The sequence below is a fragment of the Streptomyces sp. NPDC007205 genome (genome assembly GCF_040634095.1).
Taxonomy (GTDB): domain Bacteria; phylum Actinomycetota; class Actinomycetes; order Streptomycetales; family Streptomycetaceae; genus Streptomyces.
Map to the genome: position 1 here is coordinate 1 of NZ_JBEYEW010000006.1, position 55,541 is coordinate 55,541.

The window sequence follows — 55,541 nt, forward strand, 5'->3', positions numbered from 1 at the left end:
AAGTGGATCCGGCGCTGGCGTTCCGAGGGCGAGAGCGGACTCATCGACCGCTCCAGCCGGCCCCGCAGGACACCGCACCGGACCGCAGCCGCCACGGAGGCGCAGGTCTGCAGGCTGCGACAGGACCGCAAGCTGGGCCCGGCACGTATCGGACCGATTCTGGGCCTGCCCGCCTCCACCGTGCACCGCATCCTCACCCGGCACGGCCTGAACCGTCTGGCCTTCCTGGACCGGCCCACCGGCCGGCCCATCCGCCGCTACGAACGCGACCGGCCCGGCGAACTGGTCCACGTGGACGTCAAGAAACTCGGCCGGATCCCCGACGGCGGCGGCCACAAGGTCTTGGGCCGACAGGCCGGCCGGGCCCGGCGAAGCAGGGTCGGCTTCGACTACGTTCACTCCGCCGTCGACGACCACAGCCGCCTGGCCTACAGCGAGATCCACGCGGACGAGAAGGCCGCGACCTGCGCAGCCTTCCTCCGCCGGGCTGCGGCCTTCTTCACCACCTGCGGCATCGACCGCATCGAGCGGGTCCTGACCGACAACGCCTGGCCCTACCGCAAGAGCTTCGCCTGGCGGCAGGCACTGGCCGACCTCGGCGCGGCCGGCAAGCTCACGCGCATCTACCGGCCGCAGACCAACGGCAAGGTCGAACGCTTCAACCGCACCCTGCTCGACGAGTGGGCCTACCTGCGGCCCTACACCAGCAACGACGAACGAACCGCCGCCCTGGCAGACTTCCTCCACACCTACAACCACCACCGCTGCCACACCGCACTCGGCGGCCACCCACCGATCAGCCGTGTGAACAACGCTTCAGGTCAATACACCTAGGCGCTGGGCGGCGGCTCGTCCGGTACGTCGCCCAGCGCCCGCAGCGCCTCCTGCGCCACCGGAACCCGCAGCGGTGAGAAGTACGGATTGAACCGCAGCGCCTCCTGCAGATGCCGGCGCGCGGAAGCCCGCTCGTCCAGCTCCAGCTCGATCAGACCCCGGTGGAAGGCGTACAGCGCGCTGCGCACCCCGCCGCCCTTCGTCGTGTCCGTCGCGGTGGTGGCGTAGGTCAGCGCCTCATCGTCGTCGCCGGCCTGGTGCAGCGCCCAGCCGAGCGCGTCGGCCACCTCGATCCCCGGCTGGCGCTCCCACTCCGCCTGCAACCGCTCCACAGCCTCCTGCGGGTCCCCGTGGTCCGCCTCGAACTGCCCGATCAGCAGCTCCTCGTCGACCCCGGCCGCCATCTGGCGCCGTACCAGCTCCTTGACCTGCTCGTACTGCTCCCGGGACTGCGCCGCCATCCCGTGCGCCTCGTACAGCTCGCCCAGCTCACAGGCGCCCTGCGGACTCGGAAACCTGGTGAGCGCCGCCCGGTACGCCGCGTACGCCTCCGTGGTGCGGCCCAGCGCCGCCAGCACCCGGCCCCGCCCGGTCAGCGCCGCCGCCTGGTCGGGGTCGAGGCGTACGGCCGCCTCGAAGTGCCGCAGCGCGTCCTGCAGGTCCCCGCGCTCCCAGGCCAGCTGCCCGAGCCCGGTCAGATAGGCGGCCTGCTCGGCCGGGGTGCCGGCGGCGGACGCGGCGTCGGTCAACTGGGCCACCGCGTCCTCGCGCCAGCCCCGGTCCCGGTACACCGCCGAGGCCCGCGCCATCACCGCGGGCCGGGCCGCCGCGCCGGTGCGCAGCCCCAGCAGCTTGTCCAGCGTCGCGCGAGCGTTCTGGTAGTCGCCGAGCCCGGTGTAGGCGTCGATCAGCGGGGGATACGCCGCCCACCGCTTCGGCGCCGCCTTCAGCGCCTGCTCGCCGTATCGTTTCGCCGCCGGAAAGTCCCGGCGCGCCAGTGCCAGCGCGGCCAGCCCGTCCAGCGCCTCGGTGTTCTGCGCCGCCCGCACCCGCAGGGACGTCTGCAGCGCCTGCTCGGCCCGCGGGTAGTCCGCCGGGTCGGCCGTCCGGCGCGCCCGCGCGACGTACGCGGTCCCCAGCACGGCCCACGCCCGCGCGTCCCCGGGCTGCGCCCGCACCCGCTGCTCCTGCTGCCCGATGAGCGCCCCCAGCTGCGGCAGCGCGGCCGGCAAGCCCGAGGTCACCGCCGTCAGCGCCTGCGCCGCCTGCGCCTGGGCCTGCGGACCGGCGGCGGGCGGCCGTACCACCCCGTGCGGCCGCTCCCCGGGCAGCAGCGTCAGTACGGCGCCCGTGGCGACCCCACCCGCCAGCGCGGTGACCAGCACCCGGCGCTGCCATCGCCGGGAGCGGCGCGGCGCCGGCGGCTCGCTCGGCAGCAACGTAGCCGGCAGGCACACTCGGTTGTCCATGGCGTTCACTGTGCGTCAATATGACGATCACATCCGGGTGGCCCAACCGGAGGGCGCCCGGGGTTCACACCGATGGCCGTGAGTGCGACCCTTTGATCATGAGCCGTATCGAAGCGCCCCGCTCCGAAGACGCTGTGGTGACCCAGGACCTCACCGACCGGCTCCTGGCCGGCCTGCCCGCCGAGGCCGTCCTGACCGACCCCGACGTCACCACCTCCTACGCCCACGACATGGCGAGCTTCTGCCCGGCCGGCGCCCCGGCCGTCGTCGTCCTGCCGCGCACCGTCGAACAGGTCCAGCACGTCATGCGCACCGCCACCGAGCTGCGTGCCCCGGTGGTCCCGCAGGGCGCCCGCTCCGGCCTGTCCGGCGCGGCCAACGCCACCGACGGCTGCATCGTGCTGTCCCTCACCCGGATGGACCGCATCCTGGAGATCAGCCCCGTCGACCGGATCGCCGTCGTCGAACCGGGCGTGATCAACGCGACGCTGTCCCGCGCGGTCGGGGAGCTCGGCCTGTACTACCCGCCGGACCCCTCCAGCTGGGAGATGTGCACCATCGGCGGCAACATCGGCACCGGCTCGGGCGGCCTGTGCTGCGTCAAGTACGGCGTGACCGCCGAGTACGTCCTCGGTCTGGACGTCGTCCTCGCCGACGGCCGCCTGATGTCCACGGGCCGCCGTACGGCGAAGGGGGTGGCGGGCTACGACCTGACCCGGCTCTTCGTCGGCTCCGAGGGCTCGCTCGGCATCGTCGTCCGCGCCGTCCTCGCCCTGCGGCCCAAGCCGCCGCAGCAGCTGGTGCTGGCCGCGGAGTTCCCCTCCGCGGCCGCCGCCTGCGGTGCCGTCTGCCGGATCATGGAGGGCGGTCACGTCCCCTCCCTCCTCGAACTGATGGACCGTACGACCGTCAAGGCCGTCAACGACCTCGCCCACATGGGCCTCCCCGAGACCACCGAGGCGCTGCTGCTGGCCGCCTTCGACACCCCGCACCCCGCCGCCGACCTGGCCGCCGTCGGCGCGCTGTGCGAGGCCATGGGCGCCACGCAGGTCGTGCCCGCAGAGGACGCGGCCGAGTCCGAGCTGCTGCTGCAGGCCCGGCGGCTCTCGCTGACCGCGCTGGAGGCGGTCAAGGGCACGACGATGATCGACGACGTGTGCGTGCCCCGCTCGCAGCTCGGCGCGATGCTGGAGGGCGTCGAGCGGATCGCCGCCAAGTACGACCTGACCATCGGCGTCTGTGCGCACGCCGGCGACGGCAACACCCACCCGACCGTCTGCTTCGACGCCCAGGACGCCGACGAGTCCCGCCGGGCCCGCGAGTCCTTCGACGAGATCATGGCCCTCGGCCTGGAGCTGGGCGGCACCATCACCGGCGAACACGGGGTCGGCGTGCTGAAGAAGGAGTGGCTGGCCCGGGAGATCGGCCCGGTCGGGATCGAGATGCAGCGGGCCGTGAAGCAGGCCTTCGACCCGCTGGGCATCCTCAATCCGGGAAAGGTCCTCTGAGCCTTTCCTACGGCGGCTCACTGCGCGAGCAGCTGGTCGAGCGCGTCGTCGATGCCCAGCTGTCCGCCCTCCGTCCCCGGCGGCACCGCTCGCAGCGTCCGCTCCAGCCAGGCCGACACCTGGGGGACGGGTGCCTCCAGCAGCGCGTCCCCGTCCGGCGAGCTCAGCGCCATCAGGACGACACCGCGTCCGTCGGCCTTCGCCGGCCACACCCGCACGTCCCCCTGCCCGCACGGCCGGAAGACCCCCTCCACCAGCAGTTCGCGGGCGAACGTCCAGTTGACGGGGCAGTCGGAGTTGATGTGGAAGGCGATGTGGACGGCGTACGGATCCTCGGAGCGGTAGCCCAGCCGGGCCGGCACCGGGATGCTGCGCTCCGGCGACAGGATGAGCCTCAGCTCCAGCTCCCGCTCCACCACGATGTGCTCCATGACCTGCGTTCCTTTCCTCGTCTGCGTCATTCGGGACCGCTCGGGACGGGCCCGTACCAGGGGAGAGGGGGCCGGGGCCGGGCCATTACGCGGGTACGGGGAAAATTTTTTCGCGGACCTGTGGGAGTCCGGTGCGGCGTTGCCCGGAAAGGAGTGGGTCCGGCGGGACTGGCGCTGAGGGCTGCCCCGGTCTGATAGATGTGGAGGCCCCCATCCCACCCCCGAGCAGATACGGGACGAAGGACATGAGCGCCCCAACCCCGGCCCCAGGTGACGACAGGCCCCGCGAGGGCTACTACCCGGACCCGTCCATCCCCGGATACGTCCGGTACTGGAACGGCGCCTCCTGGGTGCCCGGCACCAGCCGGCCGGCGCCGAAGGACGGCGAACCGCTCACCCCGCCGCCCGGCGTCCGCGCCGCGCCCGCGGCGGTGGAGGAGACGGGCCCGCACTTCTTCGACGAGGACCCCGCGCCGGCACCCTCCGGACAGGACGGCGCCGGTGCCTGGGGCGCCGGCGGCACCGGCGGCACGGGCCCTGCCGGCTACGGCGAACAAGGCCCGGCGGGGGCAGGCGCGGGCGGCTACGGCGTGGCACAGCACGGTGCGGGGGGCCAGGCGGGGCCCCGGGGCGGCGGGCAGCCCGGTGCCGGTGGCCCGCACGGCCGGCAGGGCGGTGGCGGCCAGGCTGCCGGGCAGCCCGCCGGGCGGTTCGGTTCCGCCGGGGACGGTGACGGGCGGGCCGCCTGGGGTGCCGACCCGCGGGTGCCCGCGGAGGGCTCGGCCCGGCCGACCGGCCAGGCCGGCCGCACCGACGGCACGGCCTCGAGTCCGCCGGGGGAGGGCGACGACCAGGACTCCGGCGGCACCTTCATCTTCCGACGGCCGGTCCCGGGGCCGGCCGCTGTCAAGGACGACGGCACGATGACGTTCCGCCCCGTACCCGGTCAGGGCCGGCGGGGCACGCAGCCCGCGTCCGGCGCGCAGGCCCCCGGTGCGGAAGCCGGCGCGGGCTCCGGCTTCGGACCGTACGGCGCGGCCCAGGGCCCCGGCTTCGGCGCGCCCGCGTCCGGTTCGGGAGCGGGCGGCCACGACGCGGGTGCGGCCGGTTCGTCCCCGGCGCCCGGCGGCTTCGGCCCGCACGTTCCGGCGCAGGGCGCGGGCTTCGGCGCCCCCGGTACCGAGGCGGGGCCCGGTTCCGGCTTCGGCGCGCAGGGCTCCGGCTCCGGCGCGGGGTCCGGCGGGTCCGCAGCGACGGGCTCGGGAGTGGGACCGGGTGCCGGTCCGGCCGGGCCCGGCGGGGCCTCAGCCGGTACGCCCGGGGTCTCCGGCGGCTTCGGACCGCAGGGCCCCGTCGGCGCGCCCACCCCGCCCTCCGCCTCGTCCTCCCCGGCCCAAGGCCCCGGCTTCGGGGCCGGCAAGGCTGCCGCCGCGCGTGCCGCCGCCCAGGCACCCCAGGCGGCGCAGTCCGCCCAGCCCGCCCAGGCGGCCGTGGCGCCGTCGGTGCCCGCGCAGGGCGGTGCCCCGGCCGCCCCGCTGACCAGCGGGCCCGGTGGCGGTCAGGCGTCCTGGGCACAGCAGGTGCACCAGCTGGCCGGTGGCGGTGACGAGCAGCCGGTGGCGCCGTGGAAGCCGCCGGTGGACGACCCCTTCCAGGCGGCCGCGCGCCGCCAGGCCGCCGCCCGCCCCGCCGGACTCGGCAAGCGGTTCGCCGCCCGGCTGATCGACACTCTGGTGCTGGGCGCGGTGACGGCCGCCGCCGCCGTACCGCTCGGCATCCAGGCCGCCGACCACGTCCAGGAGAAGATCGACGCGGCCAGGCTGTCCGGCCGCGAGGTCACCGTCTGGCTGCTCGACGGCACGACCGCCACCAGCCTCGGTGTCGTCCTCGCCGTCCTGCTGCTCTTCGGTGTCGTGTGCGAGGTGCTGCCGACCGCCAAATGGGGCCGCACCCTCGGCAAGAAGCTGCTCGGTATCGAGGTGCGGGACATCGAGGCGCACGAGCCCCCGGGCTTCGGCCCGGCACTGCGCCGCTGGCTGGTCTACAGCGTGCCGGGGCTGCTCGGCATCGGGATCGTGGGCGTGCTGTGGTGCCTGTTCGACCGGCCCTGGCACCAGTGCTGGCACGACAAGGCGGCCCACACCTTCGTCGCCGGCTGACGGAACGGCGCCGGCAGCCGGTGCCCGCTCCCCCGTACGGCCGCCCGCCGGATGCGTAACCGGCGCTTTCGCGGTCCACTCGGGCCATGAGCAGCGAACCGCCCCCCGGATCCGGAGAGCAGCCACCCGAGGACGACCCGTTCAGGAAGCGGCCCCCGTCGGACCAGGGGCAGGGGCCGGGCTCGCCGTACGACACCCCGTCCGGCGGCGCCCACCCGCCCCCGCCCCCGCCCCCGGGCGGGGGCCAGCCCCCTCCCTACGGCGGTGGCCCGTACGGCGGCGCCGGCCCCTACGGGGGCGGCCCCCATGGTGCCGGCGGTTACCCCGCCGACCCGCTGGCCGGTATGCCCCCGCTCGCCGACAGCGGCAGGCGGACGCTCGCGCGGATCGTCGACATGATCCTCGTCGGCGTCGTCGTCTGGCTGCTCACCTGGGCGTTCGGTGTGCGCGAGTACCAGATCAACGGTGACCAGGCCGAGGTCGGCCGGTCGGTGGCGCAGTCGGTCATCGCGGCCGTCCTGTACATCGCCTACGACACCTTCCTGATGGCCAAGTACGGCCAGACCCTCGGCAAGCAGTGGCTGGGCATGCGGGTGGCGAACCTGGACGACGGCGCGACCCCCTCGGTGCCGGCCAACCTGATCCGCGCCCTGGTGCTGTGGCTGCCGTTCGCCTTCTGCTGCGCCTGTATCTGGACGGCGATCTGCGGCGGCTGGAGCTTCTTCGACAAACCGTATAAACAGGGCCTGCACGACAAGGCGGCCAAGACGGTGGTGGTCAGCACCCGTTGAGCGAAGGGTGAGAGGTGGCCGCAGATGTTATGGGCGGCCATACGAAAGCGGCGGGCCCGTGGGAAGACGGGTCCGCCGCTTTTGTGTGCGCCGTCGTTCACAGGGCGGTGGACACCCGCTGTTCCTGGGGTGCGGGCTCGGTGGATCCGGCTGCCGACTCGGTCGTGCTGGCCGCCGGCAGCGGCACCGTCATCGCCACGAGCAGCCCGAGGGCCAGCGCCGCGAGGGCGATGACGGTGATCCCGAGGCCCGAACCCGTCTGGGACAGCAGCAGCATGGCGAGCGTCGAGAAGATCACGGTGCAGGAACCGTAAACGAGCTGTGCGGCAGTCGGACGAGGCATGGCAATCGTGTCCTAGGAAGACTTCGGGGGCTGAGGCGTGCCGTTCGACTCTCTTCGCGTGCATGCCCGAACGGGGCGCCTGGTAAGCGTGACCTAACCCACGGTACGGGGTGCACAGGGGGCGCACGGAGTCATGGGGTGGAGGCATAGGCCGCGAGCAGGTTCGTAAAGCGGACGTCTCCTCCGCATAGTGCACTTGGCCTGCACAAGTCAAGGACTGTCTTTTCTTCTAAACCTCTAGTCAAATTACGGCACTTGATTACACGCGTTGATCTTGCGCGCACGGATCCCTCCATGACCCGGAACCCCCTGTCCGTGTGCGCGGCGCGGGGGAGGAACTCAAGTGACCAGCAGATCCTGGACGTTCAGAGCTGCCGCGATAGGAGTGACGCTCGCGGCGGCCTCCGCCACGTTCGCCACCTTCGCCGTCGCGGAGGCGAGCACCCAGGCCCGGCCGGCGGCCGTGAACCGGCATGACCCGGCCCCGGTGAAGCAGCGGGCACACGACCTGGACGGTCCGCTGAGCAAGACCCAGGAAGCCCAGCGCCAGGAGGCGCTGAACCAGCTCATATCGGGCAAGACCAAGGCGCAGGAGCGGAACGGCTCCAAGGTCGTGGCGCTCAAGAGCCGCAAGGGCAGGAGCAAGTACGTCGAGCTCAGCCGCGAGAAGACCGACAAGATCTTCACGATCCTGGTGGAGTTCGGGGACAGGACCGACCCCAAGTTCGGCGGCACGCCCGGCCCGCTGCACAACACCATCGCCGCGCCGGACCGCAAGACCGACAACTCCACGGCCTGGCAGAAGGACTACAACCAGAAGCACTACCAGGACCTCTACTTCGGCACCGGCAAGAAGACCGAGTCGCTGAAGAAGTACTACGAGAAGCAGTCCTCGGGCCGCTACTCGGTGAACGGCGAGGTCTCGGACTGGGTCAAGGTCCCTTACAACGAGGCGCGCTACGGCAACAACGCCTGCGGCCAGACCAACTGCCCGAGCGTGTGGAACGTCGTCAGCGACGGCCTGAACGCCTGGGTGGCCCAGCAGAAGGCGGCCGGCAAGACCGACGCCGACATCAAGAAGGACCTCGCCCAGTACGACCAGTGGGACCGTTACGACTACGACCACGACGGCAACTTCAACGAGCCGGACGGTTACGTCGACCACTTCCAGATCGTGCACGCCGGTGAGGACGAGTCCGCGGGCGGCGGCGCCCAGGGCAAGGACGCGATCTGGGCCCACCGCTGGTACGCCTTCGGCACCGACAAGGGCGCCACCGGCCCCGAGAACAACAAGCTCGGCGGCGCACAGGTCGGCAACACCGGTGTCTGGGTCGGCGACTACACCATCCAGCCCGAGAACGGCGGCCTCGGCGTCTTCGCCCACGAGTACGGCCACGACCTCGGTCTGCCGGACGAGTACGACACCCACGGCGGCGACAACTCCACCGGCTTCTGGACCCTGATGTCCTCCGGCTCCTGGCTCGGCACCGGCAAGGAGTCCATCGGCAACCTGCCGGGCGACATGAACGCCTGGGACAAGCTGCAGCTGGGCTGGCTGAACTACGACACCGCCAAGGCCGGCACGCAGTCCACGCACAAGCTGGGCGTCGCCGAGTACAACACCTGGAACAAGCAGGCCCTCGTGGTCAACCTGCCCGACAAGGCGGTCACCACCACGATCACCGAGCCGGCCGAGGGCAAGAACCAGTGGTGGAGCGGCAGCGGCAACGACCTGAACAACACGCTGACCCGGTCCGTGGACCTCACCGGCACCTCCTCGGCGAAGCTGGACCTGGACGGCTGGTGGGCCACCGAGGACGGCTTCGACTACGTCTACACCGAGGTGTCGACCGACGGCGGCGCCAACTGGACCGCCCTCGACGGCACGGCGGACGGCCAGGCCGTCCCGCGTGACGCCGGCGGCAAGCCGGCGCTGACCGGCTTCTCGCAGACGCACAAGAAGCTGTCGTTCCCCCTCGACGCCTACGCGGGCAAGAAGATCGACCTGCGCTTCCGCTACGCCACCGACGGCGGTGTCGCGGAGAACGGCTTCACGGCCGACCGGATCAGCGTGACCGCCGACGGCACCCCGCTCTTCTCGGACAACGCCGAGACGCAGGACGCCGCTTGGACGTCGAACGGCTTCTCCCGCATCGGCGCGTCCTTCACCAAGGACTACAAGCAGTACTACATCGCCGAGAACCGGCAGTACGTGTCGTACGACAAGACGCTCAGGACCGGCCCGTACAACTTCGGTTCGGCCGAGCGCCCCGGCTGGGTGGAGCACTACCCGTACCAGAACGGCCTGCTGATCTGGAAGTGGGACACCTCCCAGGCGGACAACAACACCAACGCCAAGGACCACCCGGGCACCGGTCTGATCCTGCCGATCGACTCGCACCCGACGGCGCTGAAGTGGTCCGACGGCACGCTGATGCGCAACCGCGTGCAGGCCTACGACTCCCCGTTCAGCCTGTACGGCACCGACGGCATCACGCTGCACAAGGCGGACGTCGCGACGACGATCAAGGGGTCGAAGGGGGTTCCGGTCTTCAACGACCACACCAGCACGTACTACGACCCCGCGAACCCGGCCGGGGGCGTGAAGGTCACTGACACCAACACCAGGATCACGATCGTCAAGGAGGCCGAGAACGGCTCGACGATCTTGCTCAAGGTCGGCCCCGCGGTGAAGTAGTCCTTATTCCCGCAGGTCAGACGAGTATCGGCGGCAACCCCTTGGCGGGTTGCCGCCGATCGTGTTTAGGTGCGTCCTGTGGACCGCTTATTGACACCGACCGAAACGGGGATGTGACCGCATGGCCGCTGGAGGCTTCTGCAAGCTACCGAACGGCACGGTCGTGGTGGCACTGAACCTGCCCTACGACACCGCCGGGGTCCGGGTTCTGGTGCACGCCCAGAACCGGGCCAGGGCCCTGACCAGGCTCCGCAACCTGGGCCTGCGCGCGATCTACCTCCGGGGGAACGCCGCGCCTCCGACCCCGGACGAGATCACGGCCGTCCTGCACCACCCGGACGGCCTGATATGGCGCACGGCACCGGCGGACAACGGTGTCATCGTGAACGAGCTGTGGCATCCGATCCGCGCGCTGCTTCGCAGGTCGGCGGTGGTTCAGTAGCCGCTGACCACGGGCTTGCCGGAGAGTTCCACCCCCGCCTCACGCAACTCCTCCAGGGCCCGTTCCGTCGTCTCCGGGGCCACCCCCGCCGTGAGGTCCAGCAGGATCTGGGTGCGGAAGCCCTCCCTCGCGGCGTCCAGGGCGGTGGCCCGCACGCAGTGGTCCGTGGCTATGCCGACCACGTCGATCTCGTCGATGTGGCGGGCGCGGAGCCAGTCGGCGAGCGGGACGCCGTTCTCGTCGGTGCCCTCGAAGCCGCTGTAGGCCGCCGAGTAGGCGCCCTTGTCGAAGACCGCGTCGACCGCGCCGGAGGCGACGGCGGGGGCGAAGTTCGGGTGGAAGCCGACGCCCTCCGTGCCCGCGACGCAGTGCGCGGGCCAGGACCGGACGAAGTCGGGGTTGTCGGCGAAGTGGCCGCCGGGCGCGATGTGGTGGTCGCGGGTGGCCACCACGTGCCGGTACCCGGTGCCGGCCGCCTGGCCGATCAGCTCCGTGATGGCGGCGGCCACGTCCGCACCTCCGGCCACCGCGAGGCTGCCCCCCTCGCAGAAGTCGTTCTGCACATCTACGACGATCAAGGCGCGGCGCATGATGGGTGTCCTTCGACTAAGGGTCAAGTAACTGAGCCTAGAGACTTCCGGGCCCCTGCGGGAGGGGGCGTTCCGGCGGGGCGGACGACGGTCCCGCTTTAGCTACCCGAGCGCCCGTGGACGTACTCCGTCGGAATGACGGGTTCCCCTCGGGAGAGCTGGGTCGCGGAGAGCGGGAGATTGGCCCGGGCGGCGATGTGGCGGTCCCGGGGGACGTCCAGGGGCTCCCGGGCTATCACGTCCCCGCCCTTGACCAGCTGCACCAGCAGCTGGCGGTCGGCGAGGTCCGCCGGCACCGGGCCGGTGCCCACGACCTCGGCCTCCGCCACCCCGCCCTCGTCCAGCCGGCGCGCCGCCCACTTGCGGCCCCCGACGGAGGTCTTGCCGCCGCTGGACTTCTTCGCGACCGGCACCAGCGGGGCCTTCGGGTCGGCGGCCTCGGCGCGGGCGACCAGCTTGTAGACCATGGATGCGGTCGGGTGCCCGGAGCCGGTGACCAGCTGGGTGCCGACGCCGTAGGCGTCCACGGGGGCGGCGGCCAGCGAGGCGATCGCGTACTCGTCCAGGTCCGAGGTCACGATGATCTTCGTGTCCGTCGCGCCCAGCTCGTCCAGCTGCTGCCGCACCCGGTGCGCCACGAGCAGCAGGTCGCCGGAGTCGATGCGGACCGCGCCCAGCTCGGGCCCGGCCACCTCCACCGCCGTACGGACGGCCTCGGCGACGTCGTAGGTGTCCACGAGCAGTGTGGTGCCCCGGCCGAGGGTGTCGACCTGGGCCTGGAAGGCGTCCCGCTCGCGGTCGTGGAGGAGGGTGAAGGCGTGGGCGGAGGTACCGACGGTCGGGATGCCGTAGCGGAAGCCGGCCGCCAGGTCGGAGGTGGTCGCGAAGCCGCCGACGTAGGCCGCCCGGGCCGCCGCGACGGCCGCCAGCTCGTGGGTGCGGCGCGCGCCCATCTCGATCAGCGGGCGCTCCCCCGCGGCGGAGGCCATACGGGAGGCGGCGGCGGCGATCGCGGAGTCGTGGTTGAGGATGGAGAGGATGACCGTCTCCAGGAGCACGCACTCGGCGAAGGTGCCCTCGACGCGCATGATCGGCGAGCCGGGGAAGTACACCTCGCCCTCGGGGTAGCCCCAGATGTCCCCGCTGAAGCGGTAGTCGGCCAGCCACTTCAGGGTGTCCTCGTCCACGATCTTCCGCTCGCCCAGGAAGCCGAGGACGCCCGCGTCGAAGCGGAAGTTCTCCACCGCGTCCAGGACGCGTCCGGTGCCCGCCACCACGCCGTAGCGGCGCCCGTCCGGCAGCCGCCGGGTGAAGACCTCGAAGACGCTCCGCCGTTCGGCCGTACCGGCCTTCAGGGCGGCCCGCAGCATCGTCAGCTCGTACTGGTCCGTGAAGAGCGCCGTCGACGGAACATCCACCGGCAGCCCAAGGTCCGCTGTGTTCATGACCATGGATCGTACTCCTATCTCGTCAGTGTGACGATTTCCGGAGCCCGTGGCAGCATGGGCACTGTGACGTCACCCGCGCCCGCAGAGATCGAACGCACCGAGTCGGCGGAGGAGGTCTTCGCCGTACCCGAGCCCGACGTCCCCTGGGTCACCATCGTGCACAACGACCCGGTCAACCTCATGAGCTATGTGACCTACGTCTTCCAGTCGTACTTCGGGTACACCAAGGACAAGGCGACGAAGCTCATGCTCGACGTCCACCACAAGGGCCGGGCGGTCGTCTCCAGCGGTAGCCGCGAGGAGATGGAGCGCGACGTGCAGGCGATGCACGGTTACGGTCTGTGGGCCACCCTGCAGCAGGACCGGAAGTAGCGAATCCATTTACATGCCCGGACATTTCGAACCGCTTCCCGGCGGCGGCGCGGCCGTCGCGCTCGACGACGTCGAGATCTCCATCATCCGGTCGCTGGCCGTCCAGCTCCTGGAGCTCATCGGCCCCGGCCCCGGCGCGGACGCCCCCCGGGACCCGCTCGCCGAGCTGTTCGCCGAGGGTCCGAGCGAGCCGCCCGCCGACCCGGTTCTCAAAAGGCTCTTCCCCGATGCCTACAGCGACCCGGAGCAGGCCCCCGGCTCGCCCGCCGAGGCCGAGGAGCGCCGGGCGCACTCCGCGGAGTTCCGCCGCTACACCGAGAACGACCTGCGTGCCGGCAAGCGGGAGAACGCGCTCGCGGTGATCCGCGCCCTGGACGCGCTCGCCCCGGTGGACCAGGGCGGTGCGGTGCTGAAGCTGACGCCGGAGGAGTCCCGGCAGTGGCTCGGCGCCCTCAACGACCTGCGGCTCGCGATCGGCGCCCGGCTGGAGATCACCGACGAGGACGACGCCGATCTGCTCTACGGCCTCCCGGACGAGGACCCGCGCAAGCCGATGGTGATGGCCTATCTGTGGCTCGGCGGGCTCCAGGAGACCCTGGTCGCCACGCTTATGCCGTAATCGGGGGATTTCCTCACCGGAGCGTGTTCGCTCAGCGGACGCTCAAATCCGGATAACGATCCCGTCACCATTCCGGCCGGTTTTGCCGTGTTTGGCGCAATTTTGTCCGCTTCTACCTGTGCTGTGCGTCACAGTTCCCCTCGGTGATCAATATTGCGGCCGTGATAAATCTTCACGACCGCCCGGCCAACACCACCCATGTTCGGCCGGGTGCGCCACCGAGCCGACGACCGTCGGCCAGGCTCAGCGGGCCCGGAGAAGTCCGAGCCCGCTCGCTCCAGCAATCCGGGGGGATCGAAACCCGATCCGAGGCCGACGAAAGGCCCGGGTCGGCATGGAGAAAGGCGCACCACACATGACCTCATCGCAGGTCGACCAGCTTCGCGACGGCGACGAGGCCACGCGGGCGGAGGGCAGCGAGGGCGGCGAGGGGTATCAGCGCGGGCTCGGGTCCCGGCAGATCCAGATGATCGCCATCGGCGGTGCCATCGGCACCGGTCTGTTCCTCGGCGCGGGCAAGGGTATTTCCAAGGCCGGCCCCAGCCTGATCCTGGCGTACGCCATCGCGGGCCTCGTCATCTTCCTGATCATGCGGGCGCTCGGCGAGCTGCTGATGTACCGCCCGGTGTCGGGTTCGTTCTCGGAGTACGCGCGCGAGTTCATCGGTCCCTTCGCGGGGTTCGTGACCGGGTGGACGTACTGGCTGTTCTGGGTGGTCACCGGCATCACCGAGGTCACGGCGGCGGCCGCCTACATGACGTACTGGTGGAACATCCCGCAGTGGCTGTCGGCCCTGGTGTTCACGGTCGTGCTGTACGGCGCCAACCTGATCTCCGTGAAGCTCTTCGGTGAGCTGGAGTTCTGGTTCTCCATGGTCAAGGTCACCGCGATCATCGGCATGATCCTGATCTGCGCCGGCATCCTGACGATCGGCTTCTCCGACGCGGGCGGCACCGCCTCCATGGGGCATCTGTGGAACGACGGCGGCTTCTTCCCGCACGGGGTCGGCAACACGCTGATGACCCTGCAGATGGTCATGTTCGCCTTCCTCGCCGTCGAGCTGGTCGGTGTCACCGCGGGCGAGTCCAAGGACCCCAAGAAGGTGCTGCCCAAGGCGATCAACACCGTGCCGTGGCGCATCGCCGTCTTCTACGTCGGCGCGCTGATCATGATCCTGTCGGTCGTGCCGTGGACGAACTTCCACGCCGGTGCGAGCCCGTTCGTGGTCGCCTTCGAGAAGATGGGCCTGCCCGCGGGCGCCGGCATCGTCAACTTCGTCGTCCTCACGGCCGCGCTGTCCTCCTGCAACTCCGGTATGTACTCCACCGGCCGCATGCTGCGCGACCTGGCGCTCAACAGCCAGGGCCCGAAGTTCTTCACCAAGCTGACGCGCAGCGGTACGCCGCTGGCCGGCACCACGTTCTCCGCCGCGCTGATGCTGGTCGGCGTCTGGATCAACTACCAGTGGCCGGGCAAGGCGTTCGACTACGTCGTCGCCTTCGCGACCATCTCCGGCATGTGGGCCTGGATCGTCATCCTGCTCTGCCAGATCCGCTACCGGGGAAGGGCGAACCGCGGACTGCTGCCGCAGAGCGAGTTCCGCGCGCCGGGAGCGCCGTACACGAGCTACTTCGCGCTCGCGTTCATCTTCATGGTGATCGTGCTCATGGGCATCGACAAGGACGCCCGGGTGTCGCTTTACTGTGCTCCGCTGTGGGCCGCGATCCTCGGCGTCTCCTACTGGGTGCTCAAGCGCCGCAACCCGGAGGCCGCGGCCTTCCGCAAGCGCTGACCTTCCCTCCGGGACGTCCAGCCGCACGGGGCTCTCGTGGTGCTCCGCTGCGGCTGCCGCTCAGGACGTCCGGCATATGGGCCGTTCCGTACCATCCCTCGGTACGGAACGGCCCTTCTGCTTATCCTGACCGACATGCTGACCATCACCCAGGCCGTCGTCGACCAGATCGTCGCGCACGCCCGCAAGGACCACCCCGACGAGGCGTGCGGTGTCGTCGCGGGCCCGGCGGGCTCCGACCGCCCCGAGCGCTTCATTCCGATGCTGAACGCGGCCATGTCGCCGACGTTCTACGAGTTCGACTCGGGTGACCTGCTCAAGCTCTACCGCGAGCTGGACGACCGCGACGAGGACCCCGTGATCATCTACCACTCCCACACCGCGACCGAGGCCTACCCGTCCCGGACCGACATCTCCTACGCCAACGAGCCCGGTGCGCACTACGTCCTGGTGTCCACCGCCGACACCGACGGCATGGGCGAGTTCCAGTTCCGCTCCTTCCGGATCGTGGACGGTGCGGTCACGGAGGAGGAGGTCAAGGTCGTGGACTCCTACTGATCCCGCGATGCGGTCAGATTTCATCCAGCATGCGAGATCACACTCCGATGGCCGGACCGGGAATCGTTACGATGAGCGCATGGTTCTGAACGACGTGAGCGAGAAGGCGCCGGGCATGCTGCTCGTGGCGCGGCTGCACGTCGACCTGTGCAGGCTGAACAGCGCCATCTGTTGACGTTCCCCTGCCGCCGTACGGCCGTGAGCCGCGGCGTGCCGCCGTGTGCCCAGACCCGACTTTTCCCGACAGGAGCCGCAATCATGGCCATCGAGGTCCGCATCCCCACCATCCTCCGCACGTACACCGACGGTCAGAAGGCGGTGGAGGGCAGCGGTGAGACCCTCGCCGAGCTGTTCGCCGACCTCGAGACCCGGCACGCGGGAATCCAGGCCCGCATCGTGGACGGCGACCAGCTGCGCCGGTTCGTGAACGTCTATCTGAACGACGAGGACGTCCGCTTCCTGGACGGCATCAGCACCAAGCTGTCCGACGGCGACAACGTCACGATCCTGCCGGCCGTCGCCGGAGGTTCTGCCGCGGCGTCAGCCGCGTCCGGCCGGGGTGGTGGCCGGGCGACGGGCGGGCATGCGCGGATCGGCCGCTGAGCAGCGATGCGCTACGACTCCCCGCTGGCCGCGGTGGGCAACACCCCCCTGGTGCGCCTGCCGCGGCTGTCGCCGTCCTCCGACGTCCGTATCTGGGCGAAGCTGGAGGACCGCAACCCCACGGGCTCGGTCAAGGACCGTCCCGCCCTGCACATGATCGAGCAGGCGGAGAAGGACGGCCGGCTCACTCCGGGCTGCACGATCCTGGAGCCGACCAGCGGCAACACCGGCATCTCGCTGGCCATGGCGGCCAAGCTCAAGGGCTACCGCATGGTGTGCGTGATGCCGGAGAACACCTCGCAGGAGCGCCGGGACCTGCTCGGCATGTGGGGTGCCGAGATCATCTCCTCGCCGGCGGCGGGCGGCTCGAACACCGCCGTGCGCGTGGCCAAGGAGCTGGCCGCCGAGCATCCCGACTGGGTGATGCTCTACCAGTACGGCAACCCGGACAACGCCGGCGCCCACTACGCCACGACCGGCCCCGAGATCCTGGCGGACCTGCCCTCGATCACCCACTTCGTCGCGGGCCTCGGCACCACCGGCACCCTGATGGGCGTCGGCCGTTATCTGCGCGAGCACCGGCCGGGCATCCAGATCGTGGCCGCCGAACCGCGCTACGACGACCTGGTGTACGGCCTCAGGAACCTCGACGAGGGCTTCGTACCCGAGCTGTACGACGCCTCCGTCCTCACCAGCCGTTTCTCGGTCGGTTCGGCCGACGCCGTCACCCGCACCCGTGAACTCCTGCGGCAGGAGGGCATCTTCGCGGGAGTCTCGACCGGCGCCGCCCTGCACGCGGCGATCGGCGTGGGCAGGAAGGCGGTCAAGGCGGGGGAGCCCGCCGACATCGTCTTCATCGTGGCCGACGGCGGCTGGAAGTACCTGTCCACCGGTGTCTACACGGCGGCCACCACCGAGGAGGCCATCCAGACGCTGCAGGGCCAGCTCTGGGCGTAGCCTGCCTCAAGCGAGTGTCAGCCCCCTCTTATGAGGGGGCTAAGTCGTTCCTATGGCAGAGCAAAGAATTCCTTTCAGTACTGCCGGTGAATTCCGGCCAGAGCTACGTTCCTCGCGCAGTGTCATGCTCATGGCTGCGCGCTTGCCGCCGCTCGCGCGTCACGGGCCTGCCCCACCCAGTGCGAAACCCCACGTCAACCGGAGGCAGTACCCCATGCGTGAGTCACGTCCGAACCGGCAGAGACGCAGTCTGCGAAGACTCGTCGCCGTCGCCTTCCCCGCCCTCGCCCTCACCGTCGCCGGACTCGCCGCGGCACCGACGGCCGGGGCACAGCCCGCAGCGGCCCACCCCCACACCTCCAGGGTCACGCAGAACAACAAGGCGCTGACCGCCCCCGAGCGGCAGACCTACCACTCCACCGGCAAGGCCGGCCAGAAGGTCCCCACGGCCCACCTCTGCGCCACCGCCGAGCCCGGGCACGCGTCCTGCTTCGCCCAGCGCCGCACCGACATCAAGCAGCGCCTCGCCTCGGCGCTCGCCGCCGCGGCACCCTCCGGCCTCTCCCCGGCCAACCTGCACAGCGCCTACAACCTGCCCACCACGGGCGGCTCGGGCATGACGGTCGCCATCGTGGACGCCTACAACGACCCCAACGCCGAGTCGGACCTGGGCACCTACCGCTCCACCTACGGCCTGTCGTCCTGCACCAAGGCCAACGGCTGCTTCAAGCAGGTCAGCCAGACCGGTTCCACCACCTCGCTGCCGACCAACGACAGCGGCTGGGCCGGTGAAGAGGCCCTCGACCTCGACATGGTCAGCGCGGTCTGCCCGAACTGCAGCATCGTCCTGGTCGAGGCGAACTCCGCGAACGACACCGACCTCGGCATCGCCGAGAACGAGGCCGTCACGCTCGGCGCCAAGGTCGTCTCCAACAGCTGGGGCGGCTCCGAGTCCTCCTCCCAGACCACCGAGGACACCCAGTACTTCAAGCACCCGGGCGTCGCGATCACCGTCTCCTCCGGTGACTCCGCCTACGGTGCCGAGTACCCGGCGACCTCGCAGTACGTGACCGCCGTCGGCGGCACCGCGCTGACCACCGCCTCCAACTCCCGTGGCTGGAGCGAGTCGGTGTGGCACACCAGCTCCACCGAGGGCACCGGCTCCGGCTGCTCGGCCTACGACCCGAAGCCGAGCTGGCAGACCGACTCCGGCTGCTCCAAGCGCATGGAGGCCGACGTCTCCGCCGTCGCCGACCCGGCCACCGGCGTGGCGGTCTACGACACCTACGGCGGCACCGGCTGGGCGGTCTACGGCGGCACCAGCGCCTCCGCCCCGATCGTCGCCGGCGTCTACGCCCTCGCGGGCACCCCGGGCACGAGCGACTACCCGGCGAAGTACCCCTACCAGCACACGGGCAACCTGTACGACGTGACCAGCGGCAGCAACGGCTCCTGCTCCACCTCGTACTTCTGCACCGCGGGCACCGGTTACGACGGCCCGACCGGCTGGGGCACCCCGAACGGCACCGCCGCCTTCACCGCCGGCTCCAGCACCGGCAACACGGTGACCGTCACCAACCCCGGCAGCCAGTCCACCACCACCGGCGGTTCGGTCAGCCTGCAGATCCACGCCACCGACAGCGCGGGCGCGGCCCTGACCTACAGCGCGAGCGGCCTGCCGACCGGCCTGTCCGTCAACAGCTCCACCGGGCTGATCTCGGGTACGGCGTCCACCGCGGGCACCTACCAGGTCACGGTCACCGCGAAGGACTCCACCGGCGCCTCCGGCTCGACGTCCTTCACCTGGACCGTCGGCTCCGGGAGCGGCGGCTGCACCTCGGCGCAGCTGCTCGGCAACCCTGGCTTCGAGTCGGGCAGCACCACCTGGACCGCGTCCAGCGGGGTCATCACCAACGACTCCGGTGAGGCGGCCCACGGCGGCTCGTACAAGGCCTGGCTGGACGGCTACGGCTCCTCGCACACCGACACGCTGTCCCAGTCGGTGACCATCCCGTCCGGCTGCAAGGCCACGCTCACCTTCTACCTGCACATCGACACCGCCGAGACCGGCAGCACCGCGTACGACAAGCTGACGGTGACCGCCGGTTCGACCACCCTGGCGACGTACTCGAACCTCAACGCCGCCTCCGGGTACGCGCAGAAGACCTTCGACCTGTCCTCGCTGGCGGGCCAGACGGTCACCCTGAAGTTCAACGGAGTGGAGGACTCCTCGCAGCAGACCAGCTTCGTCGTGGACGACACCGCCCTGACGACCAGCTGATCCCCGCACCCCGACAGAGCGATCCCGCACGCGGAAACCTTCCGCGTGCGGGATCCTTTCGTCGTGCCGGCACGTCACATCTGCACCAGGCGGCCGACCCGTGCGGCCACGGCAGAAAGGCGAACCCCATGCGCCGTACGACGACATCCCTCGCCCTCGCGGCAACAGCGCTGCTCCTCGCCGGATGCGGCTCCCAGAGCGGCACGGACGGCGGAAGCGCCGGCAAGGCGTCACCGCCGGCGTCCTCCGCCCCGGGCACGGGCGGCTGCGCCCCCCTCGTCCAGCTCAAGGCCGCCGACAACGGCCGTACCGTCTGCGTGACCAAGGGCGGCGAGGTCCGGGTCACTCTGGACGGCACCAAGTCCCGCCCGTGGAAGCCGGTCGCGGCGAGCGGCACCGTGCTGAAGGGCATCAACGCGGGCTTCGTCATCCAGCCGGGCCAGGCCACGGCCGCGTACCAGGCGGTGGCCGAGGGAACCGGGAAGCTGACGTCCTCCCGCCCGCTGTGCGCCGAGCCGACGGCGCCCGGCGAGGTCTCCTGCAAGGGCATCCAGGAGTGGACGGTCACCGTGAACGTGAAGTGACTAGCCTGCGAGGTGCCGTACCTGATCCCACAGAACGGGGTCGACCACACCCACCCGGCGCCGGAAGTCGCCGACCGGTACCTCGCGGAGCTCGTCGGTCTCCAGGAAGCTGGGCCGCCCCCGGGCATCCCCGACCGCGCCCGGGGGCAGCGGGATCACCCCGGCGCGTTCGTCGTGGTACTTGCTGGTGATCTTCGCGACCGTGGCCCGGTTCCCGCGCACGGCCAGGACCAGGCAGGGCCGGTCCTTGGCCTCGGTCCGGTCCTCGTAGGGGACGTCCGCCCACCAGATGTCCCCGGGGGCCGGCCGCGCGGCCCGCGCCGGGCGCGTACCCGCGCGGCCGGGGGGCCTCAGGCGCCGCCCGCCGGGCCGGCGACCGCCTCCCCAGCCGTCGACGAGCGTGGCGACCACGGCGAGCAGTACCAACGCCGCAAGCGCCAGCCACCAGGACGTGTCCATACGACGACGTTACCGGCGCGCGCCGAGTATCGCGCGCCCTCTGCGTATCCTTCCGCGCCACCGGTCCAGCCGAACCGGTGACAGCACAGGTGAGTTCGCCCACAACGGCCCCAGGCGGAGGAGCGACCCATGCTTTTGCGCCTTACGCTCGACGCACCGCACGACCCCCGTTTCCTGCCCTTTTGATCTTTCCGCTTGATCTTTCCGCCAACGGAGGTTTCTGCTTCATGAAGCTCACCGTCGTCGGCTGCTCGGGGTCGTTCCCGTCCGCGGAATCGGCCTGTTCGAGCTACCTCGTCGAGGCCGACGGCTTCCGGCTGCTTCTCGACATGGGCAACGGCGCCCTGGGCGAGCTGCAGCGCCACTGCGGTCTCTACGACCTCGACGCGATCTTTCTGAGCCATCTGCACGCTGATCACTGCATCGACATGCTCGCCTATTTCGTCGCGCGCTACTACCGCCACGACGGCGGCCGTTGCGCCCCGATCCCGGTCTACGGCCCCGAGGGCACCGAGCACCGCCTGACCACGGCCTACGCCGACACCCCCTCCGCCTCCTCCATGAGCGAGGTCTTCGACTTCCACACCGTGAAGCCGTCCACGTTCGAGATCGGCCCGTTCACGGTGCACACCGAGCGGGTCCGCCACCCCGTGGAGGCGTACGCCATCCGCGTCGAGCACGGCGGACGGTCGCTGACGTACTCCGGCGACACGGGGGTCAGCGAGGCGCTGGACGAGCTGGCCCGGGACACCGACCTGTTCCTGTGCGAGGCGGCGTTCACGCACGGCAAGGAGAGCATCCCCGACCTGCACCTCAACGGCCGTGAGGCGGGCGAGTCGGCGGCCCGCGCGGGCGCCCGCCGCCTGGTCCTCACCCACATCCCGCCGTGGACCGACCCGCAGGTCAACCTCCGCGACGCCCGCGAGGTGTTCACCGGCCCGGTGGAACTGGCCGCGCCGCGGCTGGCGTACGAGATCTGAGCTTCCCCGCATGTGAAAAGGCCCCGGAACCCGATCGGGATCGGTTCCGGGGCCTTCTGCATGCCGTCGAGGCCGGACTCACGCCTTCGTGAGGTCCTCGACCTCTTCTTCGGGCTCGCGGCCCGGGGTCGGGAGGTCGAACCTGGTGATCGCGAAGCGGAAGACCACGTAGTAGACCACCGCGAAGACCAGACCGATGGGGATGATCATCCAGGGCTTGCTCGCCAGACCCCAGTTGAGGACGTAGTCGATCGCGCCGGCCGAGAAGCTGAAGCCGTGGTGCACGCCCAGCGACCAGGTCACCGCCATCGACACCGCGGTGAGCACCGCGTGGATCGCGTAGAGCAGCGGGGCGATGAACATGAACGCGAACTCGATCGGCTCGGTGATACCGGTGACGAACGAGGTCAGGGCGAGGGACAGCATCATGCCGCCGACGGCCTTGCGGCGCTCCGGGCGGGCGCAGTGGGTGATCGCCAGGGCGGCGGCCGGGAGGGCGAACATCATGATCGGGAAGAAGCCCGTCATGAACTGGCCGGCGGTCGGGTCGCCGTGGAAGAAGCGGGGCAGGTCACCGTGCCACAGGGCACCGGAGGAGTCCTTGTAGCTGCCGATCTCCTGCCAGGCGACCGTGTTGACGAACTGGTGCATGCCGACGGGCAGCAGACCGCGGTTGATGAGGCCGAAGAGGCCCGCGCCGACCGCGCCGAGGCCGGTCATCCACTTGCCGAAGTCGGTGATGACGTTGCCGATGGGCTCCCAGACCAGGCCGAAGACCACGCCGATGCCGGTGCCGATGAAGGCCATCAGGATGGGCACCAGCCGGCGGCCGTTGAAGAAGCCCAGCCAGTCCGGCAGCTTGGTGCGGTGGAAGCGCTGCCAGACGACGGCGGCGATGAGACCCATGACGATGCCGCCGAGCACCTTGGGGTCGTTGTACGTGGCGGGGATGTCCGCGCCCTTGGTTATCCTGGCCTCGGTGATCGGGAACGCGGTCAGCACGTTCTTGTACACCAGGAAGCCGACCAGCGCGGCCAGCGCCGTCGAGCCGTCGGCCTTCTTGGCGAAGCCGATGGCGATGCCGACGCAGAACAGCAGCGGCAGATTGCTGAAGACGGCGTCACCGGCGGTGGCGAACACGGCAGCGACCTTGTTCCAGCCGAGGCCGTCCTTACCGAACACGTCGTCCTGGCCTAGACGCAGCAGGATGCCCGCCGCCGGCAGCACGGCGATCGGGAGCTGAAGGCTGCGGCCGACCTTCTGCAGACCCTGGAACAGGCCGGATCCCCGCTTCTTCGCGGGAGCCGCCGTGGCGGTGGCGGTGCTCATGGTTGGTTTCCTCCATCGCTGGTGGTCTACACCACTCAGTGGTGTAGACCTGTTGTAGCACGATGAAGGCGGGATAAGGAACAACGAAATCCGCTACCGTCACGCTACGCGGCGTGCCGATGTGATAAGAGATCACGCCTTGGTGATGTCCTCGACCTCTTCCTCCGGCTCGCGGCCCGGAGTCCTCAGGTCGAACCTGGTGATCGCGAACCGGAAGACGACGTAGTACACGACCGCGAAACACAGGCCGATCGGGATGATCGCCCACGGTTTCGTGGCGAGGTTCCAGTTGATCACGTAGTCGATCAGGCCGGCCGAGAAGCTGAAGCCGTCGTGCACCCCGAGCGCCCAGGTCACCGCCATCGAGACACCGGTGAGCACGGCGTGGACGGCGTAGAGCAGCGGGGCGATGAACAGGAACGAGTACTCGATCGGCTCGGTGATGCCCGTCACGAACGACGTCAGCGCCACCGACAGCATCAGGCCGCCGACCTCCCTGCGGCGGTGCGGCTTCGCGCAGTGGGTGATGGCCAGCGCCGCCGCCGGCAGCGCGAACATCATGATCGGGAAGAACCCCGAGGTGAACTGGCCCGCGTGCGGATCGCCCGCGAGGAACATGTTGATGTCGCCGTGCACCGGCTTGCCGCCCGGCGGCGTGTACGTGCCGAACTGGAACCAGATGGGCACGTTCAGGAACTGGTGCAGACCGATGACGAGCAGGGCGCGGTTGGCGACCCCGAAGATGCCGGCGCCCCAGGCGCCCGCGTCCCGCAGCCAGTGGCTGAAGCTCTCCAGGCCGTCGCCGACCGGCGGCCAGATCCACAGGCACAGCGCCGCGAAGCCGATGGCGACGAACGCCATGATGATCGGCACCAGTCGGCGGCCGTTGAAGAAGCCCAGCCAGTCCACCAGCCTGGTGCGATGGAAACGGGCCCAGAAGAAGGCCGTCAGCAGACCCATGACGATGCCGCCGAACACACCGGGGTTCTGGAAGGTGAACGGCGTCACCGCGCCGCCACCCGCGCCGACACTCACCTGGCAGCCGATGTCCGGCAGCGCCTTCGAGCCGCCCGGGCACTGCCCGGGGAACTGGTGCAGGACGCTGTAGTAGACGAGGAAGCCCACGACCGCGGCGAGCGCGGTGGAGCCGTCCGCCTTCCTCGCCATGCCGATCGCGACGCCGACGCAGAACAGCAGGGGCAGGCCGAGGGAGCCGTCGAGCAGCGCGCCGCCCGCGCCCTTCATCACCTTGGACACGTCCGTCCACCCCAGGCCCCGGTCCCCGAACACGTCCGGCTGGCCCAGCCGGTTGAGGATGCCCGCGGCCGGCAGGACCGCGATCGGCAACTGCAGGCTGCGGCCCATCTTCTGCAGGCCCTGGAACAGCCGGTTCCAGCGCTCGCGTGCGGGACCGACCGTGTCCTGCGGGTTGCTGGCGCTCTCCGCGCTCATGGCGTCCTCCCGGCCACTCGACTCGGGCGCGGTTTGGCGACCGTCCCCCCTGTGGTGTAGACCAGTTGGCGGACGGTTCCGCTGTCGTGATCGCCATCATTCGGCACGTACGGCATGACCGCTCGCGAAGATGGGCCAACTGTGGGTTACTGCGACAAAGCGGTTCGGATCAGGGAGAGGGAACATGGCCAGCAAGGCTGAGAAGATCGTCGCCGCCCTCGGCGGCATCGACAACATCGAGGAGATCGAGGGCTGCATCACCCGGCTGCGCACCGAGGTGTCCGACGCCTCGCTGGTCGACGAGGCCGCCCTGAAGGCCGCCGGCGCCCACGGCGTCGTCAAGATGGGCACCGCCATCCAGGTCGTCATCGGCACCGACGCCGACCCGATCGCCGCGGAGATCGAAGACCTGATGTGAGCCGACGGGTTCACCTGAAAGGGGCTCTTCCCGACGCGGGAGGAGCCCCTTTCGCAGCTACGGCTAGGCTCATCGGCATGTCTCGCATCGACGGCCGTACCCCCGAACAGCTCCGCCCGGTCACCATCCAGCGGGGATGGAGCAAGCACGCCGAGGGCTCCGTCCTCGTCTCCTTCGGCGACACCAAGGTGTTCTGCACCGCCTCCGTGACCGAAGGCGTCCCGCGCTGGCGCAAGGGCAGCGGCGAGGGCTGGGTCACCGCGGAGTACGCCATGCTGCCCCGCGCCACCAACACCCGCGGCGACCGCGAGTCCGTCAAGGGCAGGATCGGCGGCCGCACCCACGAGATCTCCCGGCTCATCGGCCGCTCCCTGCGCGCCGTCATCGACTACAAGGCGCTCGGCGAGAACACCATCGTCCTCGACTGCGACGTCCTCCAGGCCGACGGCGGCACCCGTACGGCGGCGATCACCGGCGCGTACGTGGCGTTGGCCGACGCCGTCGCCTGGGCCCAGGGCAAGAAGCTGATCAAGGCCGGCCGCCAGCCGCTCACCGGCACCGTGAGCGCGGTCTCCGTGGGCATCGTCGGCGGCGTCCCGCTGCTCGACCTCTGCTACGAGGAGGACGTGCGCGCCGACACCGACATGAACGTCGTCTGCACCGGCGACGGCCGCTTCGTCGAGGTCCAGGGGACCGCCGAGGCCGAGCCGTTCGCCCGCGAGGAACTCAACGCCCTGCTCGACCTCGCCGTCACCGGCTGCGCCGAACTCGCCGCCCACCAGCGTGCGGCCCTCGAAGCCACGCTCGCAAAGTAAAGGGCGGACCAACAAAAGGGAGGGCGCGCGGGCAACCCGCGCGCCCTCCTCGGCGTCCTACGGGTACGGCACAGCCTTACCAGGGAGGGAACCACCACCATGGCCGTCAGCCGACGCCGTCTCACCGCCGTCGCCGCCGTCGCGCTCGCCGCGCTCACGACCGGCCTCACCACCGGCTGCGACGCTGTGAACAAGGCCCTGGACTGCGCTCAGACCGCCGACTCCATAGCCGACAGCGTCACCGGCCTGCAGCAGGCCGTGGAGAGCGCCGCCAACGACCCCGGCCAGGCCGACGCCTCGCTCGACTCCATCGAGAAGAATCTGAAGAAGATCGGCGACAGGACGGACAACGCCGACGTCAACAAGGCGGTCGACGACGTGAACAAGGCTGTGGACAACGTACGGACGGCCATCAAGAACGGCGACAGGACACCCGACGTGGGGCCGGTCACGGACGCGGCCGGTGAACTGACCAAGGTGTGCACGAAGTAGGGGCTCCTGGGCGCCGCAGGCAACCGCGGGGCGCGCCTCAGCCCAGCTCCTTCCGGGACTCCCGGCGCTCCAGCCTCTCCTGACGCCGCTGTTCCTTCAGGCGTTTCTGCTCCGCCCGCGTGACCTTGCGCGCCACGCCGACCCCGCCCCAGAAGGCGAACCCGCCGATGATCACGCGCGGGGCGCCCGGCTCCGGCGGACCGTCCTCCCTGGGGTGGTCGAAGCCGCCCATGACGCCGATGCCGCGGACCACGACCTCGACCCCCGGCTCCACGATGACCTGGACACCGCCCATGATCGCCACGCAGTTGATCCGGACCTCGCGGTCCGCGAAGTCCGCCTCCCGCAGGTCGATCTCGCCGCCGCCCCAGAACGCGAAGCAGTTGAACAGCTTCGGCACCGTCCAGCGGCCCTTGCGCTGGAACCCCGACATGATGGCGACCGCGCCCGTCGAGGACCCCTCGCCCCCGACGATCCGCGACGCCCAGCTCCCGTCCGGCGCGGGTTCCTTGGTGAAGGAGACGGGGGCGGGGGACGCCACCGCGCCGGCGGCCGGCAGATCGCGGGTGAGCGGCGCCAGCTCGCCGTAGGTACGCGCCTTGTACGCCGCCTCCAGCCGCTCCTCGAACTCCGCCATGTCGAGCCGGCCCTCGGCCAGGGCGTCCCGCAGGACCTCGGCGACCCGGTCACGGTCGCTGTCGGACGCCCGGAGGTCCGGACTTGCGTCGTCGGTCATGACAGAAGCCTACGAGACCGCCTTCTCCGCGTACATCTTCGCGATGACCGCCTCGATGTCCGGCTCCCGCACCGACAGGTCCACCAGCGGGTACTCCGCCGCGAGATGCGCGACGAGCGGCGCCGCCGACTGCCCCGCGGGGAACGCCAGCCACTGCCGCGGCCCCTCCACCCGCACCACCCGCGCCGACGGCACCTGTACCGGCGGCAGCTCCCGCTCCAGGTCCACCACCAGCGTCCGTTCGCTCTCGCCGGCCTCGTGCAGCCCCGCGAGCGGACCGTCGTACATCATCCGCCCGTGGTCGATCACCATCACCCGCGAGCACAACTGCTCGATGTCCTGCAGATCGTGCGTGGTCAGCAGCACGGTCGTGCCCCGCTCGGTGTTCAACTCCCGCAGGAAACCGCGGACCTTGGACTTCGACACCACGTCCAGGCCGATCGTCGGCTCGTCCAGGTACAGCACCTCGGGATCGTGCAGCAGCGCCGCCGCGATGTCCCCGCGCATCCGCTGCCCGAGCGAGAGCTGCCGCACGGGCATGTCCAACAGGGCCTCGAGCTCCAGGAGTTCGACGCACCGGTCAAGGTTCTCCCGGTAGCGGGCGTCCGGGATCCGGTACATGCGGTGCGCCAGCCGGTAGGAGTCGATCAGCGGCAGGTCCCACCACAGGGTCGTACGCTGCCCGAACACCACCCCGATCCGGTGCGCCAGCAACCTGCGCTCCCTCGACGGGTCGATGCCCGCCACCCGCAGCCGTCCCGCGCTCGGCGTCAGGATGCCGGTCAGCATCTTGATCGTCGTCGACTTCCCGGCGCCGTTCGGCCCGATGTACCCGACCATCTCGCCGCGCGCCACGGTGAACGAGATCGAGTCGACCGCCCGCACCTCGCGCCGCTCCCGTTTCAGGAACCCGGTCTTCCTGCGCACCTCGAAGACCTTCTCGACCTTCTCCAGTGCGATGAAGTCACTCACGCTAGCTCCCTGTGCTCCGGTACGAACGAAGTCCCGCCCGCCAGGCCAGCCCCGCCAGCGCACAGCACCCCACCGCCACCAGCGGCGGAGCGAACGCCGTCCACCGCGGCAGCCCCAGCGGATACGGCCGCCCCAGCACATAGGTCGCGGGCAGCCAGTTGACGAAGGCCAGCGGCAGTACGAACGTCACCCCGCGCACCAGCTCCTTCGCGAACACCGTCGGCGGATACTGCAGCAGCGTCGTACCGCCGTAGGTGAAGGCGTTCTGCACCTCCGAGGCGTCCTGCGCCAGGAACTGGAAGGCCGCCCCCGCCACGAACACCGCGCAGAAGATCCCGCAGCCGCTCACCACCATCACCGGCATCAGCAGCAGCTTCAGCGGCGTCCAGCCGACATCCAGCCGGACGACCGCCCACCCCAGCACCAGCAGGCCCTGCGTCACCCGGCCCAGCCGCCGCAGCGCGAACTGGTCCGCCGCCACCTGCGCCAGCACCGGCGCCGGGCGCACCAGCAGCGTGTCCAGCGTGCCGTCGCGCACCCGCCGCCCCAGCCGCTCCATCGACCCGATCAGCAGATCGGCCAGCCCGAAGGCCGTACCGGACAGGCCGTACAGGAACGCCACCTCGGGCAGCGACCAGCCACCGAGAGCGTCCACCCGCGAGAACATCAGCAGGATCGCGACGAAGTCGAAGAAGGTCGCCGCGAAGTTGCCGAACGTGGTCATCGCGAAGGAGGCGCGGTAGGCCATGGTGGACCTGATCCACATCCCGGCGATCAGCAGATAGGCCCGCAGCCCCTCCCGCACCCGGCCGGTGCCGCTCTCACCCACCCTGCACCACCACCCGCCGCGTCGCCGCCGACTGCACCAGCCGCCCCGCACCCAGCAGCACCACCGCCCACGCCCCCTGGAACACATACGTGCCCAGCGGATCCCCGTGCCCCAGCAGGATCTGCGCCGGCGCCTGGAGCAGCGAGGACCACGGCAGCACCTGCACCACCTCGCCGAGCGCCCCCGGGAAGACGTTCAGCGGCAGTAGCATGCCCGAGCAGAAGAAGCCGACGAGCCAGGACATCTGCGTCACACCCTGGCCGTCCAGCAGCCAGAACGCGCTGAGCGCCACCAGATACCGGATCCCGAACCCGACGAGCATCGCCAGCAGCACGGCGACCAGGAAGGCCGCCCACGTGCCCACGTCCGTCGGCAGGTACACCGGGAAACACAGGGCACCGAAGACGAAGGGAACGAGCCCCCGCCCCAGCAGCTGGAAGAACGCCCGGCCCAGATCCATGGCCAGCCACCACAGCTGCAGGTCGGCGGGCCGGTACAGGTCGATCGCCACGTCCCCCGTACGGATGCGTTCCATCAACTCGTTCTCGACGCCGCCGCCCCCGAGCGCGAGCGCCGCGAGAAGCGCCTGCCCCAGCCACACATAGGTCACGACCTGCGCCTGGTCCCAGCCGCCCAGGTGCGGCCGCTCGTCCCACATCGCGCGATAGGTGGAGACAAGGATCAGTCCGAAGACGGTATTGGTGAAGACCCCTGCCGCAGTGGCGGCCCGATACGTCGCGTACCGTCTGAATCCCCCCGCCGCGACGGCCACGTACAACCGTCCCGCGCCCACGCCAGTCCACCTCCTGGGACCGCTCGACACCGAAGCGCAGGAGCCTAGTCCAGGGGCCCGGCTGCCGGCCACGCAATATTCGTGCCCGAAGCGTGCCGGGAACCGGGAACGGAACGCCAGGTGCGAGAGTCTTCCAACTGGGGGCGCAGAAGCGTACGAGGCGTACGGGAACGTACGACGCGAAACAGGAGTCCGTGCACGACATGAGCGACGAGCCGCAGCCGCAGCAGCCGAACGAAGGCGTGCCGCCGAAGAAGCCGCTGCCGGCTGAAGGGCCCGGTGACCCCGGTGGCCGCGACGCGCCGGCCACCGACACGGTCAGGGGGACCGGCAAGCCGGCACCGCCCGAGCAGACCGGCGCACCGGCACGCCCCGAGGCCACCGGCAAGGGGGCAGAGGGGGCCGAGCAGCGCGGCCGGACCCGGCAGCGCGGGCTCGGCCGAACGGGTGACGGCGCGACGCCGGCCCCGGACGGCCCGGCTCAGGCGGCCCCGTCGGCTCCGGCGGACCGCTCGGCCCAGGAGCGGACCGCCTCCATGGCCCGGGCCCGCCAGGCGGCCCGCGGCAGCCGCACGGACCGGGCGACGCCCGCACCGGGCGGCGACACGGCCTCCGGCGGGGCTCCGGCGTCCGGTGGGGCTGCCGGCGGTGTGCCGACGGCTCGCGACGGCTCGGATCCGGCTGCTCGTGACGGTTCGGCCCCGGTTTCGGGCAGGCGCACGGCGGCTCGTGGCGAGGCGGACTCCGAGGGGGGGCCAGCGGCTCGCGGGGCATCGGCTTCCGGCCGGGCTGCTGGTGGCGCGTCTGCGGCCCTGGCCGGTGAGGGCTCGGGCGCCGGTGGGTCCACGGCGGCACAGCCCTCCCAGTCGTCCCAGTTCTCCCAGGCGTCCGACGCGTCCGACGCGTCCGCTCGGCGACGTGGTGACTCCGCGAAGTCGCAGGTGGACGAGGGCGGTGCCGCTTCCGAGCCGACGCAGCCGGCCGAGAGCACCCAGGTGCTCCGGAAGGTCACGGCGCCCCGTGGCTCCCAGGAGGACCAGTCCGGCAAGAAGGCCGGTGCGGCTCAGGGCGCCGGTGAGACGCGCGCGCCCGAGACCACCCAGGTCCTCCGGCGCGTCGGCGCGCCCCGAGCGGCCGAGCCGGGCGCCCCCGCCAAGACGGAGGCCGCCTCCCCGGCCGGTGAGCCGAACCCGGCCGGCCCCACGACCCGTGCTACCGGCCCCGGCACCACCGCAGCCGGAGCCGGAGCCGGTGCCGCAGGCGCGCTCGGCGCGGCCGGAGCAGCCACCCGCGGCCGCCGTACCGGCACGCGCACCAATGCCACCACCGGCTCCGCACCCGCCCCTGACCGGGACACCACCGTCCTCGCCGCCACCCCCGGCGACGGTCAGCCCGCCCCCGCCCCCGCCCCCGGCGACGGCAACGGCAAGGGCAAGGGCAAGAAGCCGAAGCGGCCCAAGCGGACCGGGTGGCGGCGGATCATCCCCACCTGGCGCATGGTGCTCGGCACCTTCGTCATCGGCATCCTTCTTCTTGTCGGGCTCTTCTTCCTCGGCTACTCCCTCGTGAAGATCCCGCCCGCCAACGCCCTCGCCACCAAGCAGGCCAACGTCTACTTCTACGCCGACGGCTCCCAGATCGCCCGCGACACACGCGACAGCCAGGTCAACCGCGAGAACGTCGGCCTCGCCGAGGTCTCCAAGGACGCCCAGCACGCCGTACTGGCCGCCGAGGACCGCGACTTCTACACCGAGTCCGCCGTCGACCCCAAGGCCATGCTCCGCGCCGCCTGGAACACCGCCACCGGCAAGGGCAAGCAGTCCGGCTCCACGATCACCCAGCAGTACGTGAAGAACTACTACCTGGCCCAGGAGCAGACGCTCACCCGCAAGGCCAGGGAGTTCTTCATCTCGATCAAGCTGGACCGCACCAAGTCCAAGGACCAGATCCTCGAGGGCTACCTCAACACCAGCTACTTCGGCCGCGGCGCCTACGGCATCCAGGCCGCCGCCCAGGCCTACTTCGGCGCCGACGCCAGGGACCTCGACCCCGCCCGCGCCGCCTACCTCGCCGCGCTCGTCAACGCGCCCAGCGAGTACGACGTCGTGGCGCACCCCGAGAACAAGGCCGCGGCCGTCGCCCGCTGGAACTACGTACTCGACGGCATGGTCAAGAAGGGCTGGCTCAGCGAGTCCAAGCGCGCCGGCATGAAGTTCCCCATGCCGAAGGAGCAGACGGTCTCCACCGGCCTGTCCGGCCAGCGCGGCTACCTCGTGGACGCGATCAAGCACTACCTGGCCGCGAACAACATCCTCGACGCCGACCAGCTCGCCGCCGGCGGCTACCGCATCACCACCACCATCCAGAAGAACAAGCAGGACGCCTTCGTCAAGGCGGTCGACGACCAGCTGATGTCCAAGCTGGACAAGAAGAACAACCCGAAGGACAAGTACGTCCGCGCGGGCGGCGCCTCCATCGACCCGAAGACCGGCAAGGTCGTCGCCATGTACGGCGGCATCGACTACGTGAAGCAGTACACCAACGGCGCGACCCGCGGTGACTTCCAGGTCGGCTCCACCTTCAAGCCCCTCGTGTTCACCTCGGCGGTGCAGAACGGCTCGACCACCCAGGACGGCCGCACCATCACCCCGAACACCATGTACGACGGCACCAACAAGCGGCTCGTCGAAGGCTGGAGCGGCACGCCCTACAACCCGGAGAACGAGGACCAGAAGTCGTACGGCCAGATCACCGTCACCAAGGCGACGGACCTGTCCGTGAACGCCGTCTACGCGCAGATGGCCGCCGACGTCGGCCCGTCCAAGGTCAAGCAGACCGCGATCGACCTCGGTATCCCGGCCGACACCCCGGACCTGTACCCGTCGCCGTCGATGGCGCTCGGCACCGCCACCGCCAGCGTCCTGGACATGACGGAGGCGTACGCGACGATCGCCAACCACGGCAGGCACGGCACGTACACCCTGATCGAGAAGATCACCAAGGACGGCACCAAGGACGTCGCGCTGCCCGACCAGCCGGTCAAGCAGGCCGTCAGCCGGGAGGCCGCCGACACCACCACGTCGGTTCTGCAGAGCGTCGTCGACAACGGCACCGCCGTCGCCGCGCAGAACGCGGGCCGCCCGGCGGCCGGCAAGACCGGCACCGCCGAGAACGACACCGCCGCCTGGTTCGCGGGCTACACCCCCGACCTGGCCACGGTGGTCTCCGTCATGGGCCAGGACCCGGTGACCGCCAAGCACATGCCGCTGTACGGCACCCTCGGCCAGCCCCGCATGAACGGCGGCGGCCCGCCCACCCAGATCTGGGCCCAGTACACGCGCACGGCCCTCAAGGGCACCCCGGCGAGCGACTTCGACCTGCAGCTGCAGCAGGGCGCCGACCAGCCCCAGCCGCCCAGCACCGGCTCCTCCGCCCAGCCGGGCACCACCGGCAGCCAGAACAACGGCGGTACGACCACCACCGGCGACCAGGGCAACGGCGGTGCGACCGCGAGCCCGACCGGCGGCGGCACCACCACCGGCACCCCCACCACCGGTGGTGCGACCACCGGCGGCGACACCACGGGCGGTGACACCACCGGCGGCACCACCACCGGTACCCCCACCACCGGTGGTGCGACCACCGGCGGCGACACCACGGGCGGCGACCCGACCGGCGGCGACACGACCGCCGGCGACACCACCGGGGGCGGCACGGACGCGGGCGGCGCCACCGACGGAGGCGGTACGACAGGCACGACCGCCGGCCCAGGAGGCGGCCCCGTCACCTGACGCCCGACCGTTCCCGGTCAGTGACCGCTGGTCGCCTTCAGCCCCACCACGGCGACCAGCAGCAGACACACGAAGAAGACCCGGGCGGCGGTGACCGGCTCACCCAGCACCACCATGCCGAGCACCGCCGCACCGGCCGCCCCGATGCCTACCCACACGCCGTACGCGGTACCGATGGGCAGCGACTTCGCGGCGTACGACAACAGGACCATGCTGGCGACGATCCCGGCACCGGTGCACACACTGGGCACCAGCCGGGTGAAGCCCTCGGTGTACTTCATCCCGATCGACCAGCCGACTTCCAGCAGTCCGGCGACGACCAACAGAACCCAGGCCACGACAGGCACCTCCAAGACGAACGACGACTCTCTTCTCCGGTGCGTCGTCTTTGCCTGCATCCCGGTACGGCGCGTCTCGTCGGGCTCGCTCCCGAACATAGCAAAAGCAGCACAAAAGGGGCCGGTGACGATGGTCACCAGCCCCTTCGGCTGCCGAACGACCGGCAGACCCGCTTACAGATACAGACCCGTGGAGTCCTCCGACCCCTCGAAGCGGTCCGCCGCCACGGCGTGCAGATCCCGCTCGCGCATGAGCACGTACGCCACACCCCGCACCTCGACCTCGGCCCGGTCCTCCGGATCGAACAGGACCCGGTCACCCGGCTCCACGGTCCGTACGTTCTGCCCGACCGCGACGACCTCGGCCCAGGCCAGCCGCCGTCCGACCGCCGCGGTGGCGGGAATCAGAATGCCGCCCCCCGACCGCCGCTCGCCCTCACCGGTCTCCTGCTTGACCAGAACCCGGTCGTGCAGCATCCGGATCGGGAGCTTGTCGTGATGGGGGGTGCTGTGCTGGTTTCTGTTGGCGCTCACGCCTCGAACCTACCTGCCTTCGCCACTTCGGTCCGCGCCCGGGTCAGCCCCTGCGCCGCCGCGAGCCCACGGTGAGCAGCCCGACGACGCCGGCGGCGAGCAGCGCGACCGGCACGACCCGCTCCAGCCGCAGCCCGCCCTTCTCATCGACGAACTGCGCCCGCACCTCACTCACCACGCGATTGACCTGGACGTACGCCCGACCGACCGTGTGATCGATATTCGCGACGACCTTGGCTTTGGCATCTCCGACGATCGTCTTCGGATGCACCCGCACCCCGATCTCGTCGAGCGTCTCGGCCAGCACTTCACGGCGGCGCTTGATGTCCGCCTCGATCTGCGCCGGGGTTCTGGTGTCCGACGTGTCCGCCACCGTACGGCCTCCGAAGTCTCCTGATGCTGTTCCGAACAGTCTGTCAGCTTCTGCTCCCGGCGCACCGCAAGGCCCCCCGGTTACCCTGGCCCGATGAGCGAGCGACTCCAGCCGGGGGATGTGGCCCCCGCCTTCACCCTCCCGGACGCCGACGGCAACGACGTATCCCTGTCCTCCCACAAAGGCCGCAAGGTCATCGTCTACTTCTACCCGGCCGCCCTGACTCCAGGCTGCACCAAGCAGGCCTGCGACTTCACGGACAACCTGGAGGTCCTGGCCGGCGCCGGCTACGACGTCATCGGCATCTCGCCCGACACCCCGGAGAAGCTGGCCACGTTCCGCGAAAAGGAATCCCTCGAGGTCACGCTCCTCGCCGACCCGGACAAGAAGGTCACCGAGGCCTACGGCGCGTACGGCGAGAAGAAGAACTACGGCAAGACCTACCTGGGCGTCATCCGCTCCACGATCGTCGTGGACGAGGAGGGCAAGGTCGAACGGGCCCTGTACAACGTCCGCGCCACGGGCCACGTGGCGAAGATCATCAAGGATCTGGGCATCTGACCACCGGGTCCCCCTGCCCGGCCGCTAGCATGGCCGGGCAGCACCAGGCGGCCGTGGTGGAATTGGCAGTCACGCTGGGTTTAGGTCCCAGTGGGGTAACTCCCGTGAGGGTTCGAGTCCCTCCGGCCGCACCAGAGTTCAGCCGAGCAGCTCCCGGACCACCGGCACCAGCGCCCGGAACGCCTTCCCCCGATGGCTGATCGCGTTCTTCTCCTCGGGGCTCAGCTCGGCGCACGTCCGCGTCTCGCCCTCCGGCTGGAGGATCGGGTCGTACCCGAAGCCGTTCGTGCCGACCGGAGCGTGCCGAAGCACACCCCTCAGCCGGCCCTCGACCACCCTCTCCCTCCCGTCCGGCAACGCCAGGGCCGCCGCGCACGCGAAGTGCGCCCCCCTGTGCTCCTCCGCGATGTCGGAGAGCTGGGCCAGCAGCAGGTCCAGGTTGGCCTTGTCGTCGCCGTGGCGGCCGGCCCAGCGGGCGGAGAAGATGCCGGGGGCGCCGTTGAGGACGTCGACGCAGAGACCGGAGTCGTCGGCGACCGCGGGGAGGCCGGTGGCCTGGGCGAGGGCGTGGGCCTTGAGCAGGGCGTTCTCGGCGAAGGTGACGCCCGTTTCCTTGACGTCGGGGACGTCGGGACAGGCGTCGGCGCCGATCAGCTCGTGGGGGAGTCCGGCCTCGGCGAGGATGGCCCTCAGCTCGGTGATCTTTCCTGCGTTGCGGGTGGCGAGGATCAAGCGCGTCATGCCCGCCAGTATTCCCCGTCCCGCGGTTACAGCTCCGCCTGGCCCGCGCCCCTGAGTGTGCCCAGGTCGAACACCTCGGCCATCCTGCTGAAGCCCAGGTCGCTGGGGTGCAGGTGGTCGCCGGAGTCGTACTCGGGGCGGAGGCGGTGGGGGGCGTAGGGGTCGCGGAGCGCCTGGTCGAAGTCGACGACCGCGTCGTAGACGCCGCCGGCCCGGATCTGTGCGTTGATCTGCCGGCGTACCGCCTCGCGGGCCGGGGTGTAGCCGCGGTGGCCCTCGAAGGGCATCAGTGTGGCGCCGACGACCTTCAGGCCGTGGGCGTGGGCCTGGCGGACCAGGGAGCGCAGGCCGGTGAGGATGCGGTTCGGGTCGGCGAGTTCCGGGTTGCGCAGGATGTCGTTGATGCCCAGGTCGATGACGACGACCTTGACGCGCGGGTGGGAGAGCGCGTCGCGGCCGAAGCGGGCGAGGCCGGCCTGGTTCTCGGCGGGCCGGCCGAGGCCGTCGGCCAGGACCTGGTTGCCGCTGATGCCCTCGTTCACCACGCTGTAGCGCGGCAGTGGCCGCCCGCCTTCGAGTGCGGTGCGCAGCCGGTTCGCGAGGATGTCCGGCCAGCGGTGGTTGGCGTCGATGGTGGAGGTGATGCCGTCGGTGATGGAGTCGCCGAAGACGACGACCGTGCCGTCGGCCTCGTTGCTGAGGACGTCCAGGCCGGTCAAGTAGCGCCAGTAGGGCGTCTCTTCGGTGTACGGGGTGCCGGTCGCGTCCTCGGTGCGGTCGCCGTCGGCGACGTAGGAGATCTGCTGTGCGTGCGGGTGGTAGGTGACGGGGCCGGAGGGGGTGGGGGAGTAGGTGGTGACCAGGACGTCGCTGTCGTGCGGGACGGTGACGCGTACGGCGTCGCTGGTGATCTGTCCGCCGGCGGGTATGACGACGCCGGTGGCGCCGTCGAAGGTGAGGCGGCGCATCGAGTCCGGGTCGGCCGCGGCGGTGCCGTCGCCCGAGGACAGGGCGATCGAGGCGTGTGTGAGGGTGAGCGGGGCGTGGCCGTAGAGGTTGGAGAGGGTGATCCGGGCGCTTGTACCACCGGTGCTCGCGTGGACGACGTTGCGCACCGAGCGGCCCGCGAGGCCGGTCGTCTCGGTGCGTGGCTCGCCGCCGACCGGGGCGGTGGACCAGGCGCCGACCCAGGTACCGGTGGAGGCGGGGGCGACGGAGGAGCCGTGGTGGGGGCGGTTGTCGGCGAGAGTGCCGCGTGGGGTGCCGTCGTCGGCCGTCACGGTGAGGTAGATGGCGGCGGACACGGCCAGCACCAGTGCGACGAGCGCACTCAGGACGGCATAACCATGACGCTTGGTCATGCTGCTGTTGTTCTCCTTGGGAGGGGAGCCCGACGCTCCGGTCTTGACGAGCCCATGATGCGTCATGGGCCGGCGGGACCTGTCAGGGCCCTGCCTAATACCCCGCTCAGACAGACGCCGGGAACTCCTGTTCCGTTCCGGGAGTCGGCCAGGAAGGGACAATTGTGTGCGGGATCACCGACTGGGTGGAGCTGACGGGTGGAGCTGATGGAACCGACCGAGACGGAAGCGGCGCCGGCGCGGGGTGTGTCGTACAAGACCATGACGGCCTTCACCCCGGCCGACGAGGAGCGCCGGCGTGGCGTGCGGCGGATGAAGCTCACGGCGACGGCCCTGCTGCTGTTCGTGGCGGTGGTCTATGTCCTGGCCAGGCTCGCCACGCACGAGGGCGCGGGCCCCTGGGCGGGGTATGTGGCCGCTGCCGCCGAGGCCGGCATGGTGGGCGCGCTGGCCGACTGGTTCGCGGTCACGGCCCTGTTCCGGCATCCGCTGGGGCTGCCGATCCCGCACACCGCGATCATTCCCACCAAGAAGGACCAGCTGGGTGTCTCGCTGGGTGAGTTCGTCGGCGAGAACTTCCTCTCCGAGGACGTCGTACGGCAGCGGCTGCGCGCGGTGGGCATCGGCAGCCGGCTCGGGGCGTGGCTGGCCGAGCCGGAGCACGCGGACCGGGTGACGGCGGAGCTGGCCACGGCGGTGCGGGGTGCGCTGACGGTCCTCAGGGACTCGGATGTGCAGGCGGTCGTCGGTGAGGCCATCACCCGGCGGGCGAACGCGCAGGAGATCGCGCCGGGCATCGGCAAGACGCTGGAGAGGATCGTCGCCGACGGTGGGCACCGGCGGGTGGTGGATCTCGTGGTGGCGCGTGCGCACGACTGGCTGGTGCTGCACCGGGACGATGTGATGGTGGCCGTGGAGGGCGGCGCGCCCGGCTGGACGCCGCGGTTCGTGGACCGCAGGGTCGGCGAGCGGGTCTACAAGGAGCTGCTGCGGTTCGTCACCGAGATGCGGGACATGCCTTCCCACCCGGCGCGCGGCGCGCTCGACCGTTTCCTCACCGACTTCGCCTCCGACCTGCAGTCCGACACGGACACCCGGGCGCGGGTGGAGCGGCTCAAGGGGGAGGTGCTGGGCCGGGGGGAGGTGCAGGACCTGATCACGTCCGTCTGGACGGCCGTACGGTCCATGATCGTGGCGGCGGCCGAGGACGAGCGCAGTGAGCTGCGGACGCGGGTACGGGCGGCGCTGCTGTCGCTGGGTGCGCGGATGGCGACGGAGGCGAAGGTGCAGGAGAAGGTCGACAGCTGGGTCGAGGGGGCGGCGGTGCACGTGGTGACGACGTACCGGGCGGAGATCACCTCGCTGATCACGGACACCGTGGCCGGCTGGGACGCCGAGCACACCACCCGGAAGATCGAGGCGCACATCGGCCGTGACCTGCAGTTCATCCGGATCAACGGCACGGTGGTGGGGTCGTTGGCGGGGCTGTTGATCTATGCGGTGACGCGGACGCTGGGCGCCTGAGCCCGGGGCCGGTCCCGACTGATTCCGCGGGGTGCGGGCACCCGTCCTGCTGTGTCCCCCGCTGGTCGGGGGGCCCTTCGACGAGGAGGGAGTCCATGAGCGCAGCCGAGGCGACATCGCCGCAGAGCGGCCGGACCATCACCACGGACGTCCCCGCCCGGCTGGACCGCCTGCCGTGGTCCCGCTGGCACTGGACGATCGTGATCGGCCTGGGCACCGTCTGGATCCTGGACGGTCTGGAGGTCACGGTCGTCGGCAACATCGCCGGCCGGCTGGCCGAGCCCGGCAGCGGGGTGTCGATCACCTCGGGCCAGATCACCGGCGTGGCCGCCGCGCTGTACGTGGCGGGCGCCTGTTCGGGCGCGCTCTTCTGGGGCCGGCTGACCGACCGGTTCGGCCGCAAGAAGCTCTTCATGATCACGCTGGCGGTGTACCTGGCGGCGACGGCCCTGACGGCGGTCTCCTGGGAAGCCTGGTGGTTCTTCCTCTTCCGCTTTCTGACCGGTTTCGGCATCGGCGGCGAGTACGCGGCGATCAACTCCGCGATCGACGAACTGATCCCGGCCCACTACCGCGGCCGGGTCGACCTGGTCATCAACGGCAGCTTCTGGCTCGGCGCGGTCGGCGGCTCCCTGCTGTCGATCGTCGCGCTCAACACCGACCTGCTGGCCCGGAACGTCGGCTGGCGTCTCACCTTCGCCCTCGGCGCCGTACTCGCCCTGGTCATCCTCCTCGTGCGGCGTCACGTCCCGGAGAGCCCGCGCTGGCTGCTGATCCACGGCAGGGACGGAGAGGCGGAGGAGATCGTCTCGGGCATCGAGCGCCGGGTGGAGCAGGAGAAGGGCGTGACGCTGCCCGAGCCGCAGGGCGAGCTGGAGATCCACCAGCGCAGGAGCGTGACGTTCCTGGAGATCGCCCGCACGGTCTTCGGGCTGTACCGCAGGCGGGCGGTGCTGGGCTTCTCCCTCTTCATCGGCCAGGCGTTCCTGTACAACGCGATCACCTTCGGCTTCGGCGCCATCCTGACCAGGTTCTACGACGTGCCCTCCGACCGCACGGGCTACTACTTCGCGGTGATCGCGGTCGGCAACTTCTGTGGCCCGCTGCTGCTGGGCCACCTCTTCGACACGGTGGGCCGCCGGGTGATGATCTCCTCGACGTACCTGCTCTCGGGCCTGCTGCTGTTCGGCACGGCGTGGCTGTTCGACCGGGGCGCGCTGAGCGCGGGCACGCTGACGGCCTGCTGGTGCGCGGTGCTGTTCTTCGCCTCGGCGGGCGCGTCCAGCGCCTATCTCACCGTCTCGGAGATCTTCCCGATGGAGACGCGGGCGATGTCCATCGCGTTCTTCTACGCCCTCGGTACGGCGGCCGGCGGCATCAGCGGCCCGCTGCTGTTCGCCGACCTCACCGGCACCGGCAGGGCAGGCGACACGGTCCTGGCCTTCTCCATCGGCGCGGCCCTGATGTGCGCGGCGGGCCTGGTCGCCGCCTTCCTGGCGGTACGGGCCGAACGCCGCTCCCTGGAGGACATCGCCCGTCCGCTGACGGCGGTGGCGAGCCGGGCCAGGGCGGCGACGCGGGGCGCCCAGGACACCCCGGGTACACAGGGCATGCAGGGGCCCTCGGCACCGCCGGCGCCGAGCACGCCGTAACGGGTGTGAGGCGCCGGTGGTGGATCCGGGGTCGGTCTCTCTGCCTTGCGGTCGGTCTCTAGGCCTTGCGGTCGGCGACGGCCCAGGAGGCGAGGGCGACGGCACCGGCGACGCCGAGCACGGACGGCCAGGCCCCGACCTTCTTCGCCAACGGGTGGGACCCGGCGAACGCGGCGACATAGGCGACGGTCAGCGCACCAGCGGCCTTCCCGCCGGCCTGCCTGCGCCACTGCTGAGCGGCAGCAGCTCCCGCGACGGCCAGCACAGCCCCGCCGAGCTGCCGCTTCTTGGTCCGCCGGGCGACGCCGTACCCGCCGACGAGCCCGGCACCGGCGATAACCGCACTGGGAACCCTGGCCATGACTGCCTCCTCTTGTTCGGTTTCGCCGAGGCTAACGCGCAGGCGACCGGACTCCCTTAACTTGAGTCGAGGCTTGTCAAGTCTGAGGCAGCGAGTTATATAAGAAGTCGTAGGGCATCGCACCCAATCCCTGAAGAGAGGAGTGACCCGTGATGCTCATGCGCACGGACCCCTTCCGTGATTTCGACCGCCTCACGCGACAGCTCTTCGGAGACGCGACGCGCCCGGCAGCGATGCCGATGGACGCCTACCGGGCAGGGGACGACTTCCTCGTCCACTTCGACCTGCCCGGCATCGACCCCGAGACGATCGAGCTGGACGTCGAGCGCAACGTCCTCAACGTCCGCGCCGAGCGCCGCAACCCGGCCCCCGAGGACGCGGAGCTGCTCGTGGCGGAACGCCCCACGGGCGCCTTCACCCGCCAGCTGTTCCTCGGCGACACCCTGGACACGGACCGCATCGACGCGTCGTACGAGGCCGGCGTCCTGACCCTGCGCATCCCGGTGGCCGAACAGGCCAAGCCACGCCGCATCCAGATCACGGGCGGCACCAGCGGCGACCGAAAGCAGCTCAGCGGCTGACCGCAGTCCGCACCACGCGTCCCGGGCCCCCTCAGGGGACCCGGGACGCGGCGGCCTGCCCACGTCGGCAGTAACCGACACCATCCGCCCCGAGCAACACATTGGCCGAACTCCAGCTCATGCAGCTCGCATTACGGGGTACCGGGGCGGCACCGCCCCCCCAGCCCCCCGAACCGCCGAAGTGACCAACTGCCGAAGTCCTGATGCTTCGAAGTGTCCGGAGAAGGAGCCAGCACGATGACCGTGACGACGCCCCCGCCGCCCAGAACGACCACCGTCCCCACCGCATCCCCCCTGCCCCGCGACCGCGACGCCGACGCTGACGCCGCAGGCTGGGAGGAACTGACCGAGGCGGTACGGGAGGCGGGCCAGTACACCACGCGGGCGGAGGCGGAACGCGTGACCCGCACAGTCCTCTCCGCCCTGGGCGGCCACGTGACCGGCGACGAACGCGTGGCCCTCGCCCAGGCCCTCCCCCGAGAGGCAGCCCGAGTGATCGCCTCCCAGATCCCCGCGACGCACCCCCTCACAGCCCGGGAGTTCGTCGACTCGGTGGCGACCCGCATGGAGGGCGCGACCCCCGCAACGGCCCGCTGGGACGTCAGCTCGGTCCTGAGCGTCCTGGCGAACTGGGTGGGCACCCCCCTGACCACCCACCTGCTCACCCAACTCCCCCCGGGCTACGCCCTCCTCTTCGGCCGAGCGGACCTGGCCCCGACGGCATAGAAGGACGGCATAGAACACGGCACCGGGCGCCGCGCACCCACCGCGCGGCGTCCGCCGTGGCGCGCCGGTGCCGTGGGAGTGGAAGCGCGACGCGGAAGCCTCAGCCCCCGCTCCAGAAAGCCAGGGCTTTGTCGACCAGGTCGCTAGCGGCATCTTCATAGACGGCCGCGCCGCTCAGCGCGCCGAAGGCCTTTTCATGGAGGGCCAGTTCGTCCGAACTCGTGATGTCCTCAGCGGCGGACGGGAGGATGGCGAGCGTGAGCGAGGTCAGTTCCATGTCGCGCAGCAGCTGTTCCAACTGCCCACGCATGACCGCCAGCCCCCGACGTTCGTGTACGGGGCTTGCTCACCGAGGATCACGCTTGCGTAGGCCTCGGTATGGAGTGTGCCCTAGATCATTTCCGGCACATACGCCTTGCCATGTCGCGTCTGCTCGGACAGGTCAATTCATGCTTCGAAGGGTTCGGAGAACACGTCACCACAGCGAGCGAGAGGTACGAAGGCCGCTCAAGGTAGAACCCGAGTGACACATCACCCCCTGAATCAAGCGTCTCGGCAAGGCAGTTGATACGACGTGCGAGATCAATGCAGCCACGCTCCCATTCGGAGGCAAACCGGGGCGCATACTCGGCCACACGAGCCCCCACCCAGGTGGCGGCGTCCTTGCCCTCCTCCCACGTCCCACGAACCAGGGAACGCGGCTTGACGAGCCAATACGCAGTCTCCAGCGGAGGGAGATCCACGGTCGCGAAAGCCGCGGCCACCTCGCGATAGCGCTCGATCAGCTCAGGTTTGCTCCCGGCCGGCGGTGGCTCTGGATGCGGAGGCCGCCGTAGGGCTTCCTGGTCGAAACGCTCTTTCGCCCCGACCCATAGATAGCCGTGGTAGTGCACCAGTGATTCCTGTCGGGTGCCGAACGACGAGGGGGACCGGTCCCGGCTGCCCCACGGAACCCGGGACCGGTCGGGGAGGATCAGATGGACAGCCCGAACCTCGCCGGATCGATACCGGCCACGGCCAACTCCTCCGTCGTGAACCGCAGCGGCTCCACATCCGGCCGCTTGCTGTCACCCAACGCCCAGGCGTCGCCGCCGATCCGGGCCAGGGTCACGCACCCCTCGGTACAGGGACCCCCGCACGCCTTCACGAAGGACGCCCCACTGATGTCGAGCCCATACAGCTCGTTTCCGTCCAGCATCACTACACCTTCCTGCTCAACTGATCGCGGCCATGACCGACCGCCACCGCCCCCGGAGGGCGGGAGTTCATAGGGGGAGGGGGAGGCAGATGCCTCAGCATCCAGAGCCTCCACCGCGCCCGTCGCACCGCCAGCACTGACACGGCGGCCACTCAGCAGTGCTCACAGGCGGGAGGTCATCCGTAGCGAATACCGCACGGTTGAGACGCGGATGGTCATCAGCGGCCGGTCGGCAACGAGCCGGAGACGGATGGCGTTGACTTCGGAGTCAGCGGGCATCGGCACGTCCTCAGCCACACATGGCGGCCAGCCGGGATCGCCCCAGCTCCATGAGAGGGACGATCGATCGCGGTGCGCACAGGTCACCCTCGAAGCGCGGTGGAATGACCCAGTACGTGCCCGGCGGCTGTTACTGGTCGAGCCGCGGTACTCCGAGGTACGTGCCTTCCCCCAGACACGTGACGATGTCGCCGTACGCCCAGACCAGACCGGCATGTGCCTGAATCAGGGCGTAGTAGGACTCGCCCAGGGCACGGCGGTCATAGATGATCGAGCCTCCCAGCGACTCACCAAGCGCGGGCGCCACCTGGTCGGGGTCACGCGAGCCCACAGCGGCGTGTACTACGTCTCCGGGCATGCGTACGGCAGCGAACCGCACGCCGAGAGGCAGTAACGCGACGCCTTGAGTCGCCCACTCCACCCGCGCCCGCTCGGGCGTCGGGTGCGCGCGGGCGAGCCACTCGGCAACCGCTCTGTCCAAGGCCTCTTGCGTATCCAATGGACCACCCCCAGTGCTGAGTTCCGGTCGAGAACATGCATAAGCGTCCAGCAACCCATCGAAGCAATCGAGGACTTGAAGAGGTCATAGATGGGACGTCAACAGGGCCTTCATGGACTCTTGTGGGGGAAAAGGCGCCAAATAGAGGACGGGATATGGGAATGTTGAAGGAGTCGCAGCAGGAGGTGTCCACGTGTCGAGGCCCACCGGCAACGTCCGACTCAAGGCGGCTCGAGTAGCCGCTGGCTTCAACTCCCAGCAGGACCTGGCAGAGGCTCTGACCCGGCACGCCGAGGGCATGGGCCTTCGAGGGCTTTCGATCGGGGTACGACAGGTCCGGCGCTGGGAGTCGGACAGTCCGCCCTGGCCGCAACCGGACTGCCAGCGGGTGCTCGTTCACCTGCTGGGCCACAGCATGGAGGCACTTGGATTCACGCCTCCTTGGGGTACTGACGGTTCGCAGCGCACGGAACCCACGAGGCGCGCCGTCGTTGCCGGGGGCACGGCTGCTTTGGGGGTGGCCTCCCTGCCGCGCCGAGCCGCCGCAGCCCCACAGCCCTCGACGGCCGGTGCCGACTTCCAGGCGGTCACTCGGTCTCACCGGAGGCTCTACTGGTCCGTCGCCCCGCCTCAACTCCATCCCGCTGTCGCCGCCCACGCGGCACTGGGTTGCGCATTGCTCCCCGACACCGCGGACTCGACGCGTCGAACGGTCGCGGCCGCCCTGGCTGAGACCTACCTCCTGGCGGGTCGGATCGAGTTCTTCGACCTCCGCGAACCGAGTGCCGCCAACGCCACCCTCCTTCTAGCCCTGCAAGCCGCGGGTGAGGCCGATGATCCGCTGCTCGGCTCAGCGATCCTCGCGCACATGGCGTTCATCCCCGGCTGGGTGGCGGACCGTGACGGAGCCCTAGAGCGGATGACAGCGGCTCGCACCTACGCCCGGCGCGCCTCGGCATCAGCCGAATTCCTCGCCTGGCTCGACGCGGTGGAGGCCGAATGCGAAACTAGGTGCGGCAATACCCGCACCGCTCTGCACCTCATCGGACACGCTGAAGATGTCCTGGCGGCCGGCAATGAACACCCGTCGCCGGAGTGGATGGACTGGTTCTCCCCGGCCCGCTTGGCCGCCTTCAAGGGAAACACGCAGATGATCGCGGGCCACCTCCCGCAGGCCCGTGAGAGCCTGCTCCAGGCCCTCGCCGCCATGACACCGGCCGAGGACAAGCAGCGCTCGGTGATCTATGGCGACTTGGCCGCGGTGGAAGCGGCGTCGGGCAATCCGGAGCAGGCCTGCGCGTATGCCGGTAAGGCTCTGGATCAGCTGGCCGTCACCTGGTACGCCACCGGTATGGACCGAGTACGAGAGGTCCGGCGCGCGCTGGCGCCCTACCAACACGAGCGCTGTGTACGTGACCTTGACAACCGACTGTATGACTGGTCAACGACGCTCAATGCGCTGGGTCGTTGAACTTGCCGATCACGGCCGGCAGGTCAAGCAGGCTCTCCACCCGGAAGGTGGACAGTTCTCTAGCCTCAGGGGAGTTCCACTGAATCGTGGCCCAGGGCCCGCGATGAACGAGCGCGGTGTGCATGCCCGCATGGCGGGCTGGCAGGATGTCGTTGTCGCAGCGATCCCCGACGTAAAGGATCTCGCCGACGCCGAACGGCACGGCCTCGGCAACCCGCTTGAAGAACTCTAGATCAGGCTTGCTGGCGCCCCAGTCGTCCGAGGTACCGATCAGATCCACATCACCCGAGAACAGCTCGCGCAAGATGCGCCCTGCCCGGACCGTCTGGTTCCCGGCGATACCAAGCCACACCCCGTCAGCCCGAAGCTGCGCGAGAGCGGGGCGAACATCGGCGTACAGATCCTCTTCCCCAAAGGTCTCGGGCTGCCCTGCGACCGCCCGCTTCTCCCGCTCCCCGTAGAGATCGAACCCGGGCCGGAACTCCTGGAAGACCTCCCGATAGTCCCGTCCCTGAGCGATCACGGCCCCGAACATCGCATGGAACGTGTGCCGCGGCACCCCCAGCCAGTCGGCCCAGGTCCCGTACTCCCGGGTCTCGTCTACCAGGCACTCACCTACGTCAAAGACGACTGCGCGAATCATGGGTGTAGGGTAGCGAGCCGCTCGCAGTGCGGAAGCTCCCGGCCCCACCCAACGGCGCTTACAAGAAGACGCTTAGCGGCCACGATCGACCGCAGAAGTAATCTCCTTTACAATCTGCTCGCCAGCAGTAATTGATTGCTGCAAAATGGGCGATGCTTGGTTGAAAACGATGCAGGCCGTCACTAGTGTGATAAAGGCTTTCTTCCAGCGGCTCGCGCTCTCTTCCCGCATGTTGACCACTGAAGCCGAAGCCTGAGCGAGGACACCTATTACGGTACTTGCTTCATCGGCGATTCGGGCTCCGCCGAAGAGTTCGGAATTCTCAACTAGCCAAATAATGTGACGGAGTTGTGAAATCAGCTGGTCTCTCAGAGGGCCACTGATTTCACCCTCGCCCATCGAGGTGAGCAGATCGATCCACTCATTACACGTGTTGTGCATCTGGTCTAGGTCCGTGCTACGCGGCGCGGCGCTGGACCCGACGAGATTTCCAGAAATCAGATCAGCCGTGGATTCAAGATGGTCCAGCTTGTCATCGTCGATGATTGAGTGTGCCGGTCTGGTCTCATCGGTCCAGTTTACGGTTGGCTGTATTACTGCTGCCCACCATGCACCTACGTGGCGCTCACACCTGAGCCGCTGCCGTTCAGGAAGCGCGTTCAATTGCTGGATTGTCAGTTGCAGCAGCGACACGACCTCGGTATGCCGGCGAATGAAGTCAATGGTTCCCCACTCCGCCCCTAGGACAGCGGACCAGGACCGGGCAATCGTTCCTTCCGCTGAACTGCGGACACGCGCTATGAGGGTGTGCAAGTTGTGGGCTGCTGTGTTCTCGTTGGAAAAGCTCATGTCCCCCTGCCTGACGTTGGCACCCGCACGTACGGTGCTTGACCCCTGAATGTAGCAGCCCCGTCCGCTCAGTACCGCGTCTTGGCACGGTCGCGCTGCTGAGCGCCCCTGGTGCCCGTCGTCTGGCCGTTTATCTCTCGTCGGCATGGCGTGAGCGGTACGCTCATCCTGCCGTAGACGATCAGGAGGTCACCAGGTGGCAATCATCAAACAGGCGCAGCGTCAAACCCTCGGTCAGTTGATTGGCGCCAATAATCCCATAGTAACCGTTCCCGATGACAGCCAACGGCAATATGCGTGGACGAAGAAGGAGGTCGATGTTTTCTGGGCTGACATCGAAAAGTTCAAGGAGTCCCGCGAAAATGGCCGTGAGTCGTCGTCGGAGTACTTCATCGGCCCGGTGGTGACCATTACTGGCGACTCAAAGCCGGGGCGGTCGCTCCTTGATGGACAGCAGCGTCTCACCACGTCAACAATTTTGATAGCGGCCATAAGGGATACGCTCTGGAGCATGAAATCGCCGGAGGGGATCTCAAGTGCGAACAATATTCAGCGGGACTATATTGCGCGCAAATCTGGACGCAAGGAGCCGATGGAATATTTCCTGGTCCTGTCTCTTTTTGACAGGGACTTCTTCCGCGATCACATCCAGGACTGGAATGAAACGCTCGGCGAGTGCCCGAAGATGGAGAAGCCGGGTCGACCTTCCCATCGACTGATACTCGACGCTTACAGTAACTTCCGATCCAAGATCATGGCTCGCCTGCAGGGCTTTCCTGATGATGAGGCGCGTTTGGACTATCTCGATTCCCTGCGGGAATGCCTCATTAATGGGTTGGTTTTTGTTGAAATCCAAACCCCTTCATCCAGCGATGCAAACGAGGTATTTGAGACGATTAATTCGCGAGGAAAAGACTTGTCCACGGTGGATCTGGTTCGAAATTTCTTGATGGAGAAGAGTAGGGGTGAGCACGAAAAGAACCGCGTAAATGATGCGTGGCGGTCACTTCTTGATGGGTTTGACCGTCGGGAGGAGATAGAGAAATTTCTCCGCCACTTCTGGGTTTCGAAGCATGGTGATGTTAAATCGCATAGCCTTTACACGACTATCCGCAGAGACCTGAGTGGTCATTTCGATAAACGCCCTCAGGTGTATGGAGTTGGCGCTTTCTCGGCCGAACTCGAAGGTGCTGCCGGCAGGTACGCGGACTTGATTAACGGGAGCACTGGCGATGTGGAATTTGATGCGGCCTTGAGTGAAATTAAGGCGATGAATGCAGACGCTTTGTATCCGCTACTACTCTCGGCATCCGGTGAGCATCCCTACTCCCAGTTGCAGCACCTCGTAGAGGCGTCGATTAGCTACTACGTGCGATGGACGGTGGTAGGTAGGCGCGAGTCGACCCTATTGGAGGAGAACGTCTTCAGTGCGGCCAAGGAGCTCGCCAGAGGGGCTAATTTGCGTGAAGTGCTACACAAGGTACTGGGATGGATTCCGGATGACGAAACGTTCAAGTCGGATTTCCTCGAGGCGTCTATTCCTAAACAGTCACAGGCCCGTTACCTCCTGGCTCAGATAGAGCAGTACTTGCGCCTACAGAATGACATCCGAGAAGAAGTGGTCCTGGGTGATGGTAAAGTCCATGTTGAAAACATCTACCCTCAGAAGCCTGAGAAGGAGCTGAAACTTGAGGACCACGACGATTGGGTGAACAGGCTCGGTAATCTCACACTCCTCGCCGGGAAGAAGAATCAGTCGTTGTCTAATCGGTCTTTTCCGGAAAAGGCCGACGTCTATTCGGGATCTGCGCTTCTGATCTCTTCCCAGACGGACATCGATGAACTATGGGATGGTCAGAACTGGACGTGGCGGGCCGATGGTATCAAGGCACGCCAAGCCCAGTTGGCGGAGTACGCGCTCGCGGTATGGCCGAACGGCACTCGCTGGGCTTGACGGGCCGCAGCGACATACTTGCTGTTAACTTCGACCGCCAAACCGTCCCTGAGTAGGCAGGTCGGCCTTATGCGAGGCCGACCTGGCCCTTTTGATTAGCCGGCATTGATGGCCGAGTACGTCCACACGTCGGCCGGTAGTTCATGCTTCAGGCGCCAGGTGATCGCCATCGGCTTGTTGCCGGTGTGGTCTTCGTAGGTGGCTGGGCCGAGCAGCATCCAGGGCTGGGACTTGCCTATGTCGGTGTTCTTGTAGCGTCGCATGAACAGCAGGATGTGACTGCCGCGTTCCTTGTGTTGCTGGTAGCGCAGGCCGGTGGGGGAGGTGGCGGCCGTTGAGTTCTGGGACTCCCAGTGGAAGAGCGTCGGGCTCAACGCGTAGTCCTTGTACCGGATAGTGGGCGAGAAGTCCTTCTCGTCCTTGTCCAGCGTGATGAGAAGCGCGTCGGTTTTAAGCTCCTCGACCCATTGCACACCCTGCGCGAAGGAGCGGGGCATCTGACCGCCGAAGCGTGCCACGCCGAGGGCGGCGAGGATCTCGGAGCGGTTGTAGGCGCTGTGCACCATCAGCGGGATATGGCTGAGGGGGCCGGAGAGCGAGATGGGGACGTGGTCGGCCTGCTCGATGACATGTGAGATCACCTGCCGCAGCTCGTCTCGGAACACCCGCTGGTCCCGCAGCGATTCCAGACCCTCCTGGAAGCTGGTGAAGCCGCCTGCGTTGTCCCAGAGGTTGAAGAACAGCATGCGGGCGAACGACTGGCCAGTGGGGTCAAGTTCCTCGTACGCCGGAGCGTCATCCTGGAGGAGGCGGAGGTAGGCCTCCGTGCGCTCCGGGTCGTCTACGTGCAGGAAGGCGTGGACCCGCTTCAGAAGCGCAGCCTCTCCAGCGGGCGCGGGTTCGTCGATCAGGCCGGCTCGGCGCAGCACTGTCGTCCAGGAGTTATCACTCTTGTACAGCTCCTTGATCTCCCGGCGGCTCTCCCGAAGGTAACGGGCGAGGCGCGGGGTGCCGTAGGCCCTGACCTCCTTCACCAGTGTCTTCACCGTGGCACCCAGCTGGGTCCGGATGTTGTCGATGACGAGGTCCTTCGACTTGCCCTCCAGGATGATCTGGCAGCCGGACGGCAACTGGGGGAAGTCGTGCTCGATGTGGTCGAGGAGTCGGTTCCGCGACAGGTTGGTCAAGGCTCGGAACTGCTCCTCGAAGCGGAACTCAGCCCGGTGCTGACCGATGAAGTCCAGGACGGTGAGGACGGGCTTCGTTTCGGTACGCCGCAGTCCCCGCCCCAATTGCTGGAGGAAGACGGTGGCGCTGTTGGTGGGGCGGAGGAGCAGCAGCGTGTCTACGTCAGGGATGTCGAGGCCCTCGTTGAACAGGTCGACGGAAAAGATCACTTGAAGCTTTCTGTCACGAAGGTCGGACAACGCCTGGGAGCGCACTTCAGCGGGCGAGTCGCTGTCGAGCGCCACTGCCTGGAAGCCGGCCTCTCGGAAGAAGTCCGCCATGAAGTGGGCGTGTGCCTTGGTCACGCAGAAGCCCAGCGCCCGCATGGCGCCAGGGTTGGAGACCTTGTCCCGAATCTGCTTCACCACGATCCGGGCGCGCGCGTGGTTGCCTGTGTAGAGGTTCCCGAGCTCCTGGTCGGCGTACGAACCCTTCTGCCAGCCGAGATTTGTCAGATCCGTGCCATCGGGGATGCCGAAGTAGTGGAAGGGGCAGAGCAGGTCGTTCTCCAGGGCTTCCCAGAGCCGCATCTCAGCCGCGATCCGGCCCTCGAAGAACTCGTCCTGGACGTTGAGCCCGTCCATCCGCTCGGGGGTGGCCGTCAGGCCCAGCAGTTCCTTCGGCGTGAAGTGGTCGATCACGCGCCGGTAGGTGGCGGCGGTAGCGTGGTGGAACTCGTCGATGACGATGATGTCGAAGTGTTCCGGCGCCAGTTGCTCAAGACGCTGAACGTTGAGCGATTGGACGCTGGCGAAGACGTGGTTCCACTCGCGTGGATCCTGCCCTGCGTGGAGCAGCTCCCCGAAGGATGCATCGTCCAGCACTTCCCGGTAGGTACGCAGAGACTGCTTAAGGATCTCTTTTCGGTGGGCCACGAACAGCAGCCTCGGTCGGCCACCCTCCGACTTGCGGCTCAGGCTGCGGTAGTCGAGGGCGGCCATCACCGTCTTCCCGGTGCCGGTCGCCGCGACCAGAAGGTTTCGGTGCCGCCCGCGGAGCTCCCGCTCGGCAGTGAGCCGCTCCAGCATGTCCCGCTGGTGGGGATAGGGGCGTACCTCGAGTCCAGAAAGGCTGATCTTCAGGTCCGTGCTGGCGTTGGTGCCACTCGCCTGGGCCAGCGCTTCATCGAGGCGTGCGCTGTGGAGGTCGGGATCGTATGTCTCGAAGGCGGTGTCGTTCCAGTACGCGTCGAAGGTCGCCTCGAACTTGTTCAGTACGGCGGGTGTCGCGACGGACGACAGGCGGACGTTCCACTCCAGCCCATCGAGCAGCGCCGCCTTCGACAGGTTGGAGCTGCCGACGTATGCCGTGTCGAAGCCGGTCTTGCGTCTGAACAGCCAGGCCTTCGCATGTAGTCGAGTGGAACGGGTCTCGTAGTTGACCTTGACCGTGGCACCGAAGTCCCGGACCAGACGGTCCAGCGCGTGACGGTCGGTGGCGCCGATGTAGGTGGTCGTTATGACGCGTATCGGCACGCCCCGGTCCCTCGCGGCGCGCAGTGAGTCCTCCAAGACGCGAATGCCGTACCACTTCACGAATGCGCAGAGCAGGTCGATTCGGTCTGCCGTAGCCAGCTCAGCCCTGAGTTCGGAACCGAGGCTGAGGTCCTCTGGGGAGTTGGTGATGAGCGACGTCTCGGACAGAGGTGTCAAGGGGCGCAGCGCATACACACCCGGAGCCTCCTGCCGCGCGAGAGTCAGAAGTTGTCGCGGTCCCTCGATGATGGAGCTGACAGCGTCGGCATCGCTCGATTCTGGAGTGTTTGTAGCGGCCAGTGCCGCGAGGATGCGGTTCGCGACCTTGACGCGATCCTCGGCGGGAACTTGGGCCAGCCTTTGGCCGACAGCTTCACCGATGTAGCGAGCCAGGACATGGGGAGCGGACTCCGAGCTGACCTCGGCGTCAATGGCTTTCCAGCCAGCCGCCTCGAATCGCTCCAGCTCGTTGCGTACGTCGTCCGTGATCAGCTTCTCGTAGACGCCAGCGATCGGCTCCGATCGGCCCATCGGTTCTGCCACGGCTGCCCCCCTGATCCCTTGTGGTGCTCGTGCGCGACCTTGCGCGCCGATATGGATCAGTTCTAACAGCAGCCACTGACAGGCGAAGGCGGTGTGCCGAAAACAGGCCCCGGGGTCTTCAGCAACCGTGGCGCCGCCCCCTGTTGGGTTTCCGCGGACCGCGTCAAGGGTGCTTCACTCCGCTGCGTTCCGCGTCGGCTGCGCCGATGGTCCTTCGGCCTACCCGTGACCCGGCCCGCCCCAGCACAGGGCAGAAGCGAGCGGCCGGCCCGGGGGAAGCGGGCCCCGGGTGGGGTGATTACGGGAGGAGCGAAGGGCGGGCGGCGTCGGAGCGCGTGTGCGGAGTGGAGGCACGCCGGGTGCGTGGGCGGCTTCCGGCAGTGAGTGAGGAGAGGCAGGGGCGGATTTATGCTCCGTGGCAGCCGTTGTAGGGCCGGGCGGAGGCGCACCAGCACTCCGCCCCCCGCTGCGGCGGCCAAGCCACCGCCCGTCCCCGCGCCGCCAGCGTCGTCGCGTACTGCGGCAGCAGCGTCGCATCACCCGGCGACGAGCCCTCCGATGCCGCGAAGGCCTCGTACGAGGGGACCGTGCCCGTGACGATGCCCAGGTTGGCCGTGCCGGAGGAGGACAGCTCGCGCAGGGAGGACTCTATGGTCGACAGGTGGGCCTCGTGGGACGGGTACTCCGAGGACAGGGGCGGGTAGGCCGAGAGGAGTTCCGTCAGTTCCGGTGCCGGCCAGTGGAGGACCGCCACGGGGAACGGGCGGGAGAGGGCCTCTCGGTAGGCGCCCAGTTCGGCTCGGAGGCGGGAGATTTCCGCCGCCAGTTCCGCCGGGTTGTCGGAGCCGAGGGACCAGACCCGTTTCGGGTCGTGGAGTTCGTCCAGGGACACCGGGGACGCGTGGAGGGTGTCGGCCAGGGTGTCCCAGGCGTCGTGCGGCAGGCCCCGCATGCGGCGGACGCGGTGGCGGCCGTAGAGGAGGGGGTGTGTGGTGGGCGCCGGGTCCGTGTCGTCCCCCTGCGGCAGGAACAGGCTCGCCGCCTCCGTGAAGGTCTCCTCCGCCGCCGCCAGCTCGTCGTGCGCCTCCAGGGACTCCGCGATGATCATCCAGGGGGCCGGGTCGCGGGGGGCCGACGTGCGGAGTCCCTCGATGATCGCCCTTGCCTCCGCCTCGTGGCCGTACTCCCAGAGGTTCGAGGCCTTCAGGGCCCTTACCAGCGCTGGGCTGTCCAGCCCTTCGGCGGACGACAGCAGGCGGTCGTAGAGCGCGGTGGCCGCGGGGCGGTCGCCGGAGAGTTCGAGGTGGGCCGCCGCCCTCAGCAGCAGAGCCTCGGCGTCCTCGGGATACAGTCCGGCGGTCCGCTCCAGGCGTGCCGCCTCGGCGGTGTGGTCGACGTTCTCGGCAGGCGTGTCGGGGCGCATGGGGGACACCGTACTGCCGAGCGGTGACAAAAGTGAGCTGCGGACGGGGCGAACAGGCAGGCCCGCTATCTTCGTACGGGCATGTACATGTGAGTGTCTGGTGGGGGTGGCGTGCAGAAGACGGCTGAGTTGATCCAGGCCGACAGCGATCGGCAGGCCATGGCCGGGGAGGGGAGCGCCGCGCCGCCGCGATACTGGCCGTTGCTGCTCGTGGGCGCCGCCGTCGTGCCCGGCACCCTCCTCTACGTCTTCGGCCGGTGGGGGGACGCTCCGGCCGTACAGGCGTGGCGGACCGTGTGTCTCGCCGTGACCGTGCAGGCCGTGCCCTTTCTGCTGCTCGGGACCGCTCTGTCCGGTGCCATCAACGCCTTCGTTCCGGAGCGGGTGTTCCAGCGCATGCTGCCCCGGCGCGCTGTCCTCGCCGTGCCGGTGGCCGGAGTCGCGGGCGTGGTCCTGCCGGGGTGCGAGTGTGCCTCCGTGCCGGTCGCCAGCAGTCTGATCGGGCGTGGTGTTCCGCCGGCCGCCGCCTTCGCCTTTCTGCTGTCCGCGCCGGCCATCAATCCCGTGGTGCTCACGGCCACCGCCGTCGCCTTTCCCGGGCAGCCCGGCATGGTGCTGGCCCGGCTGCTCGCCTCCCTCGCCACCGCCCTCGTCATGGGCTGGCTCTGGCTGCGGTTCGGCCGGGCGGAGTGGTTGCGGCCCGTCGTGCGGCATGCCGGGCATCGGGAGGGCCGTAACCGGTGGGATGAGTTCCGGGTCGGGTTTCAGCATGACTTCCTGCACGCAGGCGGGTTCCTCGTGCTGGGGGCCATGGCCGCGGCCACCTTCAATGTCGCCGTGCCGCGTTCCGTGCTCGACGCCTTCGCCGGGTCGGCCTGGCTGTCCGTGCTTTTCTTGGCCGGGCTGGCCGTACTGCTCGCTGTCTGCTCCGAGGCCGACGCCTTTCTCGCCGCCTCGCTCACCGGGTTCCCGGCGGTGGCGCGGCTGGCGTTCATGGTGGTGGGGCCCATGGTCGACCTCAAGCTCATCGCCCTCCAGGCGGGGACCTTCGGGCGGGCCTTCGCCCTGCGGTTCTCCGCCGCCACCGTCGTCGTCGCCGTCGCGTGCAGCGCGCTGATCGGGGGAGCACTGCTGTGAAAGCAGGGTCGCTGAAAGGGTCCCTCCAGGCGGGGCTGCTCCTGCTCTGCGGGCTCGGGCTGCTGCACATCTCCCTGCTCACCGACCTGTGCCTGCGGTATGTGAAGGAGAGCATGCGGCCCCTGCTCATCGCCTCAGGGGTCGTCCTGGTCCTCCTGGGGGTCGCGAGCGCTCTCTTCGATCGCAGCAGAGACCGGCACGCACGCGCAGACCGGCACGCACGCGCAGACCGGCACGCACGCGCAGACCGGCACGCACGCGCAGACCAGCACGCACATGCAGACCAGCACGCACGCGCAGACCGGCACGCACGCGCAGACCAGCACGCACATGCAGACCAGCACGCACATGCAGACCAGCACGCACATGCAGACCAGCACGCACATGCAGACCAGCACGCACAAGCAGACCAACCCGCACACGCAGACCAGCACGGGCACGACCACTCCCGCCTGCCCCGCACCGCCTGGCTGCTCCTCCTCCCCGCGTTCAGTCTGCTCTTCTACGCCCCGCCCGCCCTCGGCGCCTATACCGCCTCCCGGCAGC

At 69.3% G+C, this 55,541-nt stretch carries 55 protein-coding genes, 1 tRNA gene and 1 riboswitch (1 of these 57 running past the window's edge); of the genes, 30 read left to right on the forward strand and 26 right to left on the reverse strand.

What is annotated here, in order from left to right; translation table 11 throughout:
* A partial coding sequence (locus tag ABZ624_RS12545; protein ID WP_360086085.1) for an IS481 family transposase occupies positions 1-834 on the forward strand: 834 nt, incomplete at its 5' end.
* On the opposite strand, the gene ABZ624_RS12550 is transcribed toward ABZ624_RS12545, so the two are convergent.
* Complete coding sequence (locus ABZ624_RS12550) at positions 831-2,303, reverse strand: tetratricopeptide repeat protein (protein WP_360086088.1); 1,473 nt, start codon at positions 2,301-2,303, stop codon at positions 831-833. The genes ABZ624_RS12545 and ABZ624_RS12550 overlap by 4 nt on opposite strands.
* 98 nt (positions 2,304-2,401) lie before the next feature.
* On the opposite strand from ABZ624_RS12550, the gene ABZ624_RS12555 reads away from it, so the two are divergent.
* Positions 2,402-3,811: an FAD-linked oxidase C-terminal domain-containing protein gene (locus ABZ624_RS12555; RefSeq protein ID WP_360086091.1), complete on the forward strand. Its 1,410-nt coding sequence runs from the start codon at positions 2,402-2,404 to the stop codon at positions 3,809-3,811.
* Positions 3,812-3,828: 17 nt separating this feature from the next.
* On the opposite strand, the gene ABZ624_RS12560 is transcribed toward ABZ624_RS12555, so the two are convergent.
* The gene (locus tag ABZ624_RS12560; RefSeq protein WP_360086094.1) at positions 3,829-4,242 is read right to left on the reverse strand and encodes an SsgA family sporulation/cell division regulator; all 414 of its coding nucleotides are present in this window, start codon (positions 4,240-4,242) and stop codon (positions 3,829-3,831) included.
* Positions 4,243-4,487: 245 nt separating this feature from the next.
* On the opposite strand from ABZ624_RS12560, the gene ABZ624_RS12565 reads away from it, so the two are divergent.
* Entirely contained in the window at positions 4,488-6,401 is a 1,914-nt protein-coding gene (locus ABZ624_RS12565) for an RDD family protein (protein ID WP_360086097.1), read from the forward strand.
* An 86-nt stretch (positions 6,402-6,487) separates the two neighbouring features.
* Complete coding sequence (locus ABZ624_RS12570) at positions 6,488-7,192, forward strand: RDD family protein (protein ID WP_360086100.1); 705 nt, start codon at positions 6,488-6,490, stop codon at positions 7,190-7,192.
* A gap of 97 nt (positions 7,193-7,289) precedes the next feature.
* Here the strand turns inward: ABZ624_RS12570 and ABZ624_RS12575 are convergent, their stop codons facing one another.
* Entirely contained in the window at positions 7,290-7,535 is a 246-nt protein-coding gene (locus ABZ624_RS12575) for a hypothetical protein (protein ID WP_360086103.1), read from the reverse strand.
* 343 nt (positions 7,536-7,878) lie between these two features.
* Here ABZ624_RS12575 and ABZ624_RS12580 point away from each other — a divergent pair, with 343 nt between their 5' ends.
* Positions 7,879-10,233, forward strand: coding sequence for an immune inhibitor A domain-containing protein (locus ABZ624_RS12580; RefSeq protein ID WP_360086106.1), 2,355 nt, complete (start codon positions 7,879-7,881; stop codon positions 10,231-10,233).
* Positions 10,234-10,354: 121 nt separating this feature from the next.
* The gene (locus ABZ624_RS12585) at positions 10,355-10,675 is read left to right on the forward strand and encodes a hypothetical protein (protein ID WP_360086109.1); all 321 of its coding nucleotides are present in this window, start codon (positions 10,355-10,357) and stop codon (positions 10,673-10,675) included.
* Here the strand turns inward: ABZ624_RS12585 and ABZ624_RS12590 are convergent.
* Positions 10,669-11,265 (reverse strand): nicotinamidase, encoded by a 597-nt coding sequence (locus tag ABZ624_RS12590; RefSeq protein ID WP_360086111.1) that lies wholly within the window; start codon positions 11,263-11,265, stop codon positions 10,669-10,671. The genes ABZ624_RS12585 and ABZ624_RS12590 overlap by 7 nt on opposite strands.
* A 98-nt stretch (positions 11,266-11,363) precedes the next feature.
* Positions 11,364-12,710, reverse strand: coding sequence for a nicotinate phosphoribosyltransferase (locus ABZ624_RS12595; RefSeq protein WP_360086113.1), 1,347 nt, complete (start codon positions 12,708-12,710; stop codon positions 11,364-11,366).
* Between the two features lie 57 nt (positions 12,711-12,767).
* On the opposite strand from ABZ624_RS12595, the gene clpS reads away from it, so the two are divergent.
* From clpS to ABZ624_RS12640, 9 genes are all read left to right on the forward strand, one after another.
* Positions 12,768-13,085, forward strand: coding sequence for an ATP-dependent Clp protease adapter ClpS (clpS, locus tag ABZ624_RS12600; protein WP_360086116.1), 318 nt, complete (start codon positions 12,768-12,770; stop codon positions 13,083-13,085).
* Between the two features lie 13 nt (positions 13,086-13,098).
* A complete protein-coding gene (locus tag ABZ624_RS12605) occupies positions 13,099-13,704 on the forward strand; it encodes a DUF2017 domain-containing protein (RefSeq protein WP_360086119.1) in 606 nt (201 codons plus the stop codon).
* Positions 13,705-14,059: 355 nt separating this feature from the next.
* Positions 14,060-15,496 carry an amino acid permease gene (locus ABZ624_RS12610; RefSeq protein WP_360086122.1) on the forward strand — a complete coding sequence of 479 codons (1,437 nt, stop codon included), beginning with the start codon at positions 14,060-14,062 and terminating at the stop codon, positions 15,494-15,496.
* Positions 15,497-15,631: 135 nt separating this feature from the next.
* On the forward strand, positions 15,632-16,054 hold the full coding sequence (locus ABZ624_RS12615; RefSeq protein WP_360086125.1) for a M67 family metallopeptidase: 423 nt from the start codon (positions 15,632-15,634) through the stop codon (positions 16,052-16,054).
* A gap of 79 nt (positions 16,055-16,133) precedes the next feature.
* The gene (locus ABZ624_RS12620; RefSeq protein ID WP_023550193.1) at positions 16,134-16,229 is read left to right on the forward strand and encodes a putative leader peptide; all 96 of its coding nucleotides are present in this window, start codon (positions 16,134-16,136) and stop codon (positions 16,227-16,229) included.
* 83 nt (positions 16,230-16,312) lie between these two features.
* A complete protein-coding gene (locus ABZ624_RS12625; protein ID WP_360086127.1) occupies positions 16,313-16,657 on the forward strand; it encodes a MoaD/ThiS family protein in 345 nt (114 codons plus the stop codon).
* 6 nt (positions 16,658-16,663) lie between these two features.
* Entirely contained in the window at positions 16,664-17,614 is a 951-nt protein-coding gene (locus tag ABZ624_RS12630; RefSeq protein ID WP_360086130.1) for a cysteine synthase, read from the forward strand.
* Between the two features lie 214 nt (positions 17,615-17,828).
* Positions 17,829-19,895, forward strand: coding sequence for a putative Ig domain-containing protein (locus ABZ624_RS12635; protein WP_360086132.1), 2,067 nt, complete (start codon positions 17,829-17,831; stop codon positions 19,893-19,895).
* 128 nt (positions 19,896-20,023) lie between these two features.
* Positions 20,024-20,479 (forward strand): hypothetical protein, encoded by a 456-nt coding sequence (locus ABZ624_RS12640; RefSeq protein ID WP_360086134.1) that lies wholly within the window; start codon positions 20,024-20,026, stop codon positions 20,477-20,479.
* On the opposite strand, the gene ABZ624_RS12645 is transcribed toward ABZ624_RS12640, so the two are convergent.
* Positions 20,480-20,938, reverse strand: coding sequence for a type II toxin-antitoxin system PemK/MazF family toxin (locus tag ABZ624_RS12645; protein ID WP_360086136.1), 459 nt, complete (start codon positions 20,936-20,938; stop codon positions 20,480-20,482).
* Positions 20,939-21,165: 227 nt separating this feature from the next.
* On the opposite strand from ABZ624_RS12645, the gene ABZ624_RS12650 reads away from it, so the two are divergent.
* Positions 21,166-21,918, forward strand: coding sequence for an MBL fold metallo-hydrolase (locus tag ABZ624_RS12650; RefSeq protein ID WP_360086139.1), 753 nt, complete (start codon positions 21,166-21,168; stop codon positions 21,916-21,918).
* A 78-nt stretch (positions 21,919-21,996) separates the two neighbouring features.
* Here ABZ624_RS12650 and ABZ624_RS12655 read toward each other — a convergent pair whose 3' ends face one another.
* Positions 21,997-23,247, reverse strand: coding sequence for a PTS transporter subunit EIIC (locus ABZ624_RS12655; protein WP_360086142.1), 1,251 nt, complete (start codon positions 23,245-23,247; stop codon positions 21,997-21,999).
* Positions 23,248-23,379: 132 nt separating this feature from the next.
* Complete coding sequence (locus ABZ624_RS12660) at positions 23,380-24,699, reverse strand: PTS transporter subunit EIIC (protein WP_360086145.1); 1,320 nt, start codon at positions 24,697-24,699, stop codon at positions 23,380-23,382.
* 184 nt (positions 24,700-24,883) lie between these two features.
* Here ABZ624_RS12660 and ABZ624_RS12665 point away from each other — a divergent pair, with 184 nt between their 5' ends.
* The 3 genes from ABZ624_RS12665 to ABZ624_RS12675 all read left to right on the forward strand — a co-directional run bounded on the left by ABZ624_RS12665 (position 24,884) and on the right by ABZ624_RS12675 (position 26,424).
* Positions 24,884-25,117 (forward strand): PTS glucose/sucrose transporter subunit IIB, encoded by a 234-nt coding sequence (locus ABZ624_RS12665; RefSeq protein ID WP_360086148.1) that lies wholly within the window; start codon positions 24,884-24,886, stop codon positions 25,115-25,117.
* Positions 25,118-25,194: 77 nt separating this feature from the next.
* Positions 25,195-25,932 (forward strand): ribonuclease PH, encoded by a 738-nt coding sequence (gene rph, locus ABZ624_RS12670; RefSeq protein WP_360086151.1) that lies wholly within the window; start codon positions 25,195-25,197, stop codon positions 25,930-25,932.
* 99 nt (positions 25,933-26,031) lie between these two features.
* Positions 26,032-26,424: a hypothetical protein gene (locus ABZ624_RS12675; protein WP_360086154.1), complete on the forward strand. Its 393-nt coding sequence runs from the start codon at positions 26,032-26,034 to the stop codon at positions 26,422-26,424.
* A gap of 37 nt (positions 26,425-26,461) precedes the next feature.
* Here ABZ624_RS12675 and ABZ624_RS12680 read toward each other — a convergent pair whose 3' ends face one another.
* Genes ABZ624_RS12680 through ABZ624_RS12695 form a run of 4 tightly spaced genes read right to left on the reverse strand, consistent with a single transcriptional unit; the run spans position 26,462 to position 29,739 of the window.
* Positions 26,462-27,160: a DUF1707 domain-containing protein gene (locus ABZ624_RS12680; protein WP_360086156.1), complete on the reverse strand. Its 699-nt coding sequence runs from the start codon at positions 27,158-27,160 to the stop codon at positions 26,462-26,464.
* A 9-nt stretch (positions 27,161-27,169) separates the two neighbouring features.
* Entirely contained in the window at positions 27,170-28,132 is a 963-nt protein-coding gene (locus tag ABZ624_RS12685; RefSeq protein ID WP_360086159.1) for an ATP-binding cassette domain-containing protein, read from the reverse strand.
* A gap of 1 nt (position 28,133) precedes the next feature.
* The gene (locus ABZ624_RS12690) at positions 28,134-28,961 is read right to left on the reverse strand and encodes an ABC transporter permease (RefSeq protein WP_360086161.1); all 828 of its coding nucleotides are present in this window, start codon (positions 28,959-28,961) and stop codon (positions 28,134-28,136) included.
* Positions 28,954-29,739, reverse strand: a complete 786-nt coding sequence (locus ABZ624_RS12695; protein ID WP_360086922.1) for an ABC-2 family transporter protein — start codon at positions 29,737-29,739, stop codon at positions 28,954-28,956. The genes ABZ624_RS12690 and ABZ624_RS12695 overlap by 8 nt, the downstream gene beginning before the upstream one ends.
* A 1,010-nt stretch (positions 29,740-30,749) precedes the next feature.
* Between ABZ624_RS12695 and ABZ624_RS12700 the strand changes: the two genes are divergently transcribed.
* Positions 30,750-33,545, forward strand: coding sequence for a transglycosylase domain-containing protein (locus tag ABZ624_RS12700; protein ID WP_360086925.1), 2,796 nt, complete (start codon positions 30,750-30,752; stop codon positions 33,543-33,545).
* 17 nt (positions 33,546-33,562) lie between these two features.
* Here the strand turns inward: ABZ624_RS12700 and ABZ624_RS12705 are convergent, their stop codons facing one another.
* The 3 genes from ABZ624_RS12705 to ABZ624_RS12715 all read right to left on the reverse strand — a co-directional run bounded on the left by ABZ624_RS12705 (position 33,563) and on the right by ABZ624_RS12715 (position 34,790).
* Positions 33,563-33,883 carry an SMR family transporter gene (locus tag ABZ624_RS12705; RefSeq protein ID WP_360086164.1) on the reverse strand — a complete coding sequence of 107 codons (321 nt, stop codon included), beginning with the start codon at positions 33,881-33,883 and terminating at the stop codon, positions 33,563-33,565.
* A 38-nt stretch (positions 33,884-33,921) separates the two neighbouring features.
* Positions 33,922-33,990: riboswitch (guanidine-III (ykkC-III) riboswitch) on the reverse strand.
* 67 nt (positions 33,991-34,057) lie between these two features.
* Positions 34,058-34,417, reverse strand: a complete 360-nt coding sequence (locus tag ABZ624_RS12710) for a co-chaperone GroES (RefSeq protein WP_031159553.1) — start codon at positions 34,415-34,417, stop codon at positions 34,058-34,060.
* A 43-nt stretch (positions 34,418-34,460) separates the two neighbouring features.
* The gene (locus ABZ624_RS12715) at positions 34,461-34,790 is read right to left on the reverse strand and encodes a DUF3618 domain-containing protein (protein WP_360086167.1); all 330 of its coding nucleotides are present in this window, start codon (positions 34,788-34,790) and stop codon (positions 34,461-34,463) included.
* 93 nt (positions 34,791-34,883) lie between these two features.
* Between ABZ624_RS12715 and bcp the strand changes: the two genes are divergently transcribed.
* Entirely contained in the window at positions 34,884-35,351 is a 468-nt protein-coding gene (gene bcp, locus ABZ624_RS12720) for a thioredoxin-dependent thiol peroxidase (protein ID WP_360086170.1), read from the forward strand.
* A gap of 47 nt (positions 35,352-35,398) precedes the next feature.
* A tRNA-Leu gene (locus ABZ624_RS12725) sits at positions 35,399-35,485 on the forward strand.
* A 4-nt stretch (positions 35,486-35,489) separates the two neighbouring features.
* On the opposite strand, the gene rdgB is transcribed toward ABZ624_RS12725, so the two are convergent.
* Both rdgB and ABZ624_RS12735 read right to left on the reverse strand, forming a co-directional pair.
* The gene (rdgB, locus tag ABZ624_RS12730; protein WP_360086173.1) at positions 35,490-36,092 is read right to left on the reverse strand and encodes an RdgB/HAM1 family non-canonical purine NTP pyrophosphatase; all 603 of its coding nucleotides are present in this window, start codon (positions 36,090-36,092) and stop codon (positions 35,490-35,492) included.
* Between the two features lie 26 nt (positions 36,093-36,118).
* Complete coding sequence (locus ABZ624_RS12735; RefSeq protein ID WP_360086176.1) at positions 36,119-37,453, reverse strand: SGNH/GDSL hydrolase family protein; 1,335 nt, start codon at positions 37,451-37,453, stop codon at positions 36,119-36,121.
* Positions 37,454-37,660: 207 nt separating this feature from the next.
* Between ABZ624_RS12735 and ABZ624_RS12740 the strand changes: the two genes are divergently transcribed.
* On the forward strand, positions 37,661-38,977 hold the full coding sequence (locus ABZ624_RS12740) for a DUF445 domain-containing protein (RefSeq protein ID WP_360086179.1): 1,317 nt from the start codon (positions 37,661-37,663) through the stop codon (positions 38,975-38,977).
* Between the two features lie 95 nt (positions 38,978-39,072).
* Positions 39,073-40,629, forward strand: a complete 1,557-nt coding sequence (locus tag ABZ624_RS12745) for an MFS transporter (protein WP_360086182.1) — start codon at positions 39,073-39,075, stop codon at positions 40,627-40,629.
* Positions 40,630-40,687: 58 nt separating this feature from the next.
* On the opposite strand, the gene ABZ624_RS12750 is transcribed toward ABZ624_RS12745, so the two are convergent.
* Positions 40,688-40,990 (reverse strand): hypothetical protein, encoded by a 303-nt coding sequence (locus ABZ624_RS12750; RefSeq protein WP_360086185.1) that lies wholly within the window; start codon positions 40,988-40,990, stop codon positions 40,688-40,690.
* A 152-nt stretch (positions 40,991-41,142) separates the two neighbouring features.
* On the opposite strand from ABZ624_RS12750, the gene ABZ624_RS12755 reads away from it, so the two are divergent.
* The gene (locus ABZ624_RS12755; RefSeq protein ID WP_360086188.1) at positions 41,143-41,571 is read left to right on the forward strand and encodes an Hsp20/alpha crystallin family protein; all 429 of its coding nucleotides are present in this window, start codon (positions 41,143-41,145) and stop codon (positions 41,569-41,571) included.
* 237 nt (positions 41,572-41,808) lie between these two features.
* Entirely contained in the window at positions 41,809-42,297 is a 489-nt protein-coding gene (locus tag ABZ624_RS12760) for a DUF2267 domain-containing protein (protein ID WP_360086191.1), read from the forward strand.
* Between the two features lie 100 nt (positions 42,298-42,397).
* Here ABZ624_RS12760 and ABZ624_RS12765 read toward each other — a convergent pair whose 3' ends face one another.
* The 4 genes from ABZ624_RS12765 to ABZ624_RS12780 form a co-directional block, all read right to left on the reverse strand.
* A complete protein-coding gene (locus tag ABZ624_RS12765) occupies positions 42,398-42,595 on the reverse strand; it encodes a hypothetical protein (RefSeq protein WP_360086194.1) in 198 nt (65 codons plus the stop codon).
* A gap of 97 nt (positions 42,596-42,692) precedes the next feature.
* Positions 42,693-43,190 (reverse strand): hypothetical protein, encoded by a 498-nt coding sequence (locus tag ABZ624_RS12770; RefSeq protein WP_360086197.1) that lies wholly within the window; start codon positions 43,188-43,190, stop codon positions 42,693-42,695.
* Between the two features lie 80 nt (positions 43,191-43,270).
* Positions 43,271-43,495 (reverse strand): DUF397 domain-containing protein, encoded by a 225-nt coding sequence (locus ABZ624_RS12775; protein ID WP_360086200.1) that lies wholly within the window; start codon positions 43,493-43,495, stop codon positions 43,271-43,273.
* 409 nt (positions 43,496-43,904) lie between these two features.
* Positions 43,905-44,255 (reverse strand): hypothetical protein, encoded by a 351-nt coding sequence (locus ABZ624_RS12780; protein ID WP_360086203.1) that lies wholly within the window; start codon positions 44,253-44,255, stop codon positions 43,905-43,907.
* A gap of 211 nt (positions 44,256-44,466) precedes the next feature.
* On the opposite strand from ABZ624_RS12780, the gene ABZ624_RS12785 reads away from it, so the two are divergent.
* A complete protein-coding gene (locus tag ABZ624_RS12785; RefSeq protein ID WP_360086205.1) occupies positions 44,467-45,744 on the forward strand; it encodes a transcriptional regulator in 1,278 nt (425 codons plus the stop codon).
* Here the strand turns inward: ABZ624_RS12785 and ABZ624_RS12790 are convergent.
* Together ABZ624_RS12790 and ABZ624_RS12795 are read right to left on the reverse strand one after the other, a co-directional pair.
* Complete coding sequence (locus tag ABZ624_RS12790) at positions 45,725-46,387, reverse strand: HAD family hydrolase (protein WP_360086208.1); 663 nt, start codon at positions 46,385-46,387, stop codon at positions 45,725-45,727. The genes ABZ624_RS12785 and ABZ624_RS12790 overlap by 20 nt on opposite strands.
* Before the next feature lie 72 nt (positions 46,388-46,459).
* Complete coding sequence (locus ABZ624_RS12795) at positions 46,460-47,236, reverse strand: hypothetical protein (protein WP_360086211.1); 777 nt, start codon at positions 47,234-47,236, stop codon at positions 46,460-46,462.
* A 196-nt stretch (positions 47,237-47,432) separates the two neighbouring features.
* On the opposite strand from ABZ624_RS12795, the gene ABZ624_RS12800 reads away from it, so the two are divergent.
* Positions 47,433-49,190 carry a DUF262 domain-containing protein gene (locus tag ABZ624_RS12800; protein ID WP_360086214.1) on the forward strand — a complete coding sequence of 586 codons (1,758 nt, stop codon included), beginning with the start codon at positions 47,433-47,435 and terminating at the stop codon, positions 49,188-49,190.
* Positions 49,191-49,285: 95 nt separating this feature from the next.
* Here ABZ624_RS12800 and ABZ624_RS12805 read toward each other — a convergent pair whose 3' ends face one another.
* Positions 49,286-52,423: a DUF3427 domain-containing protein gene (locus ABZ624_RS12805; protein ID WP_360086928.1), complete on the reverse strand. Its 3,138-nt coding sequence runs from the start codon at positions 52,421-52,423 to the stop codon at positions 49,286-49,288.
* Positions 52,424-52,841: 418 nt separating this feature from the next.
* Positions 52,842-53,858: a tetratricopeptide repeat protein gene (locus tag ABZ624_RS12810; protein WP_360086217.1), complete on the reverse strand. Its 1,017-nt coding sequence runs from the start codon at positions 53,856-53,858 to the stop codon at positions 52,842-52,844.
* A gap of 159 nt (positions 53,859-54,017) precedes the next feature.
* Between ABZ624_RS12810 and ABZ624_RS12815 the strand changes: the two genes are divergently transcribed.
* Together ABZ624_RS12815 and ABZ624_RS12820 are read left to right on the forward strand one after the other, a co-directional pair.
* A complete protein-coding gene (locus tag ABZ624_RS12815; RefSeq protein ID WP_360086931.1) occupies positions 54,018-54,995 on the forward strand; it encodes a permease in 978 nt (325 codons plus the stop codon).
* A gap of 11 nt (positions 54,996-55,006) precedes the next feature.
* Positions 55,007-55,541: the 5' portion of a TIGR03943 family protein gene (locus ABZ624_RS12820; protein WP_360086934.1), read on the forward strand. 419 nt of this gene lie beyond the right edge of the window; only the first 535 of its 954 coding nucleotides appear in the window; its start codon is at positions 55,007-55,009; its stop codon lies off the right edge, out of view.

Coding starts and splice junctions, on each gene's coding strand:
- ABZ624_RS12550 (WP_360086088.1), bottom strand. CDS start 2,303: ATGGACAACCGAGTGTGCCTGCCGGCTACGTTGCTGCCGAGCGAGCCG.
- ABZ624_RS12555 (WP_360086091.1), top strand. CDS start 2,402: ATGAGCCGTATCGAAGCGCCCCGCTCCGAAGACGCTGTGGTGACCCAG.
- ABZ624_RS12560 (WP_360086094.1), bottom strand. CDS start 4,242: ATGGAGCACATCGTGGTGGAGCGGGAGCTGGAGCTGAGGCTCATCCTG.
- ABZ624_RS12565 (WP_360086097.1), top strand. CDS start 4,488: ATGAGCGCCCCAACCCCGGCCCCAGGTGACGACAGGCCCCGCGAGGGC.
- ABZ624_RS12570 (WP_360086100.1), top strand. CDS start 6,488: ATGAGCAGCGAACCGCCCCCCGGATCCGGAGAGCAGCCACCCGAGGAC.
- ABZ624_RS12575 (WP_360086103.1), bottom strand. CDS start 7,535: ATGCCTCGTCCGACTGCCGCACAGCTCGTTTACGGTTCCTGCACCGTG.
- ABZ624_RS12585 (WP_360086109.1), top strand. CDS start 10,355: ATGGCCGCTGGAGGCTTCTGCAAGCTACCGAACGGCACGGTCGTGGTG.
- ABZ624_RS12590 (WP_360086111.1), bottom strand. CDS start 11,265: ATGCGCCGCGCCTTGATCGTCGTAGATGTGCAGAACGACTTCTGCGAG.
- ABZ624_RS12595 (WP_360086113.1), bottom strand. CDS start 12,710: ATGAACACAGCGGACCTTGGGCTGCCGGTGGATGTTCCGTCGACGGCG.
- clpS (WP_360086116.1), top strand. CDS start 12,768: ATGGGCACTGTGACGTCACCCGCGCCCGCAGAGATCGAACGCACCGAG.
- ABZ624_RS12605 (WP_360086119.1), top strand. CDS start 13,099: ATGCCCGGACATTTCGAACCGCTTCCCGGCGGCGGCGCGGCCGTCGCG.
- ABZ624_RS12610 (WP_360086122.1), top strand. CDS start 14,060: ATGACCTCATCGCAGGTCGACCAGCTTCGCGACGGCGACGAGGCCACG.
- ABZ624_RS12615 (WP_360086125.1), top strand. CDS start 15,632: ATGCTGACCATCACCCAGGCCGTCGTCGACCAGATCGTCGCGCACGCC.
- ABZ624_RS12620 (WP_023550193.1), top strand. CDS start 16,134: ATGGTTCTGAACGACGTGAGCGAGAAGGCGCCGGGCATGCTGCTCGTG.
- ABZ624_RS12625 (WP_360086127.1), top strand. CDS start 16,313: ATGGCCATCGAGGTCCGCATCCCCACCATCCTCCGCACGTACACCGAC.
- ABZ624_RS12630 (WP_360086130.1), top strand. CDS start 16,664: ATGCGCTACGACTCCCCGCTGGCCGCGGTGGGCAACACCCCCCTGGTG.
- ABZ624_RS12635 (WP_360086132.1), top strand. CDS start 17,829: ATGCGTGAGTCACGTCCGAACCGGCAGAGACGCAGTCTGCGAAGACTC.
- ABZ624_RS12640 (WP_360086134.1), top strand. CDS start 20,024: ATGCGCCGTACGACGACATCCCTCGCCCTCGCGGCAACAGCGCTGCTC.
- ABZ624_RS12645 (WP_360086136.1), bottom strand. CDS start 20,938: ATGGACACGTCCTGGTGGCTGGCGCTTGCGGCGTTGGTACTGCTCGCC.
- ABZ624_RS12650 (WP_360086139.1), top strand. CDS start 21,166: ATGAAGCTCACCGTCGTCGGCTGCTCGGGGTCGTTCCCGTCCGCGGAA.
- ABZ624_RS12655 (WP_360086142.1), bottom strand. CDS start 23,247: ATGAGCACCGCCACCGCCACGGCGGCTCCCGCGAAGAAGCGGGGATCC.
- ABZ624_RS12660 (WP_360086145.1), bottom strand. CDS start 24,699: ATGAGCGCGGAGAGCGCCAGCAACCCGCAGGACACGGTCGGTCCCGCA.
- ABZ624_RS12665 (WP_360086148.1), top strand. CDS start 24,884: ATGGCCAGCAAGGCTGAGAAGATCGTCGCCGCCCTCGGCGGCATCGAC.
- rph (WP_360086151.1), top strand. CDS start 25,195: ATGTCTCGCATCGACGGCCGTACCCCCGAACAGCTCCGCCCGGTCACC.
- ABZ624_RS12675 (WP_360086154.1), top strand. CDS start 26,032: ATGGCCGTCAGCCGACGCCGTCTCACCGCCGTCGCCGCCGTCGCGCTC.
- ABZ624_RS12680 (WP_360086156.1), bottom strand. CDS start 27,160: ATGACCGACGACGCAAGTCCGGACCTCCGGGCGTCCGACAGCGACCGT.
- bcp (WP_360086170.1), top strand. CDS start 34,884: ATGAGCGAGCGACTCCAGCCGGGGGATGTGGCCCCCGCCTTCACCCTC.
- rdgB (WP_360086173.1), bottom strand. CDS start 36,092: ATGACGCGCTTGATCCTCGCCACCCGCAACGCAGGAAAGATCACCGAG.
- ABZ624_RS12735 (WP_360086176.1), bottom strand. CDS start 37,453: ATGACCAAGCGTCATGGTTATGCCGTCCTGAGTGCGCTCGTCGCACTG.
- ABZ624_RS12740 (WP_360086179.1), top strand. CDS start 37,661: ATGGAACCGACCGAGACGGAAGCGGCGCCGGCGCGGGGTGTGTCGTAC.
- ABZ624_RS12745 (WP_360086182.1), top strand. CDS start 39,073: ATGAGCGCAGCCGAGGCGACATCGCCGCAGAGCGGCCGGACCATCACC.
- ABZ624_RS12750 (WP_360086185.1), bottom strand. CDS start 40,990: ATGGCCAGGGTTCCCAGTGCGGTTATCGCCGGTGCCGGGCTCGTCGGC.
- ABZ624_RS12755 (WP_360086188.1), top strand. CDS start 41,143: ATGCTCATGCGCACGGACCCCTTCCGTGATTTCGACCGCCTCACGCGA.
- ABZ624_RS12760 (WP_360086191.1), top strand. CDS start 41,809: ATGACCGTGACGACGCCCCCGCCGCCCAGAACGACCACCGTCCCCACC.
- ABZ624_RS12775 (WP_360086200.1), bottom strand. CDS start 43,495: ATGCTGGACGGAAACGAGCTGTATGGGCTCGACATCAGTGGGGCGTCC.
- ABZ624_RS12790 (WP_360086208.1), bottom strand. CDS start 46,387: ATGATTCGCGCAGTCGTCTTTGACGTAGGTGAGTGCCTGGTAGACGAG.
- ABZ624_RS12795 (WP_360086211.1), bottom strand. CDS start 47,236: ATGAGCTTTTCCAACGAGAACACAGCAGCCCACAACTTGCACACCCTC.
- ABZ624_RS12805 (WP_360086928.1), bottom strand. CDS start 52,423: ATGGGCCGATCGGAGCCGATCGCTGGCGTCTACGAGAAGCTGATCACG.
- ABZ624_RS12810 (WP_360086217.1), bottom strand. CDS start 53,858: ATGCGCCCCGACACGCCTGCCGAGAACGTCGACCACACCGCCGAGGCG.
- ABZ624_RS12815 (WP_360086931.1), top strand. CDS start 54,018: ATGGCCGGGGAGGGGAGCGCCGCGCCGCCGCGATACTGGCCGTTGCTG.